We start from the raw sequence: 56,661 nt of genomic DNA on the forward strand, positions 1-56,661 counted from the left end.
CCCTCACTAATCAAGTGATTGCGAATCTAAAAGATAGTTCGGTTGCATTCTTGATTCAGTACACCGAATTCTTTGCTCGCATACAAGAATTGGCTGCAACAAACTTTCAATTCTTTAAAGCCTACCTCTTGGCTGCCTTGGTTTACCTAGCCTTGGTATCAGTGATTGTCTTATTTGCTCGCGCGATTGAGCGGCGCTACTTTATTCCTACTTAATCTCTAGGCCATAGGGTCGTGATAAAAAAATAGCGACCCAGAGGCCGCTATTGTTAGTGATAGGTAGCTATCGCAGTATTCATTACTTCGAAGTTGGCATGACAAACTCTGCGCCTTTAGCAATGCTCTCAGGCCAGCGCTGCATCACACTCTTTTGCTTGGTATAGAAGCGAACACCTTCTTTGCCGTAGGCATGCATATCGCCGAAGAGGGACTTCTTCCAACCGCCAAAACCATGCCAAGCCATTGGAACTGGAATAGGTACGTTGATACCAACCATGCCAACCTGAACGCGACGGGCAAATTCACGGGCAATATTGCCATCGCTTGTGAAGCAAGCAACACCATTACCATACTCGCAAGCATTCACCAGATTCAATGCGTCGGTAAAGTTCGCCACTCGCATGCAAGACAAGACTGGGCCGAAGATTTCTTCTAGATAAATCTTCATTTCTGGAGTGACGTTATCAAACAGGGTGCCGCCAATAAAGAAGCCATTCTCATGACCTGGTACTTTTAATCCGCGACCATCTACGAGTAACTTGGCGCCTGAAGCTACGCCGCTCTCAATGTAGCTAGTAATGCGCTCTAAGGCGGCCTTCGTAACGATTGGGCCCATTTCAGCATCGAGTTCCATGCCGTTCTTGACCTTTAAGGTCTTGGTCCGCTCAATCAGCTTTGGCATGATTTTCTCTGCTACATCGCCAACTAAAACGGCTACAGAAATTGCCATGCAACGCTCGCCAGCAGAACCGTAGGCCGCACCAATCAAAGCATCAATCGTTTTATCGATATCTGCATCGGGCATGACAACCATATGGTTCTTAGCGCCACCCAATGCCTGTGAACGCTTGCCAAAGTGTGCGCAACGCTCATAAATGTAGTTAGCAATTGGGGTTGAGCCGACAAAGCTCACTGCTTTGACATCAGGGTTCTCAATTAAAGCATCAACAGCCTCTTTGTCGCCCTGAACAACGTTAAATACACCGTCAGGCAAACCCGCCTCTTTTAAGAGCTTGGCCATCAACAGGGAAGCTGAAGGATCGGTTGGGCTTGGTTTCAGGATGAAGGTATTACCGCAAGCAATGGCTACCGGGAACATCCACATTGGCACCATCACGGGGAAGTTAAATGGGGTAATACCAGCAACTACTCCCAAAGGCTGACGCATGACCCAGTTATCAATATCGGTAGAGACTTGCTCGGTGTAATCACCTTTTAGCAGTTCTGGAATGCCGGTAGCAAATTCAACGATATCAATACCGCGCGTGACTTCACCCTGGGCATCAGTAAATACCTTGCCGTGTTCGGCGGTAATAATGGCAGCCAATTCGTCACGATGGGTATTGAGTAGTTCAAGATACTTGAACATGATTCGTGCGCGGCGCAGTGGGGAGGTTTGGCCCCAGCTCTCAAAAGCCTTTTGGGCAACTGCCACGGTAGCATCAACATCCTTGCGGCTGGCTAAAGAAACCCGTCTAGCGACCGCTCCAGTTGAGGGGTTAAAGACGTCGGCAAAACGACCGTCTTTTGGGTTGACGACTTTACCATCAACAAAATGACCAATATCTTCTTTTGATTCAAAGGCTTGCGGTGTTCTCATAGATTTTGCCTAATATTTTTTATAGTTTTGGGGTCAATAGACTTGGTCGGATTGATGTCCGCAGAAGTCTGTAGCCTCGTTTATCCTACCATTTCTATTTTATCGCTTTCATTACTTTTTCGTTTTTCAGGATCCAAGGGCATTTAAATGAGTCTTCTATTTTCTAGTTACACGCTGAGCTCACCAAAGGGCGATTTAAAGCTCCCTAATCGCATCGTTGTGGCACCCATGTGCCAATACTCGGCTGTTAATGGCGAGGCCCAGGATTGGCATTTAATGCACTGGGGCAATCTCTTAAATAGCGGTGCAGGCTTGTTCATTATTGAGGCCACTGGTGTTACACCAGAGGGGCGCATTACTCCTGCTTGTCTTGGCTTATGGGATGACCGTACGGAGGCCGCCCTCAAGGATAAGCTGAGTAGGGCTCGTAAGCTGGCACCAGCAACCCCTGTTTTCATTCAGTTGGCGCATGCTGGCCGGAAAGCTTCTAGTGCCACCCCCTGGGAAGGCGGGCAATTGCTTTCTAAAGAGCAGGGTGGTTGGGACACGCTTGCCCCTTCGGCTATTCCTCAGCTGAAGGATGAGCGCTTGCCTCATGAACTCTCTAAAACGGAGTTGGCAGAACTGATTGAAGCATTTGTTGTCGCGGCGCATCGTGCTGAGCGCATTGGTGTGGATGGGATCGAATTGCATGGGGCGCATGGCTACCTCTTACATCAATTTTTATCGCCAATCGCCAATCAGCGCACTGATGAATACGGTGGTTCTTTTGAGAATCGCATCCGCTTCCTCTTGGAATTATTTGCAGCAGTACGTAATGCATATCAAGGCGTATTAGGCATTCGGATTTCTGCCAGCGATTGGATTGAGGGTGGTTGGACTCCGCAGGAGACTGCAGATTTTGCATCCCGTCTCAAACCATTGGGATGTGATTTTGTACATATCTCATCGGGGGGTATTTCACCATTGCAAAAGATCGCGATAGGGCCAAATTACCAAGTGCCATTCGCCAAAATCGTAAAAGATCAATCTGGTTTGCCTACGATGACAGTTGGCTTGATTACAGAGCCTCAGCAAGCAGAAGATATTCTCCAAAAGGGAGATGCAGATTTGATTGCTTTAGCCCGTGCATTTTTATACAAGCCACGATGGGCCTGGGAGGCCGCTGCAGCCTTAGGTGGCACGGTGCCTTCAAATGAGCGTTACTGGCGTTGTCTACCACGTGAAGCTCAGGCTATATTCGGTGATGTCAAAGTAGGGCAGCGATAATAGAGTCCCATCCCATATTCAATCCCTAATAAAAACATCACTGAGTTATTCATGAAGCAACACTCTGTAAGAGAATCTTGGCTGGAAGACGCCGTAAGACATTTAGAGCCTGTATTTTCAAAAGCGGGCTACGCAATTCCGCCCGTTCGCGTATCGTGCGGATTTCCGGCCTCTAGCAGTCCGAGAACAACGCTAGGGCAGTGCTGGCCTCGCGAGCGTTCTGGTGGCGGAGTAAACGAGATTTTCATTTCTCCAAAGTTAGATGATCCAGTTCAGCTCTTAGATACCCTGGTTCATGAGTTATGTCATGCGGTAGATGATTGCTTTAGTGGTCACGGCGAGGACTTTAAAGGCATCGCCCAGACTGTTGGTCTAGAAGGTCCTGCCAGAATGGCTCATGCTACCGAAGAGTTGATGGTGCGTCTGATGATGATTAGCCAAGAGCTTGGCCCATATCCGCATCAGGCAATTGTTTTCCCGCCACCAAGACCGAGCAATGCAAGTCGTAATAAAGCCAAATGTGCTCAGTGTGGATATGAGGTGACCTTATTAAAGAAGTGGGCTACCTATGGAGCCCCGATTTGCCCAAAAGATAATATTCGGATGCAAGAGACTGTAATTGAGACAATTGAAAATACGACGGAGCACGATACAGAATCAGTAACCGGCACTAAACCCAAGACCGATGAGATTCGTCGGGCGATTAGCTAAACCCATGTATGTTGAAGATCGGATGAGACATTAAATGAAGAAAAACAAAGTAGTTCAGAACCCAAAAATTGCTGTTATCGCTGGCGATGGAATTGGTAAGGAGGTCATGCCAGAAGGTATTCGTGCATTAGAGGCTGCTAATCAAAAGTTTGGTATTGGTATGCAGTTTGATCATTTTGATTTTGCTAGCTGTGATTACTATCTCCAGCATGGCAAGATGATGCCGGATGATTGGTTTGACACTCTGATGCAATACGATGCGATATTTTTTGGCGCAGTCGGTATGCCAAACATTCTTCCAGATCACGTCTCTTTATGGGGAAGTCTCATTCAGTTTCGTCGCTGCTTTGACCAGTACGTCAATTTGCGACCAGTTCGATTGTTGCCCGGTGTGCCATGCCCCTTAGCAAACCGAAAGCCTGGAGATATTGATTTTTACGTCGTTCGTGAAAATACCGAGGGTGAGTATTCGAGTGTTGGCGGGAAGATGTTCCCGGATACTGATCGAGAGTTTGTGATTCAAGAGTCTATCTTTACAAGACAAGGGGTGGATCGCATTCTTCAGTATGCATTTGACCTTGCGCAAAGTCGTCCCAAAAAACATTTAACCTCTGCCACTAAGTCCAACGGAATTGCAATCACCATGCCCTATTGGGATGAGCGAGTTGAGGCAATGGCTAAGCAATTTGGCGATGTGAGAATGGACAAATACCATATTGATATCTTGGCTGCACACTTTGTGATGAACCCAGACAGGTTTGATGTTGTAGTGGCCAGCAATTTATTTGGAGATATCTTGTCAGACTTGGGTCCAGCATGCACCGGAACAATTGCAGTTGCGCCATCAGGAAGTATTAATCCAGAAGGAAAATTCCCCTCCTTATTTGAGCCGGTACATGGATCAGCACCTGATATCTTTGGCAAGATGATTGCCAATCCAATTGGACAGATCTGGTCAGGCTCAATGATGTTGGATCACCTGGGTTATCCAGAGGCTGGCAAGGCTATCTTCAATGCAATTGAGCGAGTTCTTGCTGCAGATAACTCCCCATTGACGCCTGACTTAGGTGGCAAGTCTCGTACGGATGACTTAGGTAAGGCGATCGCAGCCGAAATCTAAATTGGTTTTAGCTATGCAGTTAGTTGGTTGCGGCAGAAGGACTCCATACGGGGTCCTTTTTACTTGCCTTTGCAATCTCAGCTAAGATTTTTTCGTGCAACTGGCAATCTTCTTCACTTGCGGTCATGAGTTTGAGTTTGCTTGGTAAGGCTTTCATTTGACCAGAGGCATCGGTGCCAACGGTGTAGTCAATTAGATCGATGGATAGATCTTCTTGGCCACGCGTCATGGCTACATAGACCTCGGCTAGTAACTGGGCGTCAAGTAAGGCGCCGTGCAAGGTGCGGTGTTGATTGCTAATGGCAAAGCGTTCACAGAGAGCGTCGAGAGAATTACGCTTACCTGGAAACATTTGACGGGCATCGAGGAGGGTGTCAGTAATTTTGGAAGCAAGCCCTCTGAAAGCGGGGCGCTTGAGCAAAGCAAATTCGTTATCCAGGAATCCCAAGTCAAACGCTGCGTTATGAATGACTACCTCGGCACCATCAACAAACTCAATCAACTCTTCAACAATATTCGCAAATACTGGTTTATCGGATAAGAATTCACGAGATAGTCCGTGCACTGCAAAAGCACCTGCATCAATATCACGTTCAGGATTGATGTAGTAATGGAAAGTGCGATCGGTTAGTCGACGACCCACCATCTCAACGCAACCGATTTCAATAATACGATCGCCAGTTGCAGGATTAAGACCCGTGGTTTCGGTATCGAGAATAACTTGACGCATTAGCTGCCTTCTAAAACAGATTGAGGAATTTGCATTGGGCCATTACCCGCATATTTATTTAGATAGAGATAAATTACGGGAGTAATGATTAAGGTAACAAATTGAGAGAAGATCAATCCACCGGCTACGCTAATGCCTAAAGGTTGACGCAGTTCAGCGCCTGCACCTAAGCCAAGCGCAATCGGCAGTGCCCCCATAAGAGCAGCAATGGTTGTCATCATGATGGGTCGGAAGCGCAAGATACAAGCCTCACGAATTGCTTTTTCAGGTGAAAGCCCTCGGTTACGTTGAGCGTCTAATGCAAAGTCGATCATCAGAATCGCATTCTTTTTCACGATACCAATTAGCAGCAGTATGCCAATCGATGCAACGATGGTGAGTTCAAATCCAAAAATTCGCAAGGCTAGAATGGCGCCAATCGCAGCAGAGGGTAGGCCGGCCAAAATAGTGAGAGGGTGAATATAGCTCTCGTACAAGACGCCCAGGAGAACATAAATGACCCCTAAAGCGCCAAGCAATAAAATGATTTGGCCAGATTGATTGCTTTTAAATACTGCTGCGTCACCGCCATAGCTAGTGATGATTGAGGGCGGCAGCTTAATTTCTTCTGCAAACTTATCAATCGCTTTAGTGGCATTTCCCAGAAAAACTTCCGGTGCTAAATTGAAGGAAATGGTCACAGCGGGAATTTGACCTTGATGGTTTACGGAAGTGGGTCCCACTGTGCGTGTAAACGTTGCTAAGCTTGATAAAGGGATCAGTGTATTAGTCGATCTGCCTCGGACGTAGACTTTATTAAGATCAGTTTCAAATTGTCGATCGTTCTCGGCGGTCTCTAGAATAACGCGGTAGGTATTGACTGGTGTATAAATCGTCGAGACTTGACGCTCACCAAATGAAGAGTAAAGCGCTGTTCGGATATCTGAAATCGAAACGCCTGCACTAGCTGCTTTTTCACGATCAATATCAATTTTGACGTTCAAACCTTTTAGCTGTGAATCACTGGTGACATCTCTGAAAATAGGATCAGAGCGCATCTTCTCGAGCATTTTCTCAGCCCACTCATTCACACCTTCAAATCCTACACTTTGAAGCGTATATTGATAGCGGCTTTTGCTGCTACGACCACCAAGTTGTAAGTTTTGTACCGGACTCATATAAATCTGAATACCAGGAATTTCTTTAAATTTAGTCCGCAAGCCCTCCATGACCTTACTCATCTTCTGGCGTTCGCTCTTGGGTTTCAGGATCACAAAGAATCTACCAGTATTTCGTCCTGAGCTCATACCTCCTCCAAGAATGGAGATAGATGTTGCTACATTCGGGTCTTCATCAACGATGACTGCGGCACGATCTTGTAATTCAAGCATCGTTTTAAACGAAGTATCTTGGGCTGCTTCAACCGTAATGCGGAGTTGGCCAATATCTTCTTCTGGAAAGAAACCTTTGGGGCTGAATGCAAAGAGAGCAATAGTCAGGATAAAAGTAGCGATAGTGCCCCACAATACTTTTTTTCTATTGATTAGCGCTAGATCTAAATAGTGAGTATAGGTATTGAGAAACCACGTAAATATACGATCAAAGCCCTTCGTGAGTGGATAGCTTTTTGATTCGCCATGCTGCTCCTTGAGAAATCGACTACATAGCATCGGCACAATAGTCAAAGAGGCTACTGCAGAGACCAGAATCGAGAGGGTGACAACAACTGCAAATTCTCTAAAGAGAAGCCCGATAGGACCTGCCATAAAAAAGAGTGGAATAAATACAGCGACAAGAGAGAGGGAGATGGAGACAATCGTAAATCCAACTTCTTTACTTCCTTTTAATGCCGCTTTTAGAGGGCTCATGCCACCTTCGATGTAGCGCATGATGTTTTCCAGCACAACAATCGCATCATCAACCACTAATCCAACCGCCAGAGTAATGCCTAGGAGAGAGATGTTGTCTAGGCTATACCCCATAAAATAAAAGACGAAAAAAGCACCAATGAGAGAAATCGGCAAGCTAATCGAGGGGATGACGGTGGCTGCAATATTCTTGAGAAATAAGAAGATGACAAGTACAACCAATGCAATTGTCAGTATCAGCGTGAGATTGACATCGTGGATCGATTCGATAATAGACGTTGAGCGATCATTAATGAGGCTGAGCTGAATTGATTCAGGTAACTGTGCTTTAAGAGTGGGGAGCAAGCGCTTAATCTCGTTCACAACTTCTACTGTGTTTGCATTAGGCTGGCGCATCACCCCCATTGCAATTGAGCGCTCACCTTTAGCGGTTGCAAAGGTTTTAACATCCTCATAACTCTCTTCAACGACAGCAACATCTTTGAGATAGACTGGGAAGCCATTGCGTTGCGCAACGATCAGATTGCCAAATTCTTCGGCTTTAACGAGTTGCGGATTTGCATAGATCGTAATCAGTTGCCGTGGGCCATCTAGCGTGCCGATAGGGCTATTAGTGTTGGCTTTATTAATGGCAGCAGCCAACTCATCCATGGTGATATTGCGATTGCCTAACGCATCCGGTTGAGCGCTAACGCGAATCGCATATCGTTTGGCGCCATAGACATTTACTTGTGAAACGCCGCTAATGGTGGATAGATTAGGCGCCATCAAATTTTCAGCGTAATCATTAATTTCCGATAGGCTGATGGATGGTGAGCTCATCCTGATAATGATGACTGGGGTATCCGCTGGATTGATTTTGCGATACGACGGTGGAATCGTCATCTCAATAGGTAGACGTCTTTGAGCTCGTAATAAAGCTGCTTGAACATCAACAGCTGCCTTATCAATATCGCGATCATTATTAAACTCAAGGGTAACGCTAGTAGCACCTAAGGTACTACTTGAACTAATGATTTTGATGCCATCGATAGTAGAAAACTCTTTTTCTAAAGGCAGTGCTACAGCTGAAGCCATGTTCTCGGGTGATGCGCCCGGTAGACTTGCTGTAACCGAAATAATTGGCGTATTAAAGCTGGGTAGGGCGGCAACAGGAATCTTAAAATAAGCGACGCTTCCAGCGATAACGGTAGCTAGCGAGAGCAAAACCGTCATGACCGGCCTTCTAATACATAATTCTGAGAGCGTCATTTTGCTTGGGCTGCAGGAGTGTTGGCAGGTTTAGCTTCGCGCACTTTGCTTCCTGTGCGCAGATTCTGTTTGCCTTCAACGACAATTCGTTGGCCAACTTCTAGACCGTTGACAACCGAAGTGCCTTGGTATTCATAGCTCACGGTGATGGGTTTGGCTGCTACCTTGCCATCCTTATCCACAATATAGACTAAGCGTCCTTTAGGATTCATGACGATCGCTTCAGATGGAATGGCGATGACATTTTTTAATGTATTCGCATTTAAGGACACGCGCGCAAATTGACCAGGTAGCAACTCGTACTTCTCATTTGGTATTTGCGCTTTGACGCGAACTGCTGCTATTTGAGGATCAATTTGGTTATCGACCACCAATACTTCACCGTTGAAAACTCTTTGAGTATTGTTACCAACTGTCACCTGTACTTTCATAGGTGTACCACTCTGTTTGCTTTCTAAAAGAATGGGAATATCTTTTTCTGGAATCACAAACTGAACATTAATTGGATTAAGTTGTGTAATTGTGACCATTGAGCTGGTGGTGGAGGTCGAAGATGCGTTGGTTGCGCTGATCACTGTATTGCTAGCCTGCACCAGGGTCCCTGGGAAAACATTGATGATGCCGGCCTTTCCATCAATCGGTGAGCGAATAAAGTCGAAAGAAAGTTGAACGCGAGCAGTCTCTGCAGCTGCTTGGGCTGACTTTGCATTGGCTAATGCAGTTTCTAATCCTGCTTTTGAAATGAAGTTCTTAGTAACGAGCTCCTTGGCACGTAAGTATTGTTTTTGAGCATCATCAGCTAAGGCTTTGAGCTTTTCATAGTTAGCCGTGTCAGTTCGATTGTCGAGGGTAAATAAGAGTTCACCCGCTTTGACGTCTTGCCCATCTTTAATATGAATCTTGTCAACTTTATTGGTGACCATTGGGCGGATATCCACAATGCTATTGGAAACAATTGTTCCGGTAGCTTCAATGACAAGTGGAATATCTTTCTTTTCGGTCACCATGCTGGTGATAGTTTGAACTGCACCAGCTTTGCCGCTAGGTGGGAAAAAGTAGTCGTAAGCCTTTGAGCCAGCAAATAAGATGAGCGCCACAATCACAATACGCCACTTGTACTGCAATACCAAAGCTTTGCCAGTGGGGTAATCCAATTTTTGCTTTAACGAGAATGTAGGGGAGATTTTGTGCCACACTTTGCACAAGCGCGCCATGACCCAGTTTTTGAGTAATGGCAATTTGGCAACTGTTTTATCTAGCGCTGATTCTATTTTGGACACGTTCTCGAATTTTCTTGGATTTATATGGATTTGAGGCTCTTTTTGGAGCCAATTTATATCTTTTCATTCTCTCACAAGACCAGTAAAAACGGGCTTGGGGGCAATGCTTTGGCCTAAGGTAAAAATTCCTCTACACCCCGATTGGCTAGTAAGTCAGCCAACTCATTTCCAGGGTGGCCGTTGTGTCCACGTACCCAATGCCAGGAGATCTTGTGTTCAGGGATGAGAGCATCCAACTCTTGCCATAAATCCGCATTCTTGACTGGATCTTTGCTGGCCGTCTTCCAGCCTCTTTTCTTCCAACCCTCGAGCCACTCAGTGACACCTTTTTGGACGTACTGTGAGTCTGTCCAAAGCTCTACGGAGCTAGTTTGCTTTAGGGCTCGTAGCGCATGAATAACGGCGCTAATTTCCATGCGGTTATTGGTGGTGTGCTCAGCCCCACCATGCAAATGCTTCTCATGAGCTCCTGAGCGTAAAACTGCGCCCCAGCCGCCCGGGCCAGGATTGCCTTTGCAGGCGCCATCGGTATAAATCACGATATGAGGCAAGGTTTTGGTTTGAGACATTCCGTTAATTTACTTTGTCTTGGTTATTGGCTAGGTTCTGTCTACTTTCAGTTGCCGGACTTAATTGGGAGATTGCTGGGAGCCGTAAACCCTGAACCTGGCCAATGAGCCGTATACCTTGCTGACGTTTAATAGCGGAGACCAAAAAAACAGCCCCAAAAATAGGCCACCAGCGGTTGCCAGCATGCTCCATAAAATCCATTCTGCCCATCCCTGATTCACTACTCAGGGGGAGTTTGTAACACCCAAAATGACCGCGGTCTAATGAGAAGTTCAATAGCTGCAACCAGTCTTTCACTCTAAGTAGGCCAATAAATTGCCCGTCCCGAGGCAGGTAAGGGCTGCCTATCAAGCGGCTGAGATATTGGCGCATACCCCAAAGACTAGCCGGGTTAAAGCCGGAAATAATGAGACGACCCTCTGGGCGCAGGACGCGCTCAGCTTCCCGCAGAATTTGATGGGGATCCGCAGCAAATTCCAAGACATGCGGTAGCACTAATAAATCGATGGTTTCGGAGGCAAAAGGGAGTTCGCTAGGACTGCCTTCAACCTGATGCCAATTGAATTCAGTAAGCTGTTTTTGGCGATCATTGGAGTGAATCAGGAGCGCGTGCAAAGGCATACGGTTTTCTGCCAGGGTATTAATTTGTGGCAAACCGATTTGTACGGCATAAAAACCGAAGACATCAGCCACGATCTGATTGAAGCATTTCTGCTCCCAGGCCAACACATAGCGTCCTGGGGGCGATTGCAGCCACTTTTCCCATGAACTCCATGGTGGTGCAGGCATCTGGGATGGTGAGGGTGGGATTGGTATCATGGGCGTATGGTGAAGAATACTTTATTGCATGTTTGGCCGATACCGGCTTTTGATGACAACTACATCTGGTGCATTCATGATGGTCAATCCGCATTGATCGTAGATCCAGGCGACGCTGACCCCGTCTTGAAATATCTGGAGCAACAAAACCTCACTTTGACGGGTATTTTAATTACCCATCACCATGCTGACCATACTGGTGGCATTTTGAATCTACTGCAGGCGCTGGGATCGGTTCCAGTCTATGGTCCAGCCAGCATTGATATTCCTGCTCGTACTAATGCCATGATGGAAGGCGATAAGATTGAAGTGGCTGCGCCGCGCATCAGCTTTGAGGTGTATGAGGTGCCGGGACACACTCTGAGTCACATTGCTTACTTTGCGAATATGCAGGCTAATGTGGTCGAGCCTATGTTGTTCTGCGGCGATACCTTGTTTGCCTCTGGTTGTGGCCGTTTATTCGAAGGCACCCCAACACAGATGAGTCAATCTCTCGCTAAGTTCATCTCCTTGCCGAAAAATACCCTGGTGTATTGCACTCATGAATACACCTTATCGAATATCCGATTTGCTCTAGCAGTTGAACCCAATAATGCGAACCTGATTACTTGGGCAGAGGCTGCTAAAGCTCTTCGAGATCAACATTTACCAACCTTGCCAACCACTATCGGACAGGAGTTGCAAGTGAACCCCTTTATGCGTTGTGATCAACAGGCTGTAATTGATGCAGCTATCGAAGTCTCTGGTGAAAAATTGTTGCCAACACCTGCACATGTTTTGGCGGTGATTCGGGCTTGGAAGGATCGGTTCTGATGTTGTGGCGCTATGCAGTGATCTTGCTGATTGCTGCACTCTCTGGTTGTGCAAGTACTGGAGATTGGTCTTCGGATCCCACCGGTTCATTGGATCCACGGGCGGCAAAAGCGAAGCGGGTCAATCTCAAGGATCAATCTGTCAGCAGCATCTATGCGCCATCGAGTAATTTGTGGATTCGTATCCGCGATGGCTTTCAGATGGAGCCGATGAATACTCCTCTGGAGATTGAGCAGGTGAGGTGGTTAAGTGCTCGACCTGACTATGTGCATCGATCAATGGAGCGTTCTTCACGTTATTTGTTTTATATCGTTCAAGAGGTTCATACACGCAATATGCCGATGGAGATTGCGCTCCTTCCCTTTGTTGAGAGTGCTTTTGTGACGAATGCTAAATCCAGTGCAAAGGCCATGGGTTTATGGCAATTTATGCCAGCAACCGGGAAAGACTTTCAGCTGACGCAAAACGTCTTTAGAGATGAGCGCAGGGATGTATTGCAGTCAACTGATGCTGCCCTCGATTATTTGCAGCGTTTACACAAGCAGTTTGGTAGCTGGGAGCTTGCTTTAGCAGCTTATAACTGGGGGGCAGGTAATGTGGCTAAAGCCCAAAAGCGAAATTTGGCCGCGAGATTGCCTACTGATTACCTTAGTCTCAAAATGCCTAATGAGACTCGCAACTATGTCCCTAAGTTGATGGCCTATCGGCAGATCGTTTTAGATCCCCAAGCCTATGGCATCGTCTTGCCTGAATTGGAAAATCATCCTTACTTTGTGGCAGTAGATGTTGGCAGTGATATTGATGTTAGTTTGGTCATTAAGTTGGCGGAGATTCCATCTGAAGAGTTTCATAATCTAAACCCATCATTTAATAAGCCGGTGATTTTGAGTAACGCCAATCAGCAGATCTTGCTGCCTTTTGGACATGCAGAAATCTTTCAAGAAAATCTCAAAAAGTACACCAAGCCGCTTTCCACTTGGACCGCGGTGCGCATTGCAAAAACTGAGCCAGTAGATAAGGCTGCTAAGACCCTGGGAGTAGATGCTGATGCTCTACGAGATATCAATGGGATTCCAAAAGGAATGCGCATAAGGGCGGGCTCAACTGTACTTGTCCCCAAAACCAACCAAAATTCTGGGGATATTTCAGTGGCGATGGCAGAAAATGCGAATCTGAGCCTAGTTAAACCAGCCCCAGCCCCTAAAAAATGTGCAAAAGGGGCTAATTGTTCCTCAGGAAAGTCTTCAAAAGCAGCGGGGCAGGGCAAATCTTCCTCAAATAGCTCTGGCTCTCAGCATAAACACGCATCGACAGGGCTTGCAAAATCTGCGAAAAATGGAACTGCGAAAGTTACTAGCCCTTCAGCTAAGACGTCAAATGCCAAAGGAACTAGCAAAATCCAATAATCTCAGAATCTTTAATTTACTTATTTAGGTTGACCATGTCCTATAAATCAGAACACGAACGCTCCATTAAAGACCCAGATGGTTTCTGGGGAGAGCAGGCAAAACTCATTCATTGGGAGAAGCCATTCAATAAGGTTCTAGATTACGCAAACCCTCCGTTTGCAAAATGGTTTGAAGGTGGTTTAACCAATCTTTGCTACAACGCAGTTGATCGCCATCTTCAGGATCGTGCAGATCAAATTGCTCTCGTTGCTGTGTCAACAGAAACCAATGTAGAAAAAGCGTATACATTCAAAGAGCTCTACGAAGAAGTTAATCGTATGGCTGCTATCTACAAGGCCAATGGTGTTCAAAAAGGCGATCGCGTATTGATCTACATGCCGATGATTGCTGAAGCATGTTTTGCAATGCTCGCTTGCGCACGTATCGGTGCTATTCACTCTGTCGTGTTTGGTGGCTTTGCATCCCATAGCCTTGCTTCACGTATCGATGATGCAAAACCAAAGATGATTGTGACCTCAGAGGCAGGATCGCGTGGTGGCAAATCGGTTCCCTACAAGCCATTGCTAGACGAGGCTATTACGCTGGCAAGTTACAAACCAGAAAAAGTATTGATCGTGAATCGCGGCTTAACTGAGTTCACTACAGTTGCTGGACGTGATTTGGATTACGCAAGTGAGCGCCAAAAACACTTAAATGACTTGGTGCCAGTTGAGTGGGTTGATGCCACACATCCCTCCTATATTTTGTATACATCTGGCACAACCGGCAAGCCTAAGGGTGTGCAGCGTGATACCGGTGGTTACGCTGTGGCCTTGATGTCCACAATGAATCACATCTTCTGTGGCAAGCCTGGTGAAACCATGTTTACTACTTCAGACATTGGTTGGGTTGTTGGTCATAGCTACATCATCTATGGCCCATTGCTTAATGGTATGGCTACGATCATGTACGAGGGCACTCCATTGAGCCCAGATGCAGGTATCTGGTGGAAGCTGGTAGAGAAGTACAAAGTCTCAGTCATGTTCTCTGCGCCAACAGCAGTTCGTGTTTTGAAGAAGCAAGATCCTGCATTCTTAACAAAATATGATCTTTCAACATTACGTGCCTTGTTCTTGGCGGGCGAGCCTTTGGATGAGCCAACTGCAAGTTGGATTCATGATGCGATTAAGAAGCCGATTGTCGATAACTACTGGCAGACAGAAACTGGCTGGCCTATGTTGGCAATTCAGCGTGGCGTTGAAGTAATGCCGCATAAATTTGGTTCACCTGGTGTTCCATCATTTGGTTACAACATGAAGTTGTTGGATGACGCTACTTCAGAAGAGTTGGGTTCAGACAAGAAGGGCGTGATTGCTATCGAGGGACCCCTGCCTCCAGGTTGTATGCAAACTGTTTGGGGTGATGACAAGCGCTTTGTTAGCACCTACTGGGAAACCATTCCCGGTAAGACGATTTATTCCACCTTTGACTGGGGCATCAAAGATGATGACGGCTACTTCTTCATCTTGGGCCGTACCGATGATGTGATTAACGTTGCTGGCCACCGTTTAGGCACTCGTGAGATCGAGGAGAGTATTTCTGGCCATTCCAATGTTTCAGAAGTGGCGGTAGTGGGTATTGAAGATAAGCTCAAAGGTCAGGCTGCGATTGCTTTTGTGATTCCTAAGGATTCTTCTAACACCGCAACTTTGGAAGCGGAGTGTATGAAAACTGTGGACTCCACATTGGGCGCGATTGCTCGTCCAGGGCGTGTTTATATTGTGACGGCCTTGCCTAAGACGCGTTCTGGCAAGATTGTCCGCCGCGCACTCCAAGCTGTTGCTGAAGGGCGTGATCCTGGAGATATCAGCACCATGGAAGATCAGACTGTTTTAGCTCAAATTAAGACCATCATCGAGCAAAGCGTGAAGTCTTAAATCCTCTGTAAATGATCAAAATAAGCCCCTCAGTCGGATGACTTGGGGGCTTATTACCTTCCAGGCTTGATTGGCTGGGAATCCAAGGGTTTATACGCAAAACTGGTATCATTGTTAGGTTCAAAACTTAATAAATTACCCTAGCGCTTAAAGACACTCACCTCCCGCACAAACAGTCCTGGGTTGGTCTTTTTGGGGTGTTGAGCGTCGGATGGAGCAGGGACTGGAGATGGTTTGTCACCCTTGCTTCCTTCTTTTCCTCCCGCCGTGTTGGCTCTAGCCGACGGCACTGTATTTCCCGGTCTGAGTATTGGCGCCCCTGGCGAAACTACCGGCGAAGTCGTTTTTAATACCGCACTCACTGGCTATCAAGAGATCATTACCGATCCTAGTTATTCACGCCAAATTGTTACTCTGACTTATCCCCATATTGGTAACGTTGGGGTGAACGGTCAGGATGCTGAGTCGGATCAAATTCATGCTGCTGGTTTGGTCGTTAAAGATCTTTCCAAGCGCGTATCGAATTTCCGCTCTGAAGAAACTCTAGATGCCTATTTGACTAAGGCAGGTGTAGTTGGCATCTCAGGTATCGATACTCGCAAACTGACCCGCATTCTTCGAGACAAGGGCGCTCAGTCTGGCGCAATAGTTGCTGGCAAGATGGGTGATGATGTAGAGGCTCTCGGTAAGAAAGCTTTGGAATTGGCTAAAGCCTTCCCAGGCATGGCTGGTTTAGATCTGGCTAAGGTGGTGACTACCAAGTCCCCATATCAATGGCGCGAAGCCGAGTGGGATCTTCATGGTCCAGACGGCAAACCTGCATACAGAAGTTTAGATGCTAGTAAGCCGATCAAAAAAGTCGTCGCTTATGACTTTGGTGTGAAGCGCAATATTTTGCGCATGCTCACCGAGCGTGGCTGTGAGTTAACGATTGTTCCCGCGCAAACTAGTGCTGCTGAAGTATTGGCGATGAATCCAGATGGCGTGTTCTTCTCAAATGGCCCCGGAGATCCTGGGCCTTGTGACTATGCTATTGCCGCTGCAAAAGAAATTATTGAAAAGGGTATTCCAACCTTCGGCATCTGTCTAGGTCACCAGATCATGGGCTTGGCCGCCGGTGCTAAAACTTTGAAGATGAAGTTTGGTCACCATGGTGCAAACCATCCTGTAAAAGATCTAGATACTGGGCGCGTAGCGATTACCTCCCAGAACCATGGTTTCGCGGTGGATGCCAATACCTTGCCTGACAACATTCGTGTGACGCACGTCTCTTTATTTGACGGATCCCTACAAGGTTTGGCTTGGAAAGATAAGCCTGCATTGTGTTTCCAAGGTCACCCTGAGGCCTCACCAGGTCCTCATGACATTGCCTATTTATTTGATCGTTTTGTGGAGCTCATGAATGCTGCCGCTGTTGGTAATAAGGGGGGCAAATAATGCCTAAGCGTAGCGACATTAAGAGCATTCTGATTATTGGTGCTGGTCCGATTGTGATTGGACAAGCCTGTGAGTTTGACTATTCTGGTGCGCAAGCTTGTAAAGCTTTGCGTGATGAAGGTTACAAAGTCATTTTGGTGAACAGTAATCCAGCCACCATCATGACTGACCCAGAGATGGCGGATGTAACTTACATCGAGCCAATCACCTGGGAAGTGGTAGAGCGCATTATTGCTACTGAGAAACCGGATGCAATTTTGCCAACGATGGGCGGACAAACTGCCTTGAACTGTGCACTCGATTTGCATCGTCATGGTGTTCTTGAAAAATACGGTTGCGAATTGATCGGTGCTTCACCAGAAGCCATTGATAAAGCAGAAGATCGACAAAAGTTTAAAGATGCGATGACCAAAATTGGTCTGGGCTCTGCTAAGTCGGGTATTGCGCACTCAATGGATGAAGCGCATGAAGTACAGCAGCGTATTCAAAAAGAAACTGGCAGCTTGGGTTTCCCGGTCGTCATTCGTCCTTCATTCACTATGGGTGGATCAGGCGGTGGTATTGCTTATAACCGCGAAGAATTTGAAGAGATCTGCAAGCGCGGTTTAGATTTGTCTCCAACACGTGAGCTCTTAATTGAAGAGTCTCTCTTAGGTTGGAAAGAGTTTGAGATGGAAGTGGTGCGTGACCGTGCCGATAACTGCATCATCGTTTGCTCAATCGAAAACTTAGATCCTATGGGTGTGCATACCGGTGACTCGATCACTGTTGCTCCAGCACAAACATTAACGGATAAAGAATATCAATTGATGCGAAATGCATCGATTGCTGTATTGCGTGAGATTGGTGTAGACACTGGCGGATCAAACGTCCAGTTCTCAATCAACCCAGTGGATGGTCGCATGATCGTCATTGAGATGAACCCACGGGTTTCACGTTCATCGGCGCTGGCCTCTAAAGCAACCGGTTTCCCAATTGCGAAGATTGCTGCAAAGCTCGCTGTTGGCTATACCTTGGATGAGTTAAAGAACGACATTACTGGTGGTGCAACCCCAGCATCTTTTGAGCCATCCATCGACTATGTTGTCACGAAGATTCCTCGCTTTGCATTTGAGAAGTTCCCGCAAGCAGATTCTCGCTTAACAACCCAGATGAAATCGGTAGGAGAGGTGATGGCTATTGGCCGCACTTTCCAAGAGTCATTCCAAAAAGCTCTGCGTGGCTTAGAAGTTGGTGTGGATGGCTTGGATGAAGTCTCGACAGACTTAGATGACATCATTCAAGAAATTGGCGAGCCAGGTCCAGACCGTATTTGGTATTTGGCTGACGCTTTCCGTATGGGAATGGGTTTAGATGAGGTTTATAACGAGACTAAGGTAGATCCTTGGTTCTTGGAGCAGATCGAAGAACTCATCACAATGGAGACAGAGCTCAAACAGCGCAAGATTGATAGCCTTTCAGCGCCTGAGTTGCGCTTCATTAAGCAAAAAGGTTTTTCGGATCGTCGCTTAGCTAAGTTGCTTGGGGTAGATGCCGCCTCAGTACGCGCCGCACGTCATCGTCTCAAAGTGGTGCCTGTTTACAAGCGTGTAGATACCTGCGCAGCAGAGTTCTCTACAAATACTGCGTATTTGTATTCCACTTACGAAGCAGAGCACGGCGAGTGCGAATCTCAACCAACAAACAAAGACAAGATCATGGTCTTGGGTGGTGGTCCAAACCGTATCGGTCAAGGCATTGAGTTTGACTACTGCTGCGTGCACGCTGCTTTAGCAATGCGTGATGATGGTTATGAAACCATCATGGTGAACTGCAATCCAGAAACTGTTTCTACTGACTACGACACATCTGATCGTTTGTATTTCGAGCCATTGACCCTAGAAGACGTTTTAGAGATCGTCGCCATTGAAAAGCCAAAAGGTGTGATCGTGCAGTACGGCGGCCAGACTCCATTGAAGTTGGCTTTGGATCTCGAGGCTAATGGTGTTCCAATCATCGGTACATCACCAGATATGATCGATGCCGCAGAAGATCGCGAGCGTTTCCAGAAGTTATTGCATGAATTGAACTTGCGTCAGCCGCCTAACCGTACAGCGCGTGCGGAAGATGAGGCTCTGAAGCTTGCTGAAGAAATTGGTTATCCATTGGTAGTTCGTCCTTCCTATGTCTTGGGTGGCCGCGCTATGGAAATTGTTCATGATGGCCGCGATCTCGAGCGCTACATGCGTGAGGCAGTTAAGGTTTCTCATGACTCACCAGTATTGTTAGATCGCTTCTTAAACGATGCCATTGAGTGTGATGTGGACTGTATTAGCGATGGTCAGCGTGTATTCATTGGTGGTGTGATGGAGCACATTGAACAAGCTGGCGTTCACTCTGGCGACTCTGCTTGTTCATTGCCGCCATATTCCTTATCCGATGAGACGATTGCAGAAATCAAGCGTCAAACTGCTGCGATGGCCAAAGGTCTTAATGTAGTCGGTCTGATGAACGTGCAGTTTGCGATCCAGAATGTGGATGGCAAGGATGTCATTTACGTTCTGGAGGTAAACCCGCGCGCTTCCCGTACAGTGCCATTTGTATCTAAGGCAACCGGTTTGCAGTTAGCCAAGATTGCAGCGCGCTGCATGGTTGGACAGACTCTGGATCAGCAGGGCATCAAATCAGAAGTGAAGCCTGCCTACTATTCAGTGAAAGAAGCAGTATTCCCATTCAATAAGTTCCCAGGTATTGATCCAATCCTCGGGCCAGAGATGCGATCTACTGGTGAAGTCATGGGTGTGGGTAAAACCTTTGGCGAAGCCTTATTCAAGTCTCAGCTAGGTGCTGGCATTAAATTGCCCAAGAGCGGAACTGTGGTGTTGACTGTTAAGGATAGTGATAAGCCTAAAGCAGTAGAGGTGGCTAAGCTCTTGCATCAACTAGGCTTCCCAATGGTCGCTACTAAAGGGACAGCTGCAGCTATTGAAGCAGCTGGTTTGCCAGTTCGTGTAGTGAATAAAGTAAAAGATGGCCGCCCGCATATTGTGGACTTGATCAAGAATGGCGAAATCTCTTTAGTATTTACTACTGTGGATGAGACTCGTACTGCTATTGCCGACTCACGCTCTATTCGTACAAGTGCGCAGGCCAATAATGTGACTTACTACACTACGATTAGTGCAGCACGAGCAGTCATGGATGGTTTGATGACTTCACAAAATGGCAATAAAGAGTCCCTTGAAGTATATTCATTGCAGAATCTGCATAAGACTCTCAATTAATTTAAGTTAGGTAAGAAGCATGAGCACAATTCCTATTACTAAGCGTGGCGCAGAACTCCTCAAGGAGGAGTTGCATCGCTTAAAGCATGTTGAGCGCCCATCGGTGATTAATGCCATCTCTGAAGCACGTGCACAGGGCGATCTTTCTGAGAACGCTGAATACGATGCAGCTAAAGAGAAGCAGGGCTTCATTGAGGGGCGCATTCAGGAGCTTGAAGGAAAGCTCTCTGCAGCCCAAATCATTGATCCAGCAACTTTGGATGTGAATGGCCGCGTAGTATTTGGTGCCACTGTAGATCTGGAGGATCTAGAGGATGGCACTAAGCTCACCTATCAGATCGTTGGTGATGATGAAGCTGACATTGCTGTCAATAAGATTTCCATTAGCTCACCGATTGCTCGGGCTTTGATTAGTAAAGAAGAGGGTGATGTTGTTGCTGTTCAGGCCCCTGGTGGTAATCGCGAAGTAGAAATTCTTGCGGTTCGTTACATCTAATTCAAACCCAGAATTAATATGCAAACCTTAGAGACCTCTGACCATATTGGGGCTCAAAGACTCTTTATTTTGATTGCAGGTATTTGGGTTGGTAGCCTTCTCGCAGTAGGCTACTTAGTTGCACCGGCGATTTTTAGCACCATGAGTGACCGTCAGGCAGCGGGCATGGTTGCTGGCAGCATTTTTAAATTAGAGGCTTACCTTAGTTTGATTGTGTGCATCGGTCTGATGGTATTAGCCAATCTCTTGGTGAATCGTGGGCTCAATCAATTCAGAATCATTCGTTGGCTCTTATTGGCGATGTTGCTATGTTCCCTTGCAGCCGCTTTTGTTTTCATTCCTTGGATGAATACTCTGAGGGATAACGCTTTAGACCAAGGTATGCCAGTCATGCTCTCACCCTCAGCAACTTTGTTTGGCAGGCTGCATGGTGCCTCCAGCATTCTATTTATGCTGCAGAGTCTTCTGGGCATCTTCTTGGTTTGGCGACTCACTAAAAGATGAAGTCAGAGCCAAGGTAAAAGTTAAGCCAAGAGTTAAGTAATAAAAAACGCCGACTAGCGGCGTTTTTTATTTGGTAGCAGTAAGCTGCAATATTCAGCTTAAGAACCTAAAGATTTCTTCTTCGTGCTGCTCATACGGACTTTGCGCTTCTTAATCGGAGCCGGTGCAGCAACTGCCTTGCGATAGCCCGGTGATGACCAACCAATTTTGGATTCAGCAGCATCAGCGCGTAGAACACGCTTCTTCGGGGTAGCGCTTTTTACTGCAGCCGCTCTTTCAAATGGTGACTTGCTCGCTGCAGAGCGACGATCCGACCTCTCGGAAGTGCTGGTGCGAACGCCAGCTTTTGCCACAACTCGATTTGGTTGACGCTTAGTACGTGGAGCTTGCAATGATTTCTTAGTTTGCTTGCTTGATCGACCTAAATTGAGCATTGCTGCATCGACGATATCGATAGGCTTCCACAGAACGAGTAGTTTTCCGATATGCTGAATTGGAGCTGCACCTAGTTTGTCGCAAAGCTCTTCATAGATGGCAATACGCGCATCACGATCATCACCAAATACGCGAACTTTAATCAAACCGTGATGAGAAATTGCTAACTTTGCCTCTTTAATGACCGCAGGGGTCAGGCCATCGCCACCGATCATGACAACTGGGCTCAGTCCATGGGCATCGGCTTTAAGGGATTTACGTTGTGCGGGGGTAATAGTAAGTGCAGTCATGGCCTCGATGATAGAGCATTAGGGCTTGTAAAACAGGGCTTTCGGCCTCATATATGTGGATATGAAGTTGTTTTAAGTCGATTCCTTTTGCCTTGTAGGGCATAAACAAGGAAAATGGACGTCGAAAGTGGGTAAGTTGTGGCAAAGAATAAATTTAATAAAAGTTGGTTGCAGGATCACTTAAATGATCCTTACGTGAAGATGGCTCAAAAAGAGGGTTATCGCGCACGAGCCGTTTATAAACTGAGCGAAATAGACGAGCAGGACCGACTCATCAAAGCAGGTATGACCATTGTGGATCTGGGGAGTGCTCCTGGGAGCTGGTCCCAATACGCCCGTAATCGGCTGACTGAGCTGGGGAAAAATAATCCGAATATTGAATCCGGAAAACCAGATGGAACCATCATTGCGATTGATATCCTGCCAATGGAGGATATTGCTGATGTTTCCTTTATTCAAGGGGACTTTCGTGAGGATGAGGGCTTAAAGGCGCTTGAAGCGCTTTTGCCTGCCGATGCAGATGGAAAAGTCGATCTAGTGATGTCGGATATGGCACCCAATTTATCTGGGGTCGGCGTAGCGGATGCGGCTCGGATGGCCTTTTTGGCTGAAATTGCACTGGATTTTTCGGTTCAGCACCTCAAGCCTGATGGGGCCTTACTGATTAAGTGCTTTAACGGTAGTGGCTATAGCCAAATCGTAGAATCCTTTAAAAGGGTCTTTAAAACGGTCGCTTCCAGAAAGCCTAAGGCCTCTAGAGCAAAGTCTTCGGAGATCTTTTTATTGGGTAGAGACCTGAAGCCACCCAAATAACCCCCTAAAAGTAGGGGCTTATTAAATAAATTGGGTCTCAGCCCTTGAAAAAGCCTAGTAGTAGAATCAAATACTTAGGTATAGCAATCCGCTTTAACTCCCGGATTAATCCGGCAAAGGTCTGTTTTGAATAACAACATGCTGCAAAAAATTGGTGTTTGGCTCATTGTGGGTCTCGTGCTCTTTACTGTTTTTAAACAGTTTGATAAGCCAAAAGACGCCAATCAAGTCACTTATTCTCAATTCATGGACGATGCCAAAGCTGGCAAAGTAAAAAGAGTTGATGTGCAAGGTCGCACTCTGCAAGTGACTCCGAATGACGGCAGCAAGTACTCCATCATCTCCCCGGGAGATATTTGGATGGTTGGCGATCTCATGAAATTTGGTGTTCAGGTAACCGGTAAAGCGGATGACGAGCCAAATATGCTGGTTTCTGCTTTGTATTACCTTGGACCGACTTTATTGATTATTGGTTTCTGGTTCTTCATGATGCGTCAGATGCAAGGTGGTGGCAAGGGCGGGGCATTCTCATTCGGAAAATCTAAAGCCCGCTTGATTGATGAGAATAGCAATACTGTTACTTTTGCTGATGTTGCTGGTTGCGATGAAGCTAAAGAAGAGGTCTTTGAGATCGTTGACTTTTTGAAGGATCCGCAAAAGTTTCAAAAGCTGGGCGGCCGTATTCCGCATGGCGTATTGCTAGTAGGCCCTCCGGGTACTGGTAAGACTTTGCTGGCACGTGCGATTGCAGGTGAAGCAAAGGTTCCTTTCTTCTCTATCTCTGGTTCTGATTTCGTGGAGATGTTTGTTGGTGTCGGTGCATCACGTGTGCGTGACATGTTTGAGAACGCCAAGAAAAATTCTCCTTGCATCATTTTTATTGATGAGATTGATGCGGTTGGTCGTCATCGTGGTGCTGGTATGGGCGGCGGTAATGATGAGCGTGAACAAACTCTGAACCAAATGCTGGTTGAGATGGACGGCTTTGAAAGCAATAGCGGTGTGATTGTGGTTGCTGCAACTAACCGTTCTGACGTTTTGGATCGCGCCTTATTGCGTCCAGGTCGTTTCGATCGTCAAGTACACGTTGGCTTGCCAGACATTCGTGGTCGTGAGCAAATCCTGCAAGTCCATATGCGTAAGGTGCCAATTGATCCGGACGTCGATGCAGCTGTATTGGCGCGTGGAACTCCTGGTTTCTCGGGCGCTGATTTAGCAAACTTGGTTAATGAGTCTGCATTGTTTGCAGCGCGTCGCAACAAGCGTGCTGTCGACATGAAAGACTTTGAAGATGCTAAAGATAAGATCTACATGGGTCCTGAGCGTAAGTCTGCTGTGATGCGTGAAGAAGAGCGTCGTAATACGGCGTATCACGAGTCTGGTCACGCAGTCGTTGCTAAGGTATTGCCTAAAGCTGACCCAGTACATAAGGTCACCATTATGCCGCGCGGTATGGCTCTTGGTGTGACATGGCAGTTACCAGAATTTGATCGTGTGAACTTGTATAAAGACCGCATGATGGAAGAGTTGGCGATTTTATTTGGTGGCCGTGCTGCTGAAGAAGTCTTCTTGCATTCCATGAGTACAGGCGCATCGAATGACTTTGAGCGTGCTACCAAAATGGCGCGTGACATGGTGACTCGTTACGGTATGAGTGATAGCTTAGGTACTATGGTCTACGTCGATACTGAATCTGAAGGTATGTTCGGTCGTTCCAGCTCCAAAACAGTTTCTGAGTTAACTCAGCAAAAGGTGGATTCAGAGATTCGCGCATTGGTAGATAGCCAATATGCATTGGCAAGATCCATTCTTGAGCAAAACCGTGACAAGGTTGAAGCTATGGTTGCTGCTTTGATGGAATGGGAAACTATTGATGCTGAACAAATCAATGACATCATGGAAGGCCGTCCACCACGTGCACCAAAGCCGCCACCAGCAACCCAGTTTGGTAACTCTGCTGGTACGCCAGGTCCTGCTGCGGGTGCTGCACCAGCGACTGCTTAATTAGCTCTAGCTAATAGCAAGGTGATGAAGCAAAATCTGCCCGCAACATGGCGTTGCGGGCGTTTTCTTTTTGATTTCAGTAAACATCAGCGCCCACTGGTGATGGGTATTCTGAATGCCACACCAGACTCCTTTTCGGATGGTGGTAAGTTCAGAACTCCAAGTGATGCTATTGCGCAAGCAGAGCACATGATTGCTAATGGCGTAGACATCATTGATATCGGTGGCGAATCGACCCGTCCAGGCGCAGAGCCTGTAGCACTCCAGGAAGAATTAGATCGTGTCTTGCCAGTGATTGAAGCTTTAAAAGATTGCGGCGTAGCCTTGTCAATCGATACCTATAAAGCCGAGACCATGTGCCAAGCACTCAAGGCTGGAGTCGATTGCGTGAATGACATCTGGGCATTACGACAAGAGGGCGCAGTTGAAGCAATTCTTGAGAGTGATCAAGATAATCCAGATAAGCAATGCGGCATTGTTTTGATGCATATGCAACGCGATCCACAAACAATGCAATTTGATCCTGAGTATCAAGATGTGATTGCAGAGGTAAAAGAATTTTTACAAGAGCGCGTTAACTTGTTAGTGAATGCAGGCGTTGCTAAAAATAGAATTGCCATCGATCCTGGATTTGGATTTGGGAAGAGTTTGGAGCATAACCTTAAGATGCTGGCTGAATTTGATCAATTCTCCCAATTGGGGTATCCGGTCTTGGCGGGGATCTCTCGTAAATCGATGTTGGGTAAATTAACAGGCCGAGATACTAATGAGCGGGTAGCCCCCAGTGTTGCCGCTGCCATTCTGGCTGCTGACCGTGGTGCTCGTATTATTCGGGTGCATGATGTGCCTGAAACTGTTGATGCACTCAAGATATGGGCAGCGGTTCAGAACTAGGTCACTAGGTCTAGTAATCCAGATAGCCACAAGTTTTATAATTAAACCTATGAAAAAACAATACTTTGGTACTGATGGCATCCGCGGTGAAGTAGGGCAATTTCCGATTGTTCCCGAGTTCATTACTCGCCTTGGCTATGCTGCTGGAAAAGTCCTGGTCCAAAACGCAAAGCCAGGTGAGCGTTGCAAAGTATTGATTGGAAAAGATACCCGTGTCTCTGGATATTTATTGGAGGCCGCTTTAGAGGCAGGCTTCGCTGCCGCGGGTGTTGACGTCAAGTTGTGCGGTCCTATGCCAACACCCGGTGTTGCTTATCTTACTAAGGCCTTGCGCTTATCTGCCGGTGTAGTGATTTCAGCATCACATAATGCTTATCAAGACAACGGTATTAAATTCTTCTCCGCCGAAGGCGGTAAGCTCACCGATGAATTTGAATTAGCAATCGAAGCTGAACTTGCTAAACCGATGGGCTGTGTTAGCTCTAAAGAATTAGGCAAGGCATTTCGTATTGATGATGCTGCTGGTCGTTATATTGAATTTTGTAAATCGACTTTTCCCGGTGAGCTCAATCTCAAGGGAATGAAGTTGGTAGTAGATTGCGCCAATGGTGCCGCATATCACACGGCTCCTCATGTTTTTCATGAGCTTGGTGCAGAAGTCATTTCGATTGGAGTTCATCCCGATGGTAGAAACATTAATGATGGATGCGGTGCCACTGCTCCAGCGGCATTAATTGAAAAAGTCAAAGAGACTAAAGCGGATCTTGGGATAGCTTTGGATGGGGATGCCGATCGCTTGCAGATGGTAGACGCTTCAGGAAGATTATTTAATGGTGATGAACTCTTATACGTACTCGCCAAAGATCGTCTTTCCCGCGGAGAAAATTTAGGCGGCGTGGTCGGTACTTTGATGACCAACTTGGCCGTTGAAAATGCCATCAAAGCATTGGGTATTGGATTTGAGCGTGCCAATGTGGGCGATCGTTATGTCTTGGAGTTGCTTAAACAAAAAGGGTGGATCATTGGTGGCGAGGGATCCGGTCATCTCCTGTGTTTAGATCAGCACTCTACTGGGGATGGCACCATTGCCGCATTGCAGGTCCTGGCCGCTATGAGTCAGGCCAAGAAGAGCCTGGCTCAACTACTGGATTCCGTAAAAATCTTCCCCCAAGTGCTTCTCAATATTAAATTTAAGGCGGGGTACGACTGGAAGGCGGACAGCGCTCTTAAATCCCAGATTTCTCAAGTAGAAACAGAGCTCAAAGGTACGGGCAGGGTACTGATTAGGGCTTCCGGTACTGAGCCTGTCCTTAGAGTGATGGTCGAAGCCAATGATGACGCTATTGCCCTTAGTGCCGCGAAAAATATTGCTAGCTTAATACCATCCGCCTAAGTAATTGAATTTATTGAGATATTTTCCAATAAATTCTTTGTCACAAAAGGGTCATACTGAATCCGTATTGTTCAGTTATCGCAATGTTGCGAGAACTAAACGAGGATTACTTCACATGAAATCATTTTTGAAAAAAGCGCTAGTTATTGGTGCGATTTCAGTAGCCCCAGTTGCTTTTGCAGCCGATATGACCGGTGCTGGCGCAACATTCCCATACCCAATGTACGCTAAATGGGCAGAAGCCTACAAAGCAAAGACTGGCTCAAATTTAAATTACCAATCCATTGGTTCTTCCGGTGGTGTCAAGCAAATTAAAGCAAAGACTGTAGACTTCGGTGCATCTGACAATCCAGTGAAATTTGAGGATTTAGAAAAAGAAGGTTTAGTTCAATTCCCAGCGATTATTGGTGGTGTGGTTCCAGTAATTAACGTTGAAGGCGTTAAACCTTACGAGCTCAAGTTATCACCAGATACTTTGGCTGATATTTTTCAAGGTGTAATCACCAACTGGAACGACAGACGCCTTGTGTTGAATAATCCTGGCATGAAGATGCCAAATTTGCCAATCACCGTTGTTCACCGTGCGGACGGCTCTGGAACTACTGCAATTTTTACCAATTATTTGGCTAAAGTAAGTCAAAACTGGAAAGATGCTGTTGGTGAAGGCGCGGCTGTTAAATGGCCTGCTGCATCTTCTGTAGGCGGCAAAGGTAACGAAGGTGTTGCTGCGAACGTATCTCGAGTTAAAGGTGCGATTGGTTACGTAGAGTATGCATATGCCAAGAAAAACAAGCTGATCAGTGTTTCATTGAAAAACAAAGATGGTCAATTTGTTCAGCCTGACGATACAACCTTTGCAGCAGCTGCGGCAGGTACCGACTGGTCTAAGATTCCAGGTATGGGCACATTCATCACCAATGCTTCTGGTGCTAAGTCATGGCCAATCACTGGTGCATCATTCATCTTGATGTACAAAAACCCAGAGAAGAAAGCTAACTCTGCTGAAGTATTGAAGTTCTTTGACTTTGCTTTCAAAGAAGGTAAGCAAATGGCTCTTGAGCTCGACTATGTTCCAATGCCTGATGTGACTACTGACTTTATTCGTAAGAATGTCTGGTCTAATATTGCTACTAAGTAATTTGTTAGATTGATTGTTTAATCTCAACGCTGAAACAGCTCCACTGATGGGTGGGGCTGTTTCATCATTAAATGAAGTCAAAACATGATTGAATCAACACAGTCACACTCAGCGCCAACGCCCCAGGCTTTGCGTATTGCTAAGTTGCAACGTATTCAAGATTTTTTATTCCATGGAATAACGCAATTTTTTGCTTTATCTGTATTGATTGCTCTTGTTGGCATCATCATTTCCTTGGTGATAAACGCTTGGCCGGCATTGGATAAATTTGGTGTTGGTTTTTTCTTTACAAAAGAGTGGGACATCATTAATGGTGAGTTCGGTGGCCTCATTGCTATTTATGGCACTCTAGTTACCTCTTTGATTGCCTTACTGATTGCCGTTCCTCTGAGCTTTGGTATTGCCGTATTTTTGACTGAGCTTTGTCCAGCACCCCTTCGCAGACCCTTGGGAACCGCTGTTGAGTTGCTCGCGGCTGTGCCATCGATCATTTACGGTATGTTTGGCTTATTTATTTTTGCACCTATTTTTGCTGATTATATTCAGCCCGCATTACAAGCAACCTTAGGCCAAGTGCCGGGTTTAGGCATACTCTTTTCTGGCGCAATGAATGGTATCGGCGTTTTGTGTGCCGGCCTAATTTTGGCAATGATGATTTTGCCTTTTATTGCCTCGGTAATGCGTGATGTCTTTGAAATCGTTCCACCAGTTCTGAAAGAATCAGCCTATGGTATTGGCTGCACTACTTGGGAGGTGGTTAAGAATGTTGTGCTCCCTTATACAAAAGCGGGAGTAATCGGCGGCATCATGCTGGGTTTGGGTAGGGCGCTTGGTGAAACCATGGCGGTGACTTTTGTGATTGGTAATGCACATCGCCTTTCTGCTTCATTATTCTCACCAGGTAATTCGATTGCCTCAACATTGGCTAATGAATTCGGTGAGGCCGAACTTGGAGCCCATTATTCATCTTTATTTGCATTAGGCCTTGCGCTATTCATGATTACTTTTGTTGTGTTGGCGATTGCCAAGTGGATGCTCATCAGTATGGAAAAAAAGCAGGGACTTAAAACATGAACGGCTTATCTAATTTAGATCCAGCAATTTTTGCCAAACGTAAGCGCGCCAATAAGATTGGTTTATTGCTCTCCACAGTTGCTATGGCACTAGGTATGGCATTTTTGCTATGGATTTTGACTGTTTTATTTCTAAAAGGCTTTTCTTCAATTAACTTTGATGTATTCACTCAAAGCACACCTGCGCCTGGTTCAGAGGGTGGGGGTTTGGCGAACGCGATTGTTGGTAGCTTAATGATTGTAGGTAGCTGTACTCTGATTAGTACGCCGATTGGCGTCTTGGCCGGACTATATCTCTCGGAGTACGGAGATAGAAGTAAAGTGGCTTCAGTAACCCGCTTTGTGACTGACATCATGTTATCTGCGCCATCGATTGTGATTGGTTTGTTTGTTTATGCTGTTGTGGTTGCACAAGTAAGGCACTTCTCAGGTTGGGCCGGCACAATTGCTTTAGCCTTAATTGCTATTCCAGTAGTAGTTCGTACAACTGAAAACATGCTGCGCTTAGTGCCTGGCAGCTTGCGAGAGGCTGCTTATGCTTTAGGTACCCCTAAGTGGAAAGTAGCATTCATGATTACCTTGCGCGCAGCTCAAAGCGGAGTGATTACTGGTATTTTGCTGGCACTTGCTCGTGTCAGTGGCGAAACGGCGCCATTGCTCTTTACTGCCCTAAACAATCAGTTTTTCTCTAGCAATATGAATGCACCAATGGCCAACTTACCAGTGGTGATTTTCCAATTTGCAATGAGCCCTTACGATAACTGGGTTGATTTAGCCTGGGCTGCAGCTTTACTAATCACCTTTGCTGTACTGGGTCTGAATATTCTTGCGCGCGTAGTGTTCCGCCAGAAAGTACAGAGTTAATGAGTAATATGAAAACCATGTTTGACTTAAATACGATTGATAGTCAAGGAATAAGAATGAACGACACAACTACACCAGAAAAAAGTGATGTTAAAAATGCCCTAGAGGTTCGCAACTTGAACTTCTTCTATGGATCCTTTCAAGGTCTAAAAAATATTAACTTGGATATTGAGGAAGGCAAAGTCACGGCATTTATTGGTCCGTCTGGCTGTGGAAAATCTACATTGCTCCGCACACTCAATCGTATGTATGACCTGTATCCTGGACAACGGGCAGAAGGGGAGATCAACTTCTATGGTCAGAATATTCTAGAGCCTGGACAAGATCTTAATCTCTTGCGCTCACGAATTGGAATGGTTTTCCAAAAACCAACTCCTTTCCCAATGTCGATTTATGAAAATATTGCCTTTGGTGTCCGTTTATACGAAAAGCTTTCCCGTTCTGAAATGGATGAGCGTGTAGAGTGGGCTTTAAACAAAGCTGCGTTATGGAATGAAGCAAAAGACAAGTTAAATCAAAGTGGTCTTTCACTATCAGGTGGTCAGCAGCAGCGTTTATGTATTGCTCGAGGTGTAGCGGTAAAGCCTTCCGTAATTCTTTTGGATGAGCCAACTTCAGCATTGGATCCAATTTCAACTGGAAAAATTGAAGAGCTCATTAATGAGCTAAAACATGAGTACACGATTGCGATTGTGACCCACAATATGCAGCAAGCAGCACGTGTATCAGACTACACTGCTTATATGTACCTTGGTAGCTTGATTGAGTACGGTAAAACCGATGAAATCTTTATTAAGCCTAAGCGTAAAGAAACAGAAGATTACATAACCGGTCGATTCGGTTAATTGGAGATAAATATGCCAGATAAACACCTTTCCTCGCAGTTTGATGCCGATTTAAATTCTCTCTCTAGTCGTTTGCTGGAAATGGGCGGCCTTGTTGAGTCCCAAATTTCTTCTGCAATGCGTGCGTTTACGCAGATGGACATTGATACTTGTAATGTCGTGATCGCTAATGAAAAGATCGTGAATGATCTCGAAATTCAAATCGATATGGCTTGTACGGAATTGATTGCACGTCGCCAACCAACTGCTCGAGATTTACGTTTAGTGATGGCGGTATCAAAAGCGATTACTAATTTAGAGCGCGCTGGTGATGAAGCAGAGCGTGTAGCCAAAAGGACTAAGCGTTTGATTGAGTCTGGTGTCGCCAACAATATCAATGTCGCTGAGATTCGCTTATCAGGTCAGATGGCCATTTCTTTGTTACGTCGCAGCTTAGATGCTTTTGCTCGCTTAGATACTGTGGCAGCAGCCGAAGTAGTTCAGGAAGATCGCCAGATCGATGAAGAATTCAAGGGCTTTGTTCGTAAGTTGATTACTTACATGATGGAAGATCCACATACAATCTCTACTGGCTTAGATATGCTCACAATTGCTAAAGCCATTGAACGCATTGGTGATCATGCCAAGAATATTGCAGAGTTTGTAATTTATATTGCTAAGGGCTCGGATGTGCGTCATATCCCCCATGAGGACTTGGTTCGCGAGGCGAATAAACCGTAACTATTGACACTAAAACGGAATTTGCTATGACTCACCGAATATTGATTGTTGAGGATGAGCCTTCAATTGCTGAACTCATTGCAATTAATTTAAGCCATGCGGGATTTGAGGTGCAAAAGGCGCTTCAAACTGACGTTGCCGCAAACATGATGCGCGATGAGCTTCCTAATCTATTGATTTTGGATTGGATGCTACCTGGTAAATCTGGCGTTCAGTTTGCCCGAGAGCTTAGGGCAAATGAGCGCACTAGATCTTTGCCGATACTCATGCTGACCGCCAAGAGCGAAGAGAACGATAAGGTCTTGGGCCTTGATTCCGGAGCCGATGATTACGTGACCAAGCCTTTTTCTCCGAAAGAGTTGGTTGCTCGTGTCAAAGCATTGTTGCGCCGACAAATTCCGCTAGAGGGGGATGGCCCCTTATCTGTTGGTCCATTAAAGCTCGATCCAGTTTCCCATCGTGTGAGTGCTACGTGGCCAAATAGTGATCCGCAGACTTTATCTTTAGGGCCTACAGAGTTCCGATTGTTGCAATTTATGATGGCCAACCCAGAAAGAGTTCATTCTCGTGAGGGCTTGCTCGATAAGGTCTGGGGTAATGAGGTTTACATAGAAGAGCGTACAGTTGATGTTCATATCAAGCGGCTCAGAGCAGCCTTATCCCCGGCAGACTGTGATCGCTACGTAGAGACGGTTCGGGGTAGCGGCTACCGAATCACAAAAACACCCACCCAGACCTGATATTTATTGGGTGGACTTCAGTTTTTCTAGTCTCCTGCAGCAGATGCTCTAAGATTGCGGAATGTTCTCCGTTTTTTTCCGCTTTTTTCTTCTTGTTTGTGCAGCTTTTTTAGTTGCTTTGATTGCCCAAAATAATGTTGGCCCTATTACAGGCATTTCAGTCGGCATTGCTTTTCTCTCGATTCCGCTGATTTACTCCTACATTAATTTAGCGCGCCTACGAAAATACACTGTAGAGGATAGACTAGAGTCAATGCCACTGCCTAGTGGTTATTGGGAAGAGGTTTTCTTTTACCTGCAACGATTAGTGCGCAATCTTAAGTTGCAAATGCTTTCTGTTGAGAAACAACACGATCGGTTTATTGAAGCGTTTCAGGCCTCGCCAAACGGCATCATGATGCTGGATGATCAAGATCAAATTGAATGGTGTAATGCGATTTCAGAACGCTTCTTTGGTCTTCAATTCAAACGTGATGTGATGCAGCGTATTAATTTCCTGATCCGTCGACCTGAGTTTATTCGCTATCTTCATGATCGTCATTTTGAGGAGCCATTACTTTTAGAGCGTATGGGCCCTAAATCAAATCTGAGTTTGATGTTGCAAGCTTTTCCTTTTGGTGAGAAGCGTCACTTACTCTTGGTGCAAGACGTCACAGATCTACAAAAAGCGGATGCCATGCGGCGGGACTTTGTAGCAAACGTTTCCCATGAGATGAGAACACCCATTACCGTGTTAATGGGGTTTCTGGAAACAATCCAATCTTTAGATTTAGATAAAGCCCAACAAGATCAATATTTTGAGATGATGATGTCTCAAGCCCAGCGTATGAAAAGCCTTGTAGAGGACTTGCTAACTTTAGCTAATTTAGAAGCGAATTCATTGCCGGCACCAACCCAGCCCATACAAATGCAGACTGTCATGGCGCTTCTGAAAAATGATGCTGAGGCACTCTCTCAGGGTCATCACGCTTTTCACTTCGATGTTGAGAGCTCTAAAAATATTCTGGGAGAAGAGCGGGAAATTCTCTCGGCATTTAATAATTTAGTCTCTAATGCCATTCGATATACGCCTGATGTTGGCTCTATTAGCGCATCTTGGCGCGTAAACGCCGCAGGAGAGGGTGAATTCTCAGTTGTGGATACTGGCCCAGGAATCGCTTCTGAGCATCTTTCTAGGCTTACCGAGCGCTTCTATAGAGTAGATCGTAGTCGCTCACGCGATACCGGTGGAACTGGCCTGGGGCTAGCTATTGTTAAGCATATTGCCAGTCGACATCAAGCACAATTAATTATTGAGAGCACGCCCGGAAAGGGAAGTACATTTACGATGCGCTTCCCTAAGGAGAGGCTGACGGATTAGCTTGGGACTTAATCCTTTTTGCCTTTCTTATCTTTTTTATCCTTCTTGCGTTTAGATTCCTTAGGTAATTTATCTAACTTACCGTTGGCGTAAAGGCACCAGACTTTAATTTCCTCTAGAAGTTCAGTGAGGTCCTCATAAGATAGGTTTTTAAAGTCTTGTAAGCCGATGGCTCCGGACTCTTGAAGCTGTTTAACAGCGTCTTCGTACTTATATTCACTCATAAATTTCCACGTAAAGTTGTAAGAACGGGGTAATCCTAGCAAAGTAATGTGACAAAAATAATTTTTGAGAATATTGGCTTTAGTGCAGGGGGTAGAGCTGTGATTTGAGGTTGCCGATACTAATAAAAACACCGTTTAGCTTTTATTTCTTTAATTAGCGAGCTTGTCTTATTTGTGAAATATTTCCCTGTCATGATCAGTTTGTGAATAGATTGAATCAAACTCAGCATGCCATCATTACTTGCCCGAATTGTCAGGGCTATGAAATTTTGGATATTGCCCAAGCTAGCTCCATGCACCTTTACAGATGTCCCTCATGTAATGGCCTCCTAAAAGCAAAATCTGGGGATTGCTGCATATTGTGTAGCTTTGCCAACAGGGATTGCAGTAGTTCCGAGCAAAATTTAGCCGCTTAAGCTTTTGCCAGTAGACTAGGGTTCATTTTCATGAATATGTCATGAGAGTTTCATAAAATAGACATATTGATATTGAAACCTGTTAACTGGAAGAATTTTGGCTGTTAATAAAGATATTTCAGGAAATACTCCTCGCGATCTGGTGGCAGCGGTCGACCTTGGGTCGAATAGCTTTCGTATGCTCGTTGCTCAGGTGGTGAAAACACCATCGGGAACTCAGCTGCGCCCCATTGATACTCTGCGGGAGTCTGTGCGTCTTGCGGCCGGTCTTACTGATAACAAGTTATTAGGAAATGACGCTTATCAGCGTGGTCTGACAGCGATTCGTCGCTTTGGTGAGCGCATTCGGGGCTTTGATCCTTCCAAGGTACGTGCTGTTGCTACTAATACCTTGAGGGTAGCAAAAAATGCTCCTAGCTTTATTCGTGATGCCGAAGAAGCTTTGGGTTTCCCTATTGAAGTAATTGCTGGGGTTGAAGAAGCGCGCCTGATTTATATTGGTGCTGCTCATGAGGTCTCAGCTGTTCAGGGAAATCGCTTGGTGGTTGATATAGGCGGTGGCTCTACCGAATTTATCATCGGTAAAGGCTATGAGCCAAAGCTGATGGAGAGTCTCTATATTGGCTGCGTCTCCCATAGTCTACGGTTTTTCCCTAAAGGCAATATTGATGCTCATGCTTTCAAGGAAGCCGAATTAGCAGCGCGTCGAGAGATTCAAGTGATCTCTGGTGCTTACCTCAAGAGTGGCTGGAAACAGGTGATTGGCTCTTCAGGAACTGCGCGTGCTTTGGCAGATCTGATCGCTGAAAATAACTTTAATGGCCAGCAAAGTGAAGGCTTGACCATGGGGCGTGTCAATGGCGCTAGTGGCCTTATTACACGCGAAGGCTTGAGAGCCATGAAGAAGCATCTTCTCAAGTATGAAAATCTTAGTCAGGTTGAGCTTCAGGGTCTTAAAGATGATCGTCGATCAGTCTGGCCGGGCGGTTTGGCCATCATGATCGCTGTATTTGATGAGCTGGGCATTGAAAGTATGGAGGTCACAGACGCTGCACTACGTGTAGGGGTCTTGTATGACCTCCTGGGCCGTTCCCAACATGACGATATGCGCTTCGTTACAGTAGAGCAGTTTATGCAACGCTATGCTGTTGATCGTGAGCAGGCAAAGAGAGTAGGGATACACGCCGCAGAATTTTTATCTCAACTACCAAAGCCGGACTCTGAGGATCGGGAAGATAACATTGCATTATTGCAATGGGCTGCCAATCTTCATGAAATCGGTTTATCGATTGCTCATAATGGCTATCACAAGCACTCTGCTTACATTGCAGGTAATGCAGATATGCCGGGATTTTCGAAGAATGACCAGGCAAGGTTGGCTGCACTACTTATAGGTCATGCCGGCAAGCTCGGAAAATTAGCGAATAATTCTAGTTTTAGAGATTGGCGAATGCTGTTCTGCTTGCGCTTGTCACAGGTGCTTTGCCGCGGTAGGAGTGATATTCAACTTCCCAAAGTCAAGGTATCTGAAGTAGACAGCTCTTATATTGTGAGCCTATCAAAAGATTGGGTTGAGGAGCATCCTTTGACCGAATTTAGTTTGCTAAAGGAAGCGGCCGAGTGGGAACGTATCGGCCGTCCTTACACAGTAATCTTACGTTAATTACAAACCTAAGAAGTGCTTGGCGTAGCGTGGATTGATTTCAGATAAGCGGAGCATGGTGAGTACGTCTGCAGTATTAAAATCTGGATCCCAGGCTGGCGCACTGCAAATCTTAGCGCCTAACTTAAGGTAGCCTTTAATCAAGGGCGGTGGCTCAACTTGTAAACCGCCATTTAAGCGCTCCAAGGGCAGTGGTAGTCTCGGGAAGGCGTGATTTTCTACTGGAGCCATTTGATCATTGCTCAGTGAATTGTATAGGCTAGCAGCAAAATGACCGCCATCTGCCATAGGAATACTTGCACATCCAAGCATGATTTCATAATCGTGTTTTTGCATGTACTGGGCTAGTCCGCTCCACAATGCCATGATGACTGCGCCTGAGCGATGGTCAGCATGAACACATGATCGACCTAATTCAACCATCTTGGGGCGCAAGTGATTGAGGCGAGAAAGATCAAATTCAGAGTCGGAGTAGAGGCGACCAATCTCGGCGGCTTTGTGCGGTGGTAGGACTCGATAGGTACCAACCACCTTCAGTGTCTCTTGATCGCGTATGAGGAGATGGTCGCAGTAGGCGTCAAACTCATCGATATCCAAGTCTTCAGGATGAGCTGGTAGGCTTGCACCCATTTCCTCTGCAAATACTTTGAAACGCAAACGTTGAGCTTCCTTCACTTCCTTAGGATTTGAGGCCCAGCTAATTTGAAAACCAGGGCGCTTGGCTTTGCTAATTACTTTCTCGTTAGCAATCGGCTCAATAGCTAAAACTTCGTTGCGTGCACGCAAAGCAAACTTTTTACCGAATAATTTCTTGGCAATTTTCTTGGAAAAAAGCTTTTTAATTGCTTTGGCTTTGCTGGTCTTCTCTTTTTTTGGCTTTTGCTCAAATCGCCCATTAAACAGATCAAATGCAGCGAGAGGATTTGGGATATCGGACATGAGTTTCCTTATTTAGGTTAAGTCAATCGTAAAAGGGCTCTGTTACCAATTGATGACAAGGGGGAGGCAAATGGTGGCCCAAAGTAGAGCGGCTATCAGTAGTGCCAACATGACGGCTGCTGAGCCAAAGTCTTTAGCTCTTTTAGATAGGTCATGATGATCAAAGGAGATTCGATCAATTGCCGCTTCAACGCTGGAATTGAGTAGCTCCACCACTAAAACAAGTAGTAGCGATGTAATGAGGATGCATTTTTCTACTGGACTCACTGGCATCCATAATGCTATTGGAGTTAGCAAGGCTAGTAAGGTGAGTTCTTGCCTAAATGCACTCTCCTCTTTAAACGCATACACAATGCCGCACCAAGAGTTTTTTGCAGCATGCCAAGCTCTTGTTAGTCCACGATTTCCTTTGTGTGGATTTTGCTTAATATCGTAAGGGGTAGTCAAAATATCTTCTTAAGCTAAGGCGGTGACATGAACTTGCGCAGAAGGCACAGGTTTGAGGTGTTTGGCAAACTGCTCTGAAGCAGCTCTCCAGGAGAATTTCTCGGCATGTGCTCTGGCTAGCTCACGTGGAATTCGTAAGGCTTGTATACAGGCTTCCCGCAGATCTTCGTGCATTGCACCAGCGGGAGAGTCGCCTAAAACATCAATTGGGCCGGTAACTGGATAGGCGGCAACAGGGGTGCCGCAGGCCATAGCTTCAAGTAATACCAAGCCAAATGTATCGGTTTTGCTTGGGAATACAAATACATCGGCGGCTGCATATACCTTGGCTAGTTCATCTTGCTGTAAAACACCTAGGTAATTGATATTGGGATATTTTTGCTTAATCTCTGCCATGGCAGGGCCATCGCCAACTACCCACTTAGAGCCTGGCAAATCAATTTCTAAGAATGCATTGATGTTTTTTTCTACGGCAACGCGTCCGACGTATAGAAAAATCGGGTGCGCACTATTGAGTGCTTTGGAGTCTTGCATTTTGAAGATGTCTAAATCAACTCCACGCGACCAGAGCACTACGTTTTTGAGTCCGTATTCTTCAAGATCATTTTTAACCACAATAGTAGGTGCCATCACTGCCATTGAAGGGCCATGGAACCAACGAATAAAGGCATAAGTGATGGCCAATGGAATTCCGGTGCGTGCTTTCACGTACTCTGGAAAGCGTGTATGGTATGCGGTAGAGAAGGGTAGATTATTTTTAACAGCGTAGGAGCGTGCAGAAAGTCCTAGAGGACCTTCGGTTGCAATATGCATCGCATCAGGAGCAAATTCTTTAATTCTGCGTGCCACCTCTTTGCCGGGAAACAGGGATAGCGCAATATCCGGATAAGTAGGGCAGGGAATAGATTTAAAACCATTCGGTGTGATCATCTCTACTTCGTGACCCATAGCGATTAATTCAGCACGGGTTTGCTTGAGAGTTCTGACAACGCCGTTGACTTGGGGATCCCATGCGTCCGTAATAATCATAATTTTCATGCGATAGCCTCTGTAATAGGAACTTGAATAGCAGGTTGATGAGTAATTTCAGGAGTCTGAACTAGATCACCTTTGATCTTGGTCCAGTAAATAATTTTGAGTTCACCTTCAGTGGTCTCAACTAGTGCGGAGAGGCTCTCAACCCAATCGCCATCATTGCAATAGAGCAGGCCATCAATCTCGCGAATTTCTGCTTTATGAATGTGACCGCACACAACGCCGTCGCAATCCCGCAAGCGCGCTTCTCTAGCCATGATGTGTTCAAAATCAGCGATATAACTCACTGCATTTTTGACTTGATGCTTGAGGTACTGGGAAAGAGACCAGTACTGTAAACCCATCTTTACACGCAACATATTGAAATAGCGATTGATATAGAGGATGAAGGTATACATGGAATCGCCCACGTAGGCGAGCCACTTGGCGTATTGCATTACCCCATCAAATAAATCGCCATGAGTAACCCAGAGCTTTCGACCATCAAGCGTGGTATGGATTACCTCTTCTTGAACTTTGATATCCCCAAAAGACATGCCAAAGTATTGTCTTGCAGCTTCATCATGATTGCCGGGGATATAAATGACTTCAGAGCCTTTACGAGCTTTGCGCAATAACTTCTGAACTACGTCATTGTGAGATTGCGGCCAGTAGAAAGAGCGTTTTAATTTCCAGCCATCAATAATGTCACCGACCAAATAAAAAGTATCTGCCTCATTGTGTTTCAAGAAATCGAGGAGGTACTGAGCCTGACACCCAGAAGTTCCTAGGTGTACATCTGAAATCCAGATAGCTCTGTAGTGCATCATGAGTTCATATTTAGCCTGTCATTTATGAAGGCCTCATGACACTTTTAAGTCAGTTTGATGACTTGATTTATATTCTGAGCTTATGAAACTTCATGCATCAAAAGATGAAACATTGTCTAGCAAGACATTACCTATTTTAATTTGGGTGAGGGTGCTTGTTCATATTCTTGCTGGTGTTTTCACACTTTCCTTGATCTTTCCGTTTACTAGCCAATCTCAAAAGGATCGCAAAATACAACAATGGTCACAGCGTCTCCTCCTCATCTTTAAGCTAAAGTTGGTCGTCACTGGTTTGGATGATGTGATCGCTACTCGTTCTTTATTCGCAGCAAATCATATTTCTTGGCTAGATATTCATGCCATCAATAGCTGCAAGCCGATTCGCTTTGTTGCTAAGTCAGAGGTAAGATCTTGGCCAATTTTTGGTTGGATGGCAAAGCAATTAGGAACGGTTTTTATATGTAGAGATAGTGCGCGTCATGCAAGGCAAGTAGTAGAGCAAATGGCAGAAGTGCTCAAAACTGAATCGATTTGCATTTTTCCAGAAGGAACATCTACTAACGGGGCCCAGGTATTGCCTTTTAAGCCCAATCTATTTGAGTCTGCCTTGGCTGCCAAATGCCCGATTTATCCTCTCTCTATTCGCTATGTCTGTGAGAAAACGGGTTTGAGGAGTGACTCACCGGCTTTTATTGGGGATATGGGGCTATTGGAATCCATGTCTAGAGTGATCCATGAGCCTGGCTTGCTGGTCCAGATACACTTTTTGCAGGCCTATCGAGCCGAGATTTCAGGGGATTCTGATCGTAAACAGGTGGCAGCATATTGTCAGGAATCGATCGCCCAAACCCTATAAGCAATATATGTAATAAAAATGTCATACTCTTGGGATACAAAGATAAAAAGCCTTAGAGGAATAAATGACGTCAAAGCATAAGGAGATGGCCGAGTGGTATCGGCGCGCTCAAGAAGAAATTCTAGATAGCATGGATGAAGAGCTCGAAATGGAGCTCGATGATGATCGCCTTTCGCAAGATGGTGGTAGTGGCTCAGTTATCCCTCGAAATGTTTACTTTAAGGAATTATTTCGTCTGCAAGGCGAGCTGGTGAAGCTTCAAGACTGGGTTGTGGAGAATAAGCTTAAAGTTGCTGTTTTATTTGAAGGGCGTGATTCTGCTGGTAAGGGTGGTGCTATTAAGAGGATTACCCAGCGACTTAATCCCCGGGTTTGTAAGGTGGTTGCCCTTACAGCACCAAGCGAGCGTGAAAAGACCCAATGGTATTTTCAGCGTTATGTGTCCAATTTACCCGCAGGTGGTGAGATCGTTTTATTTGACCGTAGTTGGTATAACCGTGCTGGCGTTGAGAAGGTCATGGGTTTTTGTACGGACGCTGAGTACGAAGAGTTTTTGCGTACAGTTCCGGAATTTGAGCGGATGATTATTCGTTCTGGAATTATTCTCATCAAATACTGGTTCTCCATTTCTGATGATGAGCAATACAACCGCTTTATGATGCGCATTCATGATCCATTGAAACAGTGGAAGCTTAGTCCAATGGATTTGGATGCTCGTCGCCTTTGGGAGGCGTATACCAAGGCCAAAGAAACCATGCTCGAGAGAACCAATATTCCCGAGGCTCCTTGGTGGGTTGTGGCGGCTAATGATAAGAAAAAAGCGCGACTCAACTGTATCTCGCATCTTTTAGATCAGATTCCTTATCGGGAGATTGATCATCCAGTGGTTACCTTACCAGAGCGGGTTCATAACCCCGATTACCTCCGAGGTCCAGTCCCTAAGAGTATGTACGTCCCCGAGATTTACTAATTGTTTTCTGGACGGTGTTAATCTCTCACTACTAATGAGTGGGAGATAAACTTTGAAATCAAAGCTAGAGATAACCAATCGGGAGTTCAAGCTCTTGATCAAGCCGCAGGGTCTTGATAGGCGCAGCAGAATTACTGAGCTAAGCGATCAGATTCTCAATTTCTGCAAGAAAAATAAGGTCGATTTTTTCCATCTAGATAATGCGCAAACAGGCTTGCGCAGCATTTATTTTTACGATACCCCAGGTGAAGATTTCCGTAGAAATAATATTATTCTGCGGGTGCGTGAGTCCAGGCAAAATATTTGGGTTGATGACTGGTGTGAGGTCACTCTAAAGTGCCGCACAGGAGATATAGGCCAGTCTAACCAATTTAATCCTGCCCCCAAAAAATCGATCAAATCGCGCCTACGTCTCAAAGAAGAAATTCTACGAGGAGATGCAATTGGATCAACAAGATCTATTTATTCCAACAACGCAATTCTCGATGCGGTACCACTAGATAGTCTATTTGAACGATCCTTATCTAGTGTTATCAAATTTTTCCCTGGCCTGGCCAAGCTACCTATTGATAAGAAGAAGCCGCTTCGTATTGTTGGTGGAAGTACTAATAAAATATTAGAAGCTTGTTTACCACTTGGTAATTTAGTTTTTGGTGATGGTGTTCAGGCCCATTGTGAAATCGCAATCTGGATGAGAAGTGTTGGCGATCCGATTGTTGGTGAGTTGGCATTCTCCTATCGTGTTAACGATGCCATTAGGAAGCAAGCTAAGGCGCATAAGCGTGCTGATAAGTTCTTCAAAAAACTTCAAATCGAGCTTGCAAACTGGTTGGAAATAGGTAGCACTAAAACTGCTTTGGTTTATGGAAAGCCAGAATAGTAATGGGTTCAGATATTGAGGGCGTTCATGCTGAAGTGCCGAGTCTAAAAGATCTCTTTATACAATTTTTCATCATTGGAGCAGTTAGCTTTGGTGGTGGGATTATTGCCTATGAGCGGATCTTATTGGTTGAGAAACGTAAGTGGCTTTCCGCAGATGAATTTATGGCCTACCTGGCCATTAGTCAAACGATGCCAGGTCTCAATTCTGTAAACCTCGCAGTGATCTCTGGCGACCATTTGCGTGGTGCCTTGGGTGCAATTACTGCAACCATAGGTCTCATTCTGCCGGGATCAATCTTTGTATTAGCAGTAGGCATCATCTATGCGAGTGCTGCAGATCATCCTTTGGTTAACTATGTGTTGGCAGGCATTGCTGCTGCAGCTACTGGACTTTTGGCTGCCATCACTTACAAGATTGGCAGTGATCATTGGAGACACATGCAATCTTTGCTCATTATTATTTGCACCTTTTTATTAATGAGTATTGCCAAATTATCTTTACCCTATGTCATTTTGATTATGGCGCCGATTTCTCTGTACTTATATCGGCCGAGTAAAAAAGTATGAGTGCATTAATTCATCTGGCCTTGAGCTTTGCCTTGCTATCGATTTTGGCGGTTGGCGGAGGCACTGCCGTATTGCCAGAGATGCAAACAGTCTTGGCGCAACAGTTTGGCGTTAACCATACTCAATTTGTTCATATTTACAGTATTTGTCAGTTGGCACCGGGGCCGAATATGTTGATGGTCCTAGTCATTGGCTATCAAATTGCAGGACTAATGGGAGCAGGGGTTGTACTACTCTCCTTTTTCTTGCCGTCGAGCTTCTTGTGTTTCTATGTTGGCCGCCTGTGGAATCGCTTTGGTGAAAATCCTTGGAGACGTTCCATTCAAAATGCATTGGAGCCGATTTCAATTGGCCTAATGGCCTCTGGCGTTTATGCCGTGGGCAAAGCTTCTATCGTGGGAGGTGTGACTGCGGCGCTTGCACTGATGACCCTTTACCTTATCCTCAGAACCAAAATTAACCCAGTATTAGTCATTCTTGGCTCCGGAGGATTGGGTGCTTTATTGATGGCTTACCTAAAATAGTCTAAAGCTTAGAAAGTTCCTCGCAAGCCAACCATGAGACTTCTGCCTGGTTGCGGAGCGAAGAGTCTCACAGCCATTGGTGTAGTGGCATATCGAATTTGCTCATTAAGTAAGTTCTTCAAATTCATATACACAGTCCAATTCACATCCTTAATTTTCTCTGTATAGGAGATGCCTGCATTCAAGAGGTTATAACTTGGCGCAGGACCGATTTCCCAACTAGCCAATCTATTCTGTTGATAGCTATAGATATACGTTGCATTGGTGAGCCAGCCATTTCGTTGATGAGCCAGTTCTGCGCCTAATCGTGGAGCAGGCTGTAAGGGTAAATTGCCGCCTGCATCAAAAGTGCCTTGAGAGGCATCTCCGAAAACGCGACCACCCACGCCATGCTGTTGCCAGTTATATGTCAACTCACCTTCAACACCTTTGATAGTTGCTGCTGCTTGTTGAGCAGTTACCACGCTAAATCCATCGCCTTCTTCACCCCCATTATTAATTGCCGCACCCGTGTAATAACCATAGATATAGTTATTGAATTTATTTGCATAAACACTGGCTTTAGCTCGCATCAAACCGCTAGTTTTTTGAATGTTCAATTCAAGATTGTGTGAGGTTTCTTTATTGAGGTTAGGGTTACCAATGTCAAATGTTGCCGTAGATTCATGTGCACCATAAGAGTAAAGTTCTTGAGCGCTAGGCGCACGCTGAGAAACGGTATAGGCAACACCGGCGCCATGACCTTGCATAAAGTTCCACAAGCCACCAGCGGAGTAGGACATTAAATTGAATGTGCGGTTTTGTAAGGTTATATCTGGAGTGACGCCGGTTGTAGTTTGTTGACCAAGGTCTAAATCCGTCCCTAAATTCGGTTTCTGCGCCACATTGTTGTAGCGTAGACCCAAATTACCTTGCAAGGAATTCCATTTACCTTCCTCAATCCAAAATAGGGCATTCGAATTCGTTTTTGTTGGCGGCACAATTGCGTAGCTTCCAGAGCCAACTTCAGTTGCGTTGAGTGAGGCTGCAGAGACTTGTGCCCCGAAGGTGCCTTTCCAGCCGGCAATAGGATTATGAGCCAACTCAAAGCGGGCCTCGTTGGAAATGTTCTTCCAGAGTGAAGCAGCTTCACCAGTGTTATTAAATTCTGTATGGTTGTAATTCGAATTCGCTGCACTAAATTTAAATGAAGAGAAGCCCGCAAATGGATCGCGGGTTTGATGCTGTAAGTCATAGCGATTCTGCGACTGATTAATCGAACCACCTTCTGGTGTTGGAATACCGTAATTATTATTCAGGCGCTCGACTGAAACACCGGTATAGCCGTTCTGACCAATATAAGAAACGCCAACACCTAAATTATTTTGATTGCTAAATGAGTTAGGTAGTTTTCCAGAATATGGAACACTTTGTGGCTCCCCTGGATTGATCGACCATTCTTGGTTGGGTCCGCCTTGATTTGCGTAACCTGGAATACGATAGTCATTCGCATTATTAATTGCGGTATCAACGTGAACGGCTACCGAGCCAAACGCCCCATCTACTTCAACGGCGCCAGCTCTACCGTTATTCACTGTCTCATAACTGGTATTAACTGCACCTGTTGCTCTATCGGGTAAGTTAGTTAGGATTCGATCATTAACGACGTTAACAAGTCCTCCGCTTGAGCCTGAGCCGTAGAGTAGGGCTGCTGCACCACGCAAAATTTCTACTTGATGGGTATTTTGCATATTGTTACCAACAGCGTGATCTTGAGAGATATTCGAGACATCGCCTACTGATAATCCATTTTGCAAAATCTGGACACGAGCACCCTCAAGTCCACGAATAACAGGGCGAGATGATCCTGCTCCATAGCCTGTTGCTGATACACCTAATTCGTTGGCAAGTGTGGCGCCCAAGGTAGTGCCCAATTTATTAAGCAGCTCATCACCTTGCAAAATTTTGGTAGGCGTCAAAATGCTTTGTGTAGCCTCTTGAGACCCTGTGGCAGTAATTTCAAACGAGGGTTCTGATTGAGCAAAAGCAGCAGTACCAATTAATCCAGATACTAAAACGTAGATCAGCTTTTGTTTAGCCAATGGCTTACTGATTTGATCCATGATATTTCCTTCAATCCTAATGCGCACCACCGACCGCATGGCGCAATAAATCTAGAAGCCAAACAATCTAGTCTGGCGTTATGGGCGATTTATAGGATGAGGCTAGGTGGAGCCCTAGATTGATACAGGCCTACATGAATGCGGGCTGGTAAAGATTCATTCGATGCCAATTGCACTTCATGCAAGAAGTTATTGGCAAGGAAAAGAGTGGGCTCTGAAACAGCGAACCCAGCAAGCGTAAGTGCATCGAGTAAATGGCAACTTGGCAAATCATGACCAAGCGAAGGGGCTTGATCCACACAAGTCTGCTCAACACTTTGGTGATGGATCCCGGAGTGAGCAATGCTATGGGCGAAGCCAATCCAGTGAGCGCCTAATAAGCTGGCAAGCAAAAAGCCCAGGGCGATCCATCCCCGGAAATGCTTGTTCAATCTGCTTATAAATAAGGCTTTCATGCACCGAATCTTACAGTATTTGCCCCGGTAGGCCATCTCAGTGTAGAATATCGGTTCCGTCGGAGTGTAGCGCAGCCTGGTAGCGCACCTGCTTTGGGAGCAGGGGGTCCAAGGTTCGAATCCTTGTACTCCGACCACTTTTTCTTTGTATTAGTTTTCAGTCCCAGTACACACTGCCTATAGCTCAGCTGGATAGAGCAACGCCCTTCTAAGGCGTAGGTCGCACGTTCGAATCGTGCTGGGCAGGCCACTCCTTATAATTCTTACCCTCCTTTTCTTTTTTGCCCTTTTCGGGGATATTTGCACTATTCATTTTGATATCTGTGAATATACTGGTACTGAAATTTATATGTTTATTGATAATGGGAGATATTCGTGAAAAGCAAAAAACTAAGCGCTAATTGTTTAATCGTTTCGACATTGTTCTTTGGCGCTGTAAATGCTTATGCCGCAAGCCAGACGATGGATAAAATTAAATCTACTGGTGCGGTAACCATGGGTGTGCGTGAATCGTCCATTCCTATGTCATATACCACCGGCGATAGTCGCTTTGATGGCTACCACGTCGAGATTTGTCGCATGATTTTGGCTGATATTAAAGATAAGTTGGGTTTGAGTACCTTACGCATCAATTATCAACCCGTTACATCACAGAATCGTGTACCCCTGGTTCAAAACGGTACGGTAGATATTGAGTGTGGCACAACAACAAACAACACTGCACGAGCAAAGGATGTTGGTTTTGCCAATACCCTATACGTTGAAGAGGTTCGAATTGCGGTCAAGGCAAATTCTGGTATTAATTCTATCTCTCAATTGGCGGGTAAGAAGCTTGCGACGACTACTGGTACTACCTCAGTACAGTTGCTACGAAAGCATGAAAAAGCCAATGGCGTTAATTTTGATGAGGTATTTGGTAAAGACCATGCTGACAGCTTTCTACTCTTGGAATCTGGTCGCGCTGATGCATTCGTGATGGATGGTTCAATTTTGGCTGGCAACATTGCTAACTCTAAAAATCCAAAGGATTACAAGATTGTTGGTGAGGTGCTCTCAACTGAGCCTATTGCGATTATGGTTCCTAAGAATGATCCGGAGTTTAAGGCTGCCGTGAATGCTGCAATTGCCAAGATTGTTGCTAATGGCGCTATGCCTAAACTGTGGAATAAATGGTTTCTAGGTCCAATTCCACCAAAGAATATTGTTGTGGGTCTTGAATTGTCGCCAGCCACCAAAAATGCTTGGGCCAATCTCAACGACAAGCCTGCTGAAGATTACAACAAGAAGTAAACGACAGCTATTCATTGGGTACGAGTCAAGAATATGTCTTTAGATTTAGGTGTTTTTTGTAGGAACACCTTGGATGGGGAGGTGGTGGATCACTGCTTTTCCGCCCTTTTCGGTTTGGCTCAAAACAGCGACCCAAGCTACTTAGACTGGCTCATGAAAGCTTGGGCTTGGACCTTGGCTGTTGCAGGTCTTGGCTTGACGATTGCTTTAATTCTAGGGGTGGTTATGGGTACTCTGCGTACTTTGCCAACTACTACCTCTCTTAATAGATGGCTTATTCGTATTTCCACTGCCTGGGTTGAGTTATTTAGAAATATACCAATCTTAGTTCAGGTCTTTCTTTGGTATCACGTCATCCCAGCCTTTGTCTTACCTTTAAAGTCTTTGCCATCCTATTGGCTGGTGAGTATTGCACTTGGATTCTTTACATCAGCTCGCATAGCAGAGCAGGTTAGGGCTGGCATTCAGTCTTTACCAAGTGGGCAGGCTAATGCTGCAACTGTATTAGGTTTAACAACTGCACAAAGTTATCGTTACGTTATCTTGCCAATGGCCTTACGGATCGTAATTCCACCGTTGACATCAGAGAGTATGAATTTAATTAAAAATTCTTCAGTTGCTTTTGCGGTTTCTGTGCCGGAGTTGACCCTATTTGCGATGCAAGCTCAGGAAGAAACATCCAAGGGCGTTGAAATTTATTTGGCAGTCACCTTGTTGTATGCCCTATCAGCATTTGCGGTAAATCGAGTGATGACTTTGATTGAAAAGCGTAGTCGTATTCCGGGTTTTATCGTTTCCAATGATGCAAGCTTGGCTCACTAGAGTTTAATTAGGTTATTCATATGCTGAGCTTAGATCTGAGTTTTTATAATTGGGAATTATTTACCAACTATATTCTTAAGGGTTTGTTATTCAGTATTCAGTTGACTGTTATTGCAACATTAGGCGGAATTCTATTTGGTACGTTCTTGGCCTTAATGCGTTTGTCAGGCAGGCCTGCTTTGGTATATCCCGCTTCCTTCTACGTAAATACAATGCGATCTATCCCCTTGGTGATGGTCATCCTGTGGTTTTTCTTGCTGATCCCAATGTTGATTGGCAGGCCGATTGGTGCAGATCTTTCAGCCACAATTACCTTTATCGCATTTGAGGCAGCCTTTTTTTCAGAAATTGTACGGGCTGGCATTCAGTCGGTGCCAAAAGGCCAAGTCTATGCTGGCGAGGCATTGGGGATGACCTACGGTCAGAACATGCGCCTGGTAGTCTTGCCCCAGGCTTTTAGGAACATGATTCCAGTATTCATGACTCAGACGATTGTTTTATTTCAGGACACCTCGCTTGTCTATGCAATTGGCGCATATGATCTGCTCAAAGGATTTGAGATTGCTGGCAAAAATTATGGTCGTCCAATTGAAACCTATATCTTGGCTGCAGTAACTTACTTTGTAATTTGTTTCTCGCTTTCTAAGCTGGTTCGTAAGATCCAGGCTAGAGTAGCTATTATTCGCTAATTTCACCCAGTGCAAATTAAATAGATCATCATGATTCAGCTTAAAAATGTTTCCAAATGGTATGGCTCATTTCAGGTGCTAACTGAGTGCTCGACATCGATAAAAAAGGGCGAGGTTGTTGTGATTTGCGGGCCTTCTGGCTCTGGTAAATCTACTCTGATTAAAACAATTAACGCTCTTGAACCTTTTCAGGCTGGTGAAATTACGGTTGATGGAATTGCTCTGCATGACCCTAAAACAAACTTAGCAAAACTACGCTCACGCGTGGGTATGGTATTTCAACACTTTGAGCTTTTTCCACACCTCAGTGTTACTGAAAATCTGACTCTTGCTCAAATGAAGGTTTTAGGTAGATCAGTAGATGAGGCTAAGACTCATGGTCTAAAGTATTTAGAGCGTGTTGGGCTAATGGCGCAAAAGGATAAGTTTCCTGGACAGTTGTCTGGAGGTCAGCAACAACGTGTAGCGATTGCGCGAGCCTTGAGTATGGATCCGATCGTGATGCTATTTGATGAGCCAACCTCTGCCTTAGACCCAGAGATGGTGGGTGAGGTGTTAGATGTCATGGTAAAGCTTGCTAATGAAGGGATGACGATGTGCTGCGTAACACATGAGATGGGCTTCGCGCGTAAGGTAAGTCACCGTGTCATCTTCATGGACCAAGGAAGAATTATAGAAGACTGTACCAAGGATGAGTTCTTTGGTAGTCCTGAGTCAAGATCGCCAAGAGCCAAAGAATTCCTCTCAAAAATTTTAGATCACTGATCTAAATACCCATTTCAGCAAAAACTTCTTTGGCACATCTAAAGCTATCAATTGCAGCTGGTACGCCGCAGTAAATCGCAGCTTGCAAAAATATTTCCTGAATATCTTCTTTGCTCAGACCATTATTAATTGCACCCCTGACGTGAAGCTTGAGCTCATGCGGACGATTCAAGGCAGTGATCATCGACAGATTAATGATGCTTCTGGTTCTGCGGTCTAAGCCAGGTCGATTCCAAATTTCATTCCAACAATATTCGGTCACCAACTCCTGCATCGGCATATTGAATGCATCGGCATTCTTGATGGAGTTATCTACATACTCCGCACCCAGTACTTCGCGGCGAGTCTTAAGTCCTTTTTCAAATGATTCTTTATTCACATTCGTCTCCTGTGTTGAGGGTATATTTAATAGATTCCATATATTGCCACTATTTATGTTTCGCTGTTTAGCCTAGAATAGTTCGTATGAACATCTCTCGCCTGTTTTCTATCACCATCTTATCTTTTGCTGTTTTTATGCTCGGTGCATGCACTGTTGACAAGCTCGAAGCAAGATTGCAGGCCGACCCAGAATGTAAACCCGTCATGAACGCCAAGACTGGTGCCTTAATGCCTTGCCCTGGTAGCGATAAGCAATTTTATAAATCGATTCCAGCTTTAAATACAGTTACCCCAAAAGTGAATCAGGGTTCAGAGGTTCAGACATCTAAAGCAACTACAAGCCCATCATCAACTTCTACATCAAGACCCACTTCAGCACCAAAGGCCGCTACTGCACCAGTTGAGTGCAAGCCGCAACTCCATCAAAAGTCCGGCAGCCTTATGCCTTGCCCAGCACCCTAGGGTGTGGGTCACAGTCTTGAATGAGGCGTATGATCAGTTCAACTAGCCTAAGAGCTAATCCACATCAAATCACGCATCGGATCCAAAAATGAACAAATTAGGTGCTTTAGTTGTAGCAATTTCTGCAGCCACTTTATTGGCAGCATGTAGTAACACTCCTAAGTTGGCAAGTCAGCCAATGCCAAAGTCTGGCTTCTTGCCAAATTATTCTGTCTTGGTGCCAATGGCTACGTCTGAAGCCGATACCCGTATTTGGAGATATCGCAAGGCGGGTGTAAATCCTGGCGCATACACTGCAGTAATTTTGGACCCCATTTATTTAAATCAGAATGCTACTAAAGAAATTTCTCCAGAGGTGATTAATCAGGCGCAGATCGCATTGCAGGATTCAATGGTCAGCGCAGTGAATAGTCGCGGAAATATCAAGATCGTAAATCAGCCTGGTCCAGGTGTAGCGCGTATTTCTGTTGGCATTACTGGGGCAGAAAGTTCAGCTGATAGTTTGCAGCCGTGGAATTTCACGCCGATTGGCTTGGCCATGAATGCGGCTGCTTATGCCGGTGGCGTGAACTCTAAAACTCCAGCGATGCTAGTGGAGAGCAAGATTACTGATAGCCAAACCAAAGATGTGATTGGTGAAGGCTTGGTAACAATTCAGGGAGAGTCTTTCCGAACTGGCGGAGGTTCCATTGAATCATTTGTCGCTATGGCCAAAAAGGTAGTGAAGGTAGCTATGGAAACTTCTGCCGATCCAAGAGCTACTGCGGCTAAATAAATTTCTGATGCGAGCTCTCATTTCTAATCTTGGCCTCATCGGCGCGGCAGTATTCATTTTCATTGCAACTCCTGTGTACGCTGATGACGCATCACGCAATAAAGAGATTCAAGAACGTTTTGCTCAATGCGATCTCAACCGAGATGGCAAACTTACTCTTAATGAGGCTAAGGGGTGTATGCCTCGAGTCTACGATCATTTCAGTAGAATTGATGAGCAGAATAAAGGCTATGTTACGGTTGCTCAGATTGAGGCAATGGCCGCTAGGTAATTAGATTGATAGAATGAAAGGGCCTCAGATGAGGCTCTTTTTTATTGGAGTAGATGATGACTTACGTAATTGAAGGTTTTAAGGATTCCATCATTACAGTCCCTTCGGCAGATGGCCCGATTGATATTGCTTGCCAGACTGCTGGCTCCGGTCCTGCGTTGCTACTGTTACATGGATTTCCTCAAACTAAAGCAATTTGGCGTCATATTGCACCTCAGTTGGCAAAGCGTTTTTCTGTGGTCGTGACGGATCTTCGCGGTTATGGCGCCTCATCAAAACCAGCTGGGACTCCAGATCATTCAACCTACTCAAAAAGATCCTTGGCTACTGATCAGCATGCCGTGATGCAAGCCCTTGGGCATAAAACGTTCTCTGTACTGGGTCATGATCGTGGTGGGCGTGTATCGCATCGTCTAGCAATGGATTTCCCTGAGAGTATCGAGCGCCTGATGGTGCTCGATATTTCTCCAACACTCGCAATGTACGAGAACACTACGATGGAATTTGCTCGAGGCTATTGGCATTGGTTTTTCTTAATCCAAGCCCATCCTATTCCTGAGACGCTGATTGGCGCTAACCCCGAGTTTTGGATTAAAAACCATATGGGGAGGCATGCTGGTATTGGAATTTTTGACTCACAACCGTGGTCCGAGTATCTAGAGGGTGCAAGTAACCCGGCATCTTTGCATGCCATGTGCGAGGACTATCGTGCGTCTGCTTCAATTGATTTAATACATGATCGAGCTGATAGAGATGCTGGTAAGAAATTACCAATGCCGTTGCGGGTCTTATGGGGAGATCGCGGTCTAATAGCTAAGTGCTTTTCACCAATTGAAGACTGGAAGAGGGTTGCTGCAGATGTTTCTGGAAGAGGGGTTCCTTGTGGCCACTACATTCCCGAGGAGTTGCCGCAGGAGCTGCTTGCTGAGGCAGAGCAATTCTTTGCTTGAGTAATCTATTTGGCTAGTTTGGGCAAGTTTTTAGAAGTGACTGGCCAGCTTAAAACAATCTTGGGATTAATTTTTAAGATCTTCTTGTCTTTATCCGGATAATTAATTCGGGACAATAAATCAGCAATCAAATTCAGATGTGCAAGCTTTTTGTCATTTGCACAGATGACGGTCCACGGCGCATCTGATGAATTAGTTTTCTTGAGCATTTCGTCTCTAGCTTCAGAGTAAGCGTCCCACATCTTTTGAGCTTTCTGATCGATAGGGCTGATCTTCCACTGCTTCAGCGGATCTTTTTTGCGATCTTTAAGCCTTTTTTCTTGCTCTTCTTTGGAGATATCTAGGTAGTACTTAATGATTTGAATTTCGGATCTTACAAGTAGAGATTCAAAATCATTTACAGTTGCCATGAATAGTTTGTATTGGTCATCAGTGCAAAAGCCCATCACTTTTTCTACGCCGGCGCGGTTATACCAACTTCGATTAAAGAGGACGGTTTCACCAGATGATGGGAGTTGCGCAACATATCTCTGAAAGTACCATTCATGCTCTTCAAGGGAAGAGGGGGCAGCTAGAGCCACAACCTTGGTATCTCTTGGGCTTAAATTTTCAGTAACACTTTTAATGCTGCCATCTTTTCCTGCAGCATCACGTCCTTCAAAAATAACTAAGAGACGTTTGCCTTTTTGAATGTTATGACGCTGAAGTTTGACTAATTCAATTTGCAGAAGCCGTAAGTCTGCCTCGTAAGTATCTTCAGAAATCAGTGACTTACTCACGGGCAGTCCTTAGGAAATGCTGAATGATTATTGAGCGGGTGTCTCTGAAACAACTTTTTTAGCTGGAGCTCTTTTTGTAGCAGCCTTCTTTGCAGGAGCCTTCTTAGCCACGGCTTTCTTGGCTGGCGCCTTCTTAGCGGTAACTTTTTTAGCTGGAGCTTTTTTCGCAACCGCTTTCTTTGCGGGTACTTTTTTAGCTGGAGTCTTTTTCTCTAACTTATCTAGAGCTTTAGCAAGCTTATCAATTAATTTCTCTCTGTCAGCCTCGAGCTTGTCTAGTTTTTTCAATAATTGCTTCACTAATTTTTTCTGACTCATGACGTATTCCTTTAAATAGGGTGCTTGTTATTTAATCTGTGTAATTGGCTGACGCCTACCTCTTGATCCTACGTTCTATTGAACATAGATTCAAGCGATTGTGACAGTCTCATCTAAATTTAATTTGATGCTACATTGGATTTGCATGTTTATGACTTTATTTTCCCTTCCTCGAACTGTGTGGCTCATCGGTCTGATTAGTTTTGTCAATGATGCCGCAAGTGAAATGCTGTATCCCTTGATGCCGCTCTATCTCGCCACTGTATTGATGGTGGGGCCTAGGGCGCTAGGTCTGATTGAGGGGATTGCAGAGGCTACTTCAAGTATCTTTAAATTAGTTTCTGGTGTGATTGTGGATCGCACCAAAAAGACTAAGCCCTGGATTGTGATCGGCTATTTCCTAGCGGGAATTGGCCGACCTTTAATTGCGATGGCAAGTTCTTGGGCATGGGTCTTGTGTATTCGATTTACTGATCGTCTTGGCAAGGGCTTGAGAAGTTCCCCACGGGATGCATTATTGGCCGAGAGTGTTGAGCCCAATCAGCGAGGCATTACCTTTGGATTACATCGGTCGATGGATAATGCAGGTGCAGTCTTTGGACCCCTAATTGCAGCTTACTTATTATGGATACAAGTCCCATTGAGGGATATCTTCTTATGGGCGGTTGTCCCTGGAGTCATCGCCGTAGTTCTGGCACTTTGCCTTAAAGAGCCTGTTCGCGAAAAAGTGACTGTCAAACCTTTTTCATGGTCTCTCGAAGGTCTTCCACCACAATTTAAGCGCTATATTTTGGTGGCTGGTATTTTTGCCTTAGCAAATTCATCGGACATGTTTTTGTTGCTGAGGGCCAGAGAGCTTGGGGTTCCTCAAGAGCAGATTCCTCTCTTATGGGCTGCTATTTCTTTAATCACAACTATTTTTGGAACGCCGCTATCGGCTCTCTCAGATCGATTTAGCCGCAAGAACTTTATTTTGATCGCATGGGCTGCCTTTGCATTTTTTTATATTTCAATGAGTTTTTCTGGTATCACGCTCTGGATGCTTTGCGGGCTATTTGCTGTCTATGGATTGTTTAAGGCAGCTACTGAGGGGGTAGAGAAGGCGCTAGTGGCAGACCTTGCTCCTAGGGGCATGGCGGGAACTGCCTTTGGTTGGTTTAATTTAGTATCGGGTTTGATGTTACTGCCAGCCTCATTAATATTTGGCTTGCTTTATGAATCCTTCAATCCCAGTTACGCATTTCTATTCTCCGGTTCCTGTGCTTGCATAGCCTTTTTGATGCTCGCATTTTGGGTTTTCAGAGTCCCAGAAACACAAAACCCCAGATAAAGACATCATCTGGGGTGATTGGAAAAGCTAGGGGCTGTGGTCAGTTATTCCGGGTGGAAGTTATTACTGGCCATAAAGCTAATGGTGCGCTCAAAGCCCAAAATACGGATATAGCGCCAGGCGATATCGCGGTACTTGCTATCGAGATAGCCAACGGCGACTTCGGGAGTCCTTTTGGACAGGTCGATTTGTTGAATTGCGCGGGCCCAACGTTTGAGTCTTGTTGACATATTTGTCACCTCCATGGGCATACAACGCATGAAAAAGTGACTGGGATGACAGGAATTTGTAATATTTTTAAGAAATGAGTAAATTTTGCTAAATAAGCCCTTTTTTGACCCTTTAACCCTGTATTTCTGCTGCAGCGCGCTCCTTTTTTGCCGCTTTAGCCCGGGCTTTAATGGGTTTGAGGTAGATCAGCAGGCAAACAAAGGCGACGGTACCTAGGGTGGTTTCCAGTGCAGCCATCCAGAAATTAGCCCCTGTTTCCAGAATGCGGACCAGTCCCTCGGTGATGTAGAGCAAGATCAGCATGGAAGCCCATTGCATGGTGTAAACATTACCTTTCCAGAGTCCTGGAATGGCAAATAAGAGGGGAATGGCTTTGAGAATGAGCCATGAGCCACCAGGTCTCAGCGGGGAAATAAACCATTCCCAAGCAATGCATAGAATAAACAGGTCAACAAAAGCTGCTGTAGCAATCAGTTGATACGGGTTTTTGGATAGCCAGCTTTTGAGCATGAATTGCCTTAAATGAGTTTGAGTGCTGTGAGTGCTAAGCGCTTGCCTTGAGCAATAGCTAAGCGTTGCTCTTCAGCGCTGATTGGAGCTCGGCCATCAGCATGTGCGAGGTGGGTGAGTCCGTAAGGGCTGCCACCAGTCGAGGTGCTCATGAGGTCGGGCTCACTGTACGGAATACCCATGATCATCATGCCGTGGTGAAGGAGGGGAATCATCATGGTGAGAAGAGTGCTTTCTTGCCCACCATGCAGACTGCCCGTGCTGGTGAAAACACAAGCTGGCTTACCAATGAGTGCACCATTCATCCATTCTGACGAGCTGCCATCCCAAAAATATTTCATGGGAGCCGCCATATTGCCAAAGCGAGTGGGTGATCCCAGAGCTAGGCCAATACATTCTTTTAAGTCTGCATACTCAACATAAGGAGCGCCATCAGATGGAACTGCCGCCTCGGTAGATTCACAAACAGTGGAGATGGCTGGCACGGTGCGTAATCGAGCGTTAGCACCTGGAACGCTTTCGATCCCCTCGGCAATAAGCCGTGCAAGGTTGCGGGTTGCGCCATAGCGTGAGTAGTACAAAACTAATATGTCTGATTGGCTCATATTTTTCTCTTATCTCTTATGATATGGGCGATGCGCCTCATTCGTAATCCTCAATTATGGCTCTCTCTTGGAAAAGAGATCTGGGAGCGTAATCGCGGACAAAATCTGAAGCAAGTGGCGGCTAGTTTGGCTTTCACAACTACGCTGTCCTTGGTCCCAATGCTGACGGTGGCTTCTATTCTGATTGGCTATCTTCCCAGCGTAGTGCGGATCAAATATGCCGTTCAGGCTTGGCTGCTCGATACCTATATGCCTGGCGGATTAAATCAACAAGTCTTTAACTACTTGAATCAATTTTCGGCTCAGGCCAAGGGTCTGACCTTGCTTGGTTTGATTGGTCTCGTGATTACGACGATGATGACAATGGCAGTGATTGAAAATGCTTTTAATCAAATTTTTCGTGTCTCGGAGCGGCGACCCATTGTGAAAAAGGTCGCAGTCTATTCAGCGGCCACAATAATGGGCCCCATTCTGCTGGGTATCGGGACTTATTTGAGTGGCCTGCTATTTAGTGCGGCAGAAGGGTGGACGGAAGCCCTAAGTTTTGGCTTGAGCTTATTCGCAACCGTGGTTCCGGTGCTTTTAGCAATGTCTGTATTCTCCGTGGCCTATAAAGTTCTGCCATATACACAAATTCAGTGGTGCGATGCGTTTAGCGGTGCCTTTTTTGCCGCTCTTACCTTCGAATTAATGAAGTTTGGATTCGGCCTCTTTTTAACTAATGTGGCCTTTTACAAAACGGTCTATGGTGCCTTTGCTATTTTCCCCTTGG

59 protein-coding genes and 2 tRNA genes (2 of these 61 only partly in view) are annotated in these 56,661 nt (G+C 45.5%); 41 read left to right on the top strand and 20 right to left on the bottom strand.

The window, feature by feature from the left end:
- Window positions 1–215 carry the 3' portion of an amino acid ABC transporter permease gene (locus FD975_RS04185; protein WP_215303366.1) on the top strand. 451 nt of this gene lie to the left of the window's left edge, so only the last 215 of its 666 coding nucleotides appear in the window; its start codon lies beyond the left edge, outside the window; the stop codon is at window positions 213–215.
- 82 nt (window positions 216–297) lie between these two features.
- Here FD975_RS04185 and FD975_RS04190 read toward each other — a convergent pair whose 3' ends face one another.
- Window positions 298–1,818, bottom strand: coding sequence for a CoA-acylating methylmalonate-semialdehyde dehydrogenase (locus tag FD975_RS04190; protein ID WP_215303368.1), 1,521 nt, complete (start codon window positions 1,816–1,818; stop codon window positions 298–300).
- 147 nt (window positions 1,819–1,965) lie between these two features.
- Between FD975_RS04190 and FD975_RS04195 the strand changes: the two genes are divergently transcribed.
- The 3 genes from FD975_RS04195 to FD975_RS04205 are packed head-to-tail and all read left to right on the top strand — an operon-like array spanning window position 1,966 to window position 4,918.
- Window positions 1,966–3,087: an NADH:flavin oxidoreductase/NADH oxidase gene (locus FD975_RS04195; protein WP_215303370.1), complete on the top strand. Its 1,122-nt coding sequence runs from the start codon at window positions 1,966–1,968 to the stop codon at window positions 3,085–3,087.
- A 51-nt stretch (window positions 3,088–3,138) separates the two neighbouring features.
- Window positions 3,139–3,798, top strand: a complete 660-nt coding sequence (locus tag FD975_RS04200) for a SprT family zinc-dependent metalloprotease (RefSeq protein ID WP_215303371.1) — start codon at window positions 3,139–3,141, stop codon at window positions 3,796–3,798.
- A 34-nt stretch (window positions 3,799–3,832) separates the two neighbouring features.
- Window positions 3,833–4,918: a tartrate dehydrogenase gene (locus FD975_RS04205; RefSeq protein ID WP_215303373.1), complete on the top strand. Its 1,086-nt coding sequence runs from the start codon at window positions 3,833–3,835 to the stop codon at window positions 4,916–4,918.
- A 19-nt stretch (window positions 4,919–4,937) separates the two neighbouring features.
- On the opposite strand, the gene dnaQ is transcribed toward FD975_RS04205, so the two are convergent.
- From dnaQ to FD975_RS04230, 5 genes are all read right to left on the bottom strand, one after another.
- The gene (gene dnaQ / locus FD975_RS04210; protein WP_215303374.1) at window positions 4,938–5,648 is read right to left on the bottom strand and encodes a DNA polymerase III subunit epsilon; all 711 of its coding nucleotides are present in this window, start codon (window positions 5,646–5,648) and stop codon (window positions 4,938–4,940) included.
- Window positions 5,648–8,746, bottom strand: coding sequence for an efflux RND transporter permease subunit (locus FD975_RS04215; RefSeq protein ID WP_215303376.1), 3,099 nt, complete (start codon window positions 8,744–8,746; stop codon window positions 5,648–5,650). Before FD975_RS04215 ends, dnaQ begins: the two co-directional genes overlap by 1 nt.
- A complete protein-coding gene (locus tag FD975_RS04220; protein ID WP_215303378.1) occupies window positions 8,743–10,026 on the bottom strand; it encodes an efflux RND transporter periplasmic adaptor subunit in 1,284 nt (427 codons plus the stop codon). Before FD975_RS04220 ends, FD975_RS04215 begins: the two co-directional genes overlap by 4 nt.
- 113 nt (window positions 10,027–10,139) lie before the next feature.
- Window positions 10,140–10,595, bottom strand: a complete 456-nt coding sequence (gene rnhA / locus FD975_RS04225) for a ribonuclease HI (protein ID WP_371743392.1) — start codon at window positions 10,593–10,595, stop codon at window positions 10,140–10,142.
- Between the two features lie 4 nt (window positions 10,596–10,599).
- Window positions 10,600–11,415 (bottom strand): class I SAM-dependent methyltransferase, encoded by an 816-nt coding sequence (locus tag FD975_RS04230; RefSeq protein ID WP_215303379.1) that lies wholly within the window; start codon window positions 11,413–11,415, stop codon window positions 10,600–10,602.
- A gap of 6 nt (window positions 11,416–11,421) precedes the next feature.
- On the opposite strand from FD975_RS04230, the gene gloB reads away from it, so the two are divergent.
- The 7 genes from gloB to FD975_RS04265 all read left to right on the top strand — a co-directional run bounded on the left by gloB (window position 11,422) and on the right by FD975_RS04265 (window position 21,253).
- Window positions 11,422–12,228 carry a hydroxyacylglutathione hydrolase gene (gene gloB / locus FD975_RS04235; RefSeq protein WP_215303381.1) on the top strand — a complete coding sequence of 269 codons (807 nt, stop codon included), beginning with the start codon at window positions 11,422–11,424 and terminating at the stop codon, window positions 12,226–12,228.
- A complete protein-coding gene (locus FD975_RS04240; RefSeq protein ID WP_215303382.1) occupies window positions 12,228–13,634 on the top strand; it encodes a transglycosylase SLT domain-containing protein in 1,407 nt (468 codons plus the stop codon). The genes gloB and FD975_RS04240 overlap by 1 nt, the downstream gene beginning before the upstream one ends.
- 35 nt (window positions 13,635–13,669) lie before the next feature.
- A complete protein-coding gene (locus tag FD975_RS04245) occupies window positions 13,670–15,553 on the top strand; it encodes a propionate--CoA ligase (protein ID WP_215303384.1) in 1,884 nt (627 codons plus the stop codon).
- Window positions 15,554–15,796: 243 nt separating this feature from the next.
- Window positions 15,797–16,990 (top strand): glutamine-hydrolyzing carbamoyl-phosphate synthase small subunit, encoded by a 1,194-nt coding sequence (gene carA / locus FD975_RS04250; RefSeq protein ID WP_215303823.1) that lies wholly within the window; start codon window positions 15,797–15,799, stop codon window positions 16,988–16,990.
- On the top strand, window positions 16,990–20,253 hold the full coding sequence (gene carB / locus FD975_RS04255) for a carbamoyl-phosphate synthase large subunit (RefSeq protein WP_215303386.1): 3,264 nt from the start codon (window positions 16,990–16,992) through the stop codon (window positions 20,251–20,253). Before carA ends, carB begins: the two co-directional genes overlap by 1 nt.
- A gap of 19 nt (window positions 20,254–20,272) precedes the next feature.
- The gene (gene greA / locus FD975_RS04260; protein ID WP_215303388.1) at window positions 20,273–20,749 is read left to right on the top strand and encodes a transcription elongation factor GreA; all 477 of its coding nucleotides are present in this window, start codon (window positions 20,273–20,275) and stop codon (window positions 20,747–20,749) included.
- A gap of 18 nt (window positions 20,750–20,767) precedes the next feature.
- Window positions 20,768–21,253 (top strand): DUF4149 domain-containing protein, encoded by a 486-nt coding sequence (locus tag FD975_RS04265; RefSeq protein ID WP_215303389.1) that lies wholly within the window; start codon window positions 20,768–20,770, stop codon window positions 21,251–21,253.
- Window positions 21,254–21,351: 98 nt separating this feature from the next.
- Here the strand turns inward: FD975_RS04265 and FD975_RS04270 are convergent, their stop codons facing one another.
- Window positions 21,352–21,978 carry a YhbY family RNA-binding protein gene (locus FD975_RS04270; protein ID WP_215303391.1) on the bottom strand — a complete coding sequence of 209 codons (627 nt, stop codon included), beginning with the start codon at window positions 21,976–21,978 and terminating at the stop codon, window positions 21,352–21,354.
- A gap of 138 nt (window positions 21,979–22,116) precedes the next feature.
- Here FD975_RS04270 and FD975_RS04275 point away from each other — a divergent pair, with 138 nt between their 5' ends.
- From FD975_RS04275 to phoR, 11 genes are all read left to right on the top strand, one after another.
- Window positions 22,117–22,791, top strand: coding sequence for an RlmE family RNA methyltransferase (locus FD975_RS04275; RefSeq protein WP_215303393.1), 675 nt, complete (start codon window positions 22,117–22,119; stop codon window positions 22,789–22,791).
- 126 nt (window positions 22,792–22,917) lie between these two features.
- Window positions 22,918–24,795 (top strand): ATP-dependent zinc metalloprotease FtsH, encoded by a 1,878-nt coding sequence (gene ftsH, locus FD975_RS04280; protein WP_215303395.1) that lies wholly within the window; start codon window positions 22,918–22,920, stop codon window positions 24,793–24,795.
- A 24-nt stretch (window positions 24,796–24,819) separates the two neighbouring features.
- Window positions 24,820–25,689, top strand: coding sequence for a dihydropteroate synthase (gene folP, locus FD975_RS04285; protein ID WP_215303396.1), 870 nt, complete (start codon window positions 24,820–24,822; stop codon window positions 25,687–25,689).
- A gap of 49 nt (window positions 25,690–25,738) precedes the next feature.
- Entirely contained in the window at window positions 25,739–27,082 is a 1,344-nt protein-coding gene (gene glmM, locus FD975_RS04290) for a phosphoglucosamine mutase (protein ID WP_215303398.1), read from the top strand.
- A 115-nt stretch (window positions 27,083–27,197) separates the two neighbouring features.
- Window positions 27,198–28,220: a phosphate ABC transporter substrate-binding protein PstS gene (pstS, locus tag FD975_RS04295; RefSeq protein WP_215303400.1), complete on the top strand. Its 1,023-nt coding sequence runs from the start codon at window positions 27,198–27,200 to the stop codon at window positions 28,218–28,220.
- Between the two features lie 84 nt (window positions 28,221–28,304).
- The gene (gene pstC / locus FD975_RS04300) at window positions 28,305–29,294 is read left to right on the top strand and encodes a phosphate ABC transporter permease subunit PstC (RefSeq protein ID WP_215303401.1); all 990 of its coding nucleotides are present in this window, start codon (window positions 28,305–28,307) and stop codon (window positions 29,292–29,294) included.
- Window positions 29,291–30,157, top strand: a complete 867-nt coding sequence (gene pstA / locus FD975_RS04305; RefSeq protein ID WP_215303403.1) for a phosphate ABC transporter permease PstA — start codon at window positions 29,291–29,293, stop codon at window positions 30,155–30,157. The genes pstC and pstA overlap by 4 nt, the downstream gene beginning before the upstream one ends.
- A gap of 56 nt (window positions 30,158–30,213) precedes the next feature.
- Window positions 30,214–31,002 carry a phosphate ABC transporter ATP-binding protein PstB gene (pstB, locus tag FD975_RS04310; RefSeq protein ID WP_215303825.1) on the top strand — a complete coding sequence of 263 codons (789 nt, stop codon included), beginning with the start codon at window positions 30,214–30,216 and terminating at the stop codon, window positions 31,000–31,002.
- A 12-nt stretch (window positions 31,003–31,014) separates the two neighbouring features.
- Entirely contained in the window at window positions 31,015–31,722 is a 708-nt protein-coding gene (phoU, locus tag FD975_RS04315; RefSeq protein WP_114654336.1) for a phosphate signaling complex protein PhoU, read from the top strand.
- A 26-nt stretch (window positions 31,723–31,748) separates the two neighbouring features.
- Window positions 31,749–32,462 carry a phosphate regulon transcriptional regulator PhoB gene (phoB, locus tag FD975_RS04320; RefSeq protein ID WP_215303405.1) on the top strand — a complete coding sequence of 238 codons (714 nt, stop codon included), beginning with the start codon at window positions 31,749–31,751 and terminating at the stop codon, window positions 32,460–32,462.
- Between the two features lie 61 nt (window positions 32,463–32,523).
- A complete protein-coding gene (gene phoR / locus FD975_RS04325; protein ID WP_215303406.1) occupies window positions 32,524–33,822 on the top strand; it encodes a phosphate regulon sensor histidine kinase PhoR in 1,299 nt (432 codons plus the stop codon).
- An 8-nt stretch (window positions 33,823–33,830) separates the two neighbouring features.
- Here the strand turns inward: phoR and FD975_RS04330 are convergent, their stop codons facing one another.
- On the bottom strand, window positions 33,831–34,046 hold the full coding sequence (locus FD975_RS04330; RefSeq protein WP_215303409.1) for a hypothetical protein: 216 nt from the start codon (window positions 34,044–34,046) through the stop codon (window positions 33,831–33,833).
- 203 nt (window positions 34,047–34,249) lie between these two features.
- Here FD975_RS04330 and FD975_RS10530 point away from each other — a divergent pair, with 203 nt between their 5' ends.
- A complete protein-coding gene (locus FD975_RS10530; RefSeq protein ID WP_215303411.1) occupies window positions 34,250–34,462 on the top strand; it encodes a GDCCVxC domain-containing (seleno)protein in 213 nt (70 codons plus the stop codon).
- 97 nt (window positions 34,463–34,559) lie between these two features.
- Window positions 34,560–36,125 carry an exopolyphosphatase gene (gene ppx, locus FD975_RS04340; protein WP_256443841.1) on the top strand — a complete coding sequence of 522 codons (1,566 nt, stop codon included), beginning with the start codon at window positions 34,560–34,562 and terminating at the stop codon, window positions 36,123–36,125.
- Here the strand turns inward: ppx and FD975_RS04345 are convergent, their stop codons facing one another.
- From FD975_RS04345 to FD975_RS04360, 4 genes are read right to left on the bottom strand one after another with little or no spacing between them, the layout of a single operon-like run.
- On the bottom strand, window positions 36,126–37,064 hold the full coding sequence (locus FD975_RS04345; RefSeq protein ID WP_215303413.1) for a GNAT family N-acetyltransferase: 939 nt from the start codon (window positions 37,062–37,064) through the stop codon (window positions 36,126–36,128). It lies immediately after the preceding gene.
- 42 nt (window positions 37,065–37,106) lie between these two features.
- Window positions 37,107–37,511, bottom strand: a complete 405-nt coding sequence (locus FD975_RS04350; protein ID WP_215303415.1) for a diacylglycerol kinase — start codon at window positions 37,509–37,511, stop codon at window positions 37,107–37,109.
- Window positions 37,512–37,520: 9 nt separating this feature from the next.
- Entirely contained in the window at window positions 37,521–38,549 is a 1,029-nt protein-coding gene (locus tag FD975_RS04355) for a glycosyltransferase family 1 protein (protein ID WP_215303417.1), read from the bottom strand.
- Window positions 38,546–39,355: a UDP-2,3-diacylglucosamine diphosphatase gene (locus FD975_RS04360; RefSeq protein ID WP_371743393.1), complete on the bottom strand. Its 810-nt coding sequence runs from the start codon at window positions 39,353–39,355 to the stop codon at window positions 38,546–38,548. The genes FD975_RS04355 and FD975_RS04360 overlap by 4 nt, the downstream gene beginning before the upstream one ends.
- An 82-nt stretch (window positions 39,356–39,437) precedes the next feature.
- Between FD975_RS04360 and FD975_RS04365 the strand changes: the two genes are divergently transcribed.
- From FD975_RS04365 to FD975_RS04385, 5 genes are all read left to right on the top strand, one after another.
- Window positions 39,438–40,211 (top strand): 1-acyl-sn-glycerol-3-phosphate acyltransferase, encoded by a 774-nt coding sequence (locus tag FD975_RS04365; protein WP_215303419.1) that lies wholly within the window; start codon window positions 39,438–39,440, stop codon window positions 40,209–40,211.
- A gap of 64 nt (window positions 40,212–40,275) precedes the next feature.
- Complete coding sequence (ppk2, locus tag FD975_RS04370) at window positions 40,276–41,181, top strand: polyphosphate kinase 2 (RefSeq protein WP_215303420.1); 906 nt, start codon at window positions 40,276–40,278, stop codon at window positions 41,179–41,181.
- Window positions 41,182–41,233: 52 nt separating this feature from the next.
- Window positions 41,234–42,061 carry a hypothetical protein gene (locus FD975_RS04375; RefSeq protein ID WP_215303422.1) on the top strand — a complete coding sequence of 276 codons (828 nt, stop codon included), beginning with the start codon at window positions 41,234–41,236 and terminating at the stop codon, window positions 42,059–42,061.
- Between the two features lie 2 nt (window positions 42,062–42,063).
- The gene (locus tag FD975_RS04380; RefSeq protein WP_215303423.1) at window positions 42,064–42,630 is read left to right on the top strand and encodes a chromate transporter; all 567 of its coding nucleotides are present in this window, start codon (window positions 42,064–42,066) and stop codon (window positions 42,628–42,630) included.
- Complete coding sequence (locus tag FD975_RS04385) at window positions 42,627–43,154, top strand: chromate transporter (RefSeq protein ID WP_215303424.1); 528 nt, start codon at window positions 42,627–42,629, stop codon at window positions 43,152–43,154. The genes FD975_RS04380 and FD975_RS04385 overlap by 4 nt, the downstream gene beginning before the upstream one ends.
- Window positions 43,155–43,162: 8 nt before the next feature.
- Here the strand turns inward: FD975_RS04385 and FD975_RS04390 are convergent, their stop codons facing one another.
- Both FD975_RS04390 and FD975_RS04395 read right to left on the bottom strand, forming a co-directional pair.
- Window positions 43,163–45,256, bottom strand: a complete 2,094-nt coding sequence (locus FD975_RS04390) for a TonB-dependent receptor (protein ID WP_215303426.1) — start codon at window positions 45,254–45,256, stop codon at window positions 43,163–43,165.
- Between the two features lie 89 nt (window positions 45,257–45,345).
- Window positions 45,346–45,711 carry a hypothetical protein gene (locus tag FD975_RS04395; protein WP_215303427.1) on the bottom strand — a complete coding sequence of 122 codons (366 nt, stop codon included), beginning with the start codon at window positions 45,709–45,711 and terminating at the stop codon, window positions 45,346–45,348.
- Window positions 45,712–45,771: 60 nt separating this feature from the next.
- Here FD975_RS04395 and FD975_RS04400 point away from each other — a divergent pair.
- From FD975_RS04400 to FD975_RS04425, 6 genes are all read left to right on the top strand, one after another.
- Window positions 45,772–45,848, top strand: a tRNA-Pro gene (locus FD975_RS04400).
- 36 nt (window positions 45,849–45,884) lie between these two features.
- Window positions 45,885–45,961: transfer RNA gene (locus tag FD975_RS04405), tRNA-Arg, on the top strand.
- Window positions 45,962–46,086: 125 nt separating this feature from the next.
- A complete protein-coding gene (locus tag FD975_RS04410; RefSeq protein ID WP_371743394.1) occupies window positions 46,087–47,001 on the top strand; it encodes an amino acid ABC transporter substrate-binding protein in 915 nt (304 codons plus the stop codon).
- A gap of 33 nt (window positions 47,002–47,034) precedes the next feature.
- Entirely contained in the window at window positions 47,035–47,823 is a 789-nt protein-coding gene (locus tag FD975_RS04415; RefSeq protein ID WP_215303429.1) for an amino acid ABC transporter permease, read from the top strand.
- Window positions 47,824–47,843: 20 nt separating this feature from the next.
- Window positions 47,844–48,512, top strand: a complete 669-nt coding sequence (locus tag FD975_RS04420; RefSeq protein ID WP_215303431.1) for an amino acid ABC transporter permease — start codon at window positions 47,844–47,846, stop codon at window positions 48,510–48,512.
- Window positions 48,513–48,542: 30 nt separating this feature from the next.
- Window positions 48,543–49,277 (top strand): amino acid ABC transporter ATP-binding protein, encoded by a 735-nt coding sequence (locus FD975_RS04425; protein ID WP_215303432.1) that lies wholly within the window; start codon window positions 48,543–48,545, stop codon window positions 49,275–49,277.
- A 1-nt stretch (window position 49,278) separates the two neighbouring features.
- Here FD975_RS04425 and FD975_RS04430 read toward each other — a convergent pair whose 3' ends face one another.
- Window positions 49,279–49,656, bottom strand: coding sequence for a carboxymuconolactone decarboxylase family protein (locus FD975_RS04430; protein ID WP_215303434.1), 378 nt, complete (start codon window positions 49,654–49,656; stop codon window positions 49,279–49,281).
- Between the two features lie 86 nt (window positions 49,657–49,742).
- Here FD975_RS04430 and FD975_RS04435 point away from each other — a divergent pair, with 86 nt between their 5' ends.
- From FD975_RS04435 to FD975_RS04450, 4 genes are all read left to right on the top strand, one after another.
- Window positions 49,743–50,120 (top strand): hypothetical protein, encoded by a 378-nt coding sequence (locus FD975_RS04435; RefSeq protein ID WP_215303436.1) that lies wholly within the window; start codon window positions 49,743–49,745, stop codon window positions 50,118–50,120.
- 88 nt (window positions 50,121–50,208) lie between these two features.
- Entirely contained in the window at window positions 50,209–50,895 is a 687-nt protein-coding gene (locus tag FD975_RS04440) for a DUF3313 domain-containing protein (protein ID WP_215303438.1), read from the top strand.
- Window positions 50,896–50,902: 7 nt separating this feature from the next.
- Window positions 50,903–51,166, top strand: coding sequence for a hypothetical protein (locus FD975_RS04445; RefSeq protein WP_215304015.1), 264 nt, complete (start codon window positions 50,903–50,905; stop codon window positions 51,164–51,166).
- Window positions 51,167–51,219: 53 nt separating this feature from the next.
- Window positions 51,220–52,116 (top strand): alpha/beta fold hydrolase, encoded by an 897-nt coding sequence (locus FD975_RS04450; protein ID WP_251371421.1) that lies wholly within the window; start codon window positions 51,220–51,222, stop codon window positions 52,114–52,116.
- Between the two features lie 5 nt (window positions 52,117–52,121).
- Here the strand turns inward: FD975_RS04450 and ppk2 (FD975_RS04455) are convergent, their stop codons facing one another.
- Together ppk2 (FD975_RS04455) and FD975_RS04460 are read right to left on the bottom strand one after the other, a co-directional pair.
- Entirely contained in the window at window positions 52,122–52,895 is a 774-nt protein-coding gene (ppk2, locus tag FD975_RS04455) for a polyphosphate kinase 2 (protein WP_371743395.1), read from the bottom strand.
- 27 nt (window positions 52,896–52,922) lie between these two features.
- Window positions 52,923–53,213, bottom strand: a complete 291-nt coding sequence (locus FD975_RS04460) for a serine/threonine protein kinase (protein WP_215303440.1) — start codon at window positions 53,211–53,213, stop codon at window positions 52,923–52,925.
- A 151-nt stretch (window positions 53,214–53,364) separates the two neighbouring features.
- On the opposite strand from FD975_RS04460, the gene FD975_RS04465 reads away from it, so the two are divergent.
- Complete coding sequence (locus FD975_RS04465; protein WP_215303442.1) at window positions 53,365–54,543, top strand: MFS transporter; 1,179 nt, start codon at window positions 53,365–53,367, stop codon at window positions 54,541–54,543.
- Between the two features lie 44 nt (window positions 54,544–54,587).
- Here the strand turns inward: FD975_RS04465 and FD975_RS04470 are convergent, their stop codons facing one another.
- From FD975_RS04470 to wrbA, 3 genes are all read right to left on the bottom strand, one after another.
- Complete coding sequence (locus tag FD975_RS04470; protein WP_162785873.1) at window positions 54,588–54,773, bottom strand: hypothetical protein; 186 nt, start codon at window positions 54,771–54,773, stop codon at window positions 54,588–54,590.
- 112 nt (window positions 54,774–54,885) lie between these two features.
- Window positions 54,886–55,284, bottom strand: a complete 399-nt coding sequence (locus FD975_RS04475; protein WP_215303443.1) for a DUF2069 domain-containing protein — start codon at window positions 55,282–55,284, stop codon at window positions 54,886–54,888.
- 8 nt (window positions 55,285–55,292) lie between these two features.
- Complete coding sequence (gene wrbA / locus FD975_RS04480) at window positions 55,293–55,889, bottom strand: NAD(P)H:quinone oxidoreductase (RefSeq protein WP_215303445.1); 597 nt, start codon at window positions 55,887–55,889, stop codon at window positions 55,293–55,295.
- 30 nt (window positions 55,890–55,919) lie between these two features.
- Between wrbA and FD975_RS04485 the strand changes: the two genes are divergently transcribed.
- On the top strand, window positions 55,920–56,661 hold the 5' portion of the coding sequence (locus tag FD975_RS04485) for a YihY family inner membrane protein (RefSeq protein ID WP_215303447.1). The gene runs 107 nt beyond the window's last position; the window shows 742 of its 849 coding nt (coding positions 1–742); the start codon lies at window positions 55,920–55,922; its stop codon lies beyond the right edge, outside the window.

Source organism: Polynucleobacter sp. AP-Jannik-300A-C4, assembly GCF_018688335.1.
Lineage (GTDB): Bacteria > Pseudomonadota > Gammaproteobacteria > Burkholderiales > Burkholderiaceae > Polynucleobacter.

What these genes read in the sequence shown, in the direction of transcription:
- FD975_RS04215 (WP_215303376.1), bottom strand. Translation starts at nt 8,746, where the DNA reads ATGACGCTCTCAGAATTATGTATTAGAAGGCCGGTCATGACGGTTTTG.
- pstC (WP_215303401.1), top strand. Translation starts at nt 28,305, where the DNA reads ATGATTGAATCAACACAGTCACACTCAGCGCCAACGCCCCAGGCTTTG.
- FD975_RS04265 (WP_215303389.1), top strand. Translation starts at nt 20,768, where the DNA reads ATGCAAACCTTAGAGACCTCTGACCATATTGGGGCTCAAAGACTCTTT.
- FD975_RS04475 (WP_215303443.1), bottom strand. Translation starts at nt 55,284, where the DNA reads ATGCTCAAAAGCTGGCTATCCAAAAACCCGTATCAACTGATTGCTACA.
- FD975_RS04345 (WP_215303413.1), bottom strand. Translation starts at nt 37,064, where the DNA reads ATGTCCGATATCCCAAATCCTCTCGCTGCATTTGATCTGTTTAATGGG.
- carB (WP_215303386.1), top strand. Translation starts at nt 16,990, where the DNA reads ATGCCTAAGCGTAGCGACATTAAGAGCATTCTGATTATTGGTGCTGGT.
- rnhA (WP_371743392.1), bottom strand. Translation starts at nt 10,595, where the DNA reads ATGTCTCAAACCAAAACCTTGCCTCATATCGTGATTTATACCGATGGC.
- pstS (WP_215303400.1), top strand. Translation starts at nt 27,198, where the DNA reads ATGAAATCATTTTTGAAAAAAGCGCTAGTTATTGGTGCGATTTCAGTA.
- FD975_RS04195 (WP_215303370.1), top strand. Translation starts at nt 1,966, where the DNA reads ATGAGTCTTCTATTTTCTAGTTACACGCTGAGCTCACCAAAGGGCGAT.
- FD975_RS04425 (WP_215303432.1), top strand. Translation starts at nt 48,543, where the DNA reads ATGATTCAGCTTAAAAATGTTTCCAAATGGTATGGCTCATTTCAGGTG.
- FD975_RS04440 (WP_215303438.1), top strand. Translation starts at nt 50,209, where the DNA reads ATGAACAAATTAGGTGCTTTAGTTGTAGCAATTTCTGCAGCCACTTTA.
- dnaQ (WP_215303374.1), bottom strand. Translation starts at nt 5,648, where the DNA reads ATGCGTCAAGTTATTCTCGATACCGAAACCACGGGTCTTAATCCTGCA.
- FD975_RS04385 (WP_215303424.1), top strand. Translation starts at nt 42,627, where the DNA reads ATGAGTGCATTAATTCATCTGGCCTTGAGCTTTGCCTTGCTATCGATT.
- FD975_RS04270 (WP_215303391.1), bottom strand. Translation starts at nt 21,978, where the DNA reads ATGACTGCACTTACTATTACCCCCGCACAACGTAAATCCCTTAAAGCC.
- FD975_RS04465 (WP_215303442.1), top strand. Translation starts at nt 53,365, where the DNA reads ATGACTTTATTTTCCCTTCCTCGAACTGTGTGGCTCATCGGTCTGATT.
- FD975_RS04240 (WP_215303382.1), top strand. Translation starts at nt 12,228, where the DNA reads ATGTTGTGGCGCTATGCAGTGATCTTGCTGATTGCTGCACTCTCTGGT.
- pstB (WP_215303825.1), top strand. Translation starts at nt 30,214, where the DNA reads ATGAACGACACAACTACACCAGAAAAAAGTGATGTTAAAAATGCCCTA.
- phoB (WP_215303405.1), top strand. Translation starts at nt 31,749, where the DNA reads ATGACTCACCGAATATTGATTGTTGAGGATGAGCCTTCAATTGCTGAA.
- glmM (WP_215303398.1), top strand. Translation starts at nt 25,739, where the DNA reads ATGAAAAAACAATACTTTGGTACTGATGGCATCCGCGGTGAAGTAGGG.
- FD975_RS04380 (WP_215303423.1), top strand. Translation starts at nt 42,064, where the DNA reads ATGGGTTCAGATATTGAGGGCGTTCATGCTGAAGTGCCGAGTCTAAAA.
- phoR (WP_215303406.1), top strand. Translation starts at nt 32,524, where the DNA reads ATGTTCTCCGTTTTTTTCCGCTTTTTTCTTCTTGTTTGTGCAGCTTTT.
- ppk2 (WP_215303420.1), top strand. Translation starts at nt 40,276, where the DNA reads ATGACGTCAAAGCATAAGGAGATGGCCGAGTGGTATCGGCGCGCTCAA.
- phoU (WP_114654336.1), top strand. Translation starts at nt 31,015, where the DNA reads ATGCCAGATAAACACCTTTCCTCGCAGTTTGATGCCGATTTAAATTCT.
- greA (WP_215303388.1), top strand. Translation starts at nt 20,273, where the DNA reads ATGAGCACAATTCCTATTACTAAGCGTGGCGCAGAACTCCTCAAGGAG.
- FD975_RS04445 (WP_215304015.1), top strand. Translation starts at nt 50,903, where the DNA reads ATGCGAGCTCTCATTTCTAATCTTGGCCTCATCGGCGCGGCAGTATTC.
- FD975_RS04450 (WP_251371421.1), top strand. Translation starts at nt 51,220, where the DNA reads ATGATGACTTACGTAATTGAAGGTTTTAAGGATTCCATCATTACAGTC.
- FD975_RS04395 (WP_215303427.1), bottom strand. Translation starts at nt 45,711, where the DNA reads ATGAAAGCCTTATTTATAAGCAGATTGAACAAGCATTTCCGGGGATGG.
- FD975_RS04415 (WP_215303429.1), top strand. Translation starts at nt 47,035, where the DNA reads ATGTCTTTAGATTTAGGTGTTTTTTGTAGGAACACCTTGGATGGGGAG.
- FD975_RS04390 (WP_215303426.1), bottom strand. Translation starts at nt 45,256, where the DNA reads ATGGATCAAATCAGTAAGCCATTGGCTAAACAAAAGCTGATCTACGTT.
- FD975_RS04245 (WP_215303384.1), top strand. Translation starts at nt 13,670, where the DNA reads ATGTCCTATAAATCAGAACACGAACGCTCCATTAAAGACCCAGATGGT.
- FD975_RS04200 (WP_215303371.1), top strand. Translation starts at nt 3,139, where the DNA reads ATGAAGCAACACTCTGTAAGAGAATCTTGGCTGGAAGACGCCGTAAGA.
- gloB (WP_215303381.1), top strand. Translation starts at nt 11,422, where the DNA reads ATGGTGAAGAATACTTTATTGCATGTTTGGCCGATACCGGCTTTTGAT.
- FD975_RS04470 (WP_162785873.1), bottom strand. Translation starts at nt 54,773, where the DNA reads ATGTCAACAAGACTCAAACGTTGGGCCCGCGCAATTCAACAAATCGAC.
- pstA (WP_215303403.1), top strand. Translation starts at nt 29,291, where the DNA reads ATGAACGGCTTATCTAATTTAGATCCAGCAATTTTTGCCAAACGTAAG.
- wrbA (WP_215303445.1), bottom strand. Translation starts at nt 55,889, where the DNA reads ATGAGCCAATCAGACATATTAGTTTTGTACTACTCACGCTATGGCGCA.
- FD975_RS04435 (WP_215303436.1), top strand. Translation starts at nt 49,743, where the DNA reads ATGAACATCTCTCGCCTGTTTTCTATCACCATCTTATCTTTTGCTGTT.
- FD975_RS04205 (WP_215303373.1), top strand. Translation starts at nt 3,833, where the DNA reads ATGAAGAAAAACAAAGTAGTTCAGAACCCAAAAATTGCTGTTATCGCT.
- FD975_RS04420 (WP_215303431.1), top strand. Translation starts at nt 47,844, where the DNA reads ATGCTGAGCTTAGATCTGAGTTTTTATAATTGGGAATTATTTACCAAC.
- FD975_RS04360 (WP_371743393.1), bottom strand. Translation starts at nt 39,355, where the DNA reads ATGATGCACTACAGAGCTATCTGGATTTCAGATGTACACCTAGGAACT.
- FD975_RS04460 (WP_215303440.1), bottom strand. Translation starts at nt 53,213, where the DNA reads ATGAGTCAGAAAAAATTAGTGAAGCAATTATTGAAAAAACTAGACAAG.
- FD975_RS04190 (WP_215303368.1), bottom strand. Translation starts at nt 1,818, where the DNA reads ATGAGAACACCGCAAGCCTTTGAATCAAAAGAAGATATTGGTCATTTT.
- folP (WP_215303396.1), top strand. Translation starts at nt 24,820, where the DNA reads ATGAAGCAAAATCTGCCCGCAACATGGCGTTGCGGGCGTTTTCTTTTT.
- FD975_RS04355 (WP_215303417.1), bottom strand. Translation starts at nt 38,549, where the DNA reads ATGAAAATTATGATTATTACGGACGCATGGGATCCCCAAGTCAACGGC.
- FD975_RS04230 (WP_215303379.1), bottom strand. Translation starts at nt 11,415, where the DNA reads ATGATACCAATCCCACCCTCACCATCCCAGATGCCTGCACCACCATGG.
- FD975_RS04330 (WP_215303409.1), bottom strand. Translation starts at nt 34,046, where the DNA reads ATGAGTGAATATAAGTACGAAGACGCTGTTAAACAGCTTCAAGAGTCC.
- FD975_RS04365 (WP_215303419.1), top strand. Translation starts at nt 39,438, where the DNA reads ATGAAACTTCATGCATCAAAAGATGAAACATTGTCTAGCAAGACATTA.